Here is a 57,077-nt window from a genome sequence, read left to right on the forward strand (position 1 = left end):
GCCGGGTTCGAGTTCACCAGCACCACCCGCAGACCCTCGGCCCGCAACACCCGGCACGCCTGCGTACCCGAGTAGTCGAACTCCGCCGCCTGACCGATCACGATCGGGCCGGAACCGATCACCAGAACGGACTTGATGTCACTGCGCTTAGGCACGCTGGCCCTCCATGAGCTTCACGAAGCGGTCGAACAGGTAGGCGGCGTCGTGCGGACCCGCTGCCGCTTCAGGGTGGTACTGCACGCTGAAGGCGGGGACGTCCAGGGCCTGGAGGCCCTCGACCACGTCGTCGTTGAGGCAGACGTGGGAGACCTCGACGCGCCCGAAGGGGGTGTCGCTCACCTTGTCCAGCGGTGCGTTCACGGCGAAGCCGTGGTTGTGCGCCGTGACCTCGACCTTGCCGGTGGTGCGGTCCTGCACCGGCTGGTTGATGCCGCGGTGGCCGTACTTGAGCTTGTACGTGCCGAAGCCCAGCGCGCGGCCGAGGATCTGGTTGCCGAAGCAGATCCCGAAGAACGGGGTCCTGCGCTCCAGCACCGCCTGCGCCACGGCGACCTGGTGGTCGGCGGTGGCCGGGTCGCCCGGGCCGTTGGAGAAGAAGACGCCGTCGGGGTTGACGGCGTAGACGTCCTCGACGGTCGAGTTCGCCGGCAGCACGTGCACCTCGATGCCGCGCTCGGCCATCCGCTGCGGGGTCATCGCCTTGATGCCGAGGTCCAGCGCGGCGACGGTGAAGCGCTTCTCACCGATCGCCGGGACCACGTACGACTCGGTCGTGGCGACCTCGGCGCACAGGTCGGCGCCCTTCATCTCGGCCGAGGACTGCACCCGGCCGAGCAGCTCGGCCTGGTCGGCCAGCGCCTCGCCGGAGAAGATCCCGCAGCGCATGGCGCCGCGCTCGCGCAGGTGGCGGGTGAGCGCCCGGGTGTCGATGCCGCTGATGCCGACGACGCCCTGTCGGACGAGCTCCTCGTCGAGCGGGCGGAGCGAGCGCCAGTTGGACGCGACGCGGGCGGGGTCGCGGACGACGTACCCGGCGACCCAGATCTGCTTGGACTCGTCGTCCTCGTCGTTCCAGCCGGTGTTGCCGATCTGCGGGGCGGTCATCACGACCACCTGGCGGTGGTACGACGGGTCGGTGAGGGTCTCCTGGTAGCCGGACATGCCGGTGTTGAAGACCGCCTCGCCGAAGGTCTCGCCGGTCGCACCGTAGGCCTCGCCGCGGAAGGTCCGGCCGTCCTCCAGGACGAGCACGGCGGGAATACGCTCCCGCCGTTGGCGCTGCGTGGTGGGGGCAGGTGCGGTCATTGCGCGGCCTCTTCCGTCTTCGTGGTCGTACGTGTGGCAAATCGAGCGATCGCCTCGACCCAGGCGGCGTGCTCGTCGGGGTGGTCGAACCGGAACCCGGAGTCCAGCTCGGTGCCCTCGTGCGTCCAGGAGACGACGAGGAGTCCGGACGGGACGACCTTGCCGGCTATCCCGGAGTCCGTACGGGCACCGGTCAGGTGGTCGGCGGGGATCCAGAAGTCGACGTCGCCGGGGCGCTGCACCAGCAGGCCGTTCGCGCCGAGGGTCAGGTCGGCGCGGCTGCGGGTGCCCAGGCCGTGCGCGACGACCCGGTCGAGCCAGTTCCCGGCGGTGGTGCTGCCGTGGTACCGGCCGCTGGTCTCCAGGATGGTCCGGCCGGCGCGCTCCGGCACGGCGGGCAGCGGCGGGATGCCGGACTGCAGCGTGCGGCGCCAGTTCCAGCCCTGGCGCATCAGCCAGTAGACGAGGCTGATCACCAGGAGCAGACCGATCGCCCAGCCGATGTAGCCGGGCCAGTTGGTGACCCTGGCCTGTTCCTGGGCCAGCAGGGCGGAGGTCACGCGAGCCCGCCCTGCTCGACCAGCTCGCCGGCCAGCACGGTCGCGGTGCCGCGCAGGAAGGTGGCGTGCACCCGTCCGGGCAGGTCGAGGCCCCGGTAGGGCGTGTTCCGGGAGCGGGTGGCGAAGCTGTCGGGATTCACGGCACCACGGTACGCGGGATCGAAGAGCACCAGGTTGGCGGGCTCACCCACCGAGATCGGCCGGCCGTGCCCGGCCAGACGGCCGATCCGGGCCGGGCGGTGCGACATCCGGTCGGCGACGCCCTCCCAGTTCAGCAGGCCGGTCTCGACCATCGTCTGCTGGACGACCGACAGCGCGGTCTCCAGGCCGACCATGCCCATCGCGGCCACGGCCCACTCGCAGTCCTTGTCCTCGGACGGGTGCGGCGCGTGGTCGGTGGCGACGGCGTCGATGGTGCCGTCGGCGAGCGCCTTGCGCAGCGCCTGGACGTCCTCGGCGGTGCGCAGCGGCGGGTTGACCTTGTACACCGGGTCGTAGGAGCGGACCAGCTCGTCGGTGAGCAGCAGGTGGTGCGGGGTCACCTCGGCGGTGACGTCCCAGCCCTTGGCCTTCGCCCAGCGGACGATCTCGACCGAGCCGGCGGTGGAGACGTGGCAGACGTGCAGCCGGGAGCCGACGTGCGCGGCGAGCAGCACGTCGCGGGCGATGATCGCCTCCTCGGCGACGGCGGGCCAGCCGCCCAGGCCGAGCTCGCCGGAGACCTGGCCCTCGTTCATCTGGGCGCCCTCGGTCAGGCGCGGCTCCTGGGCGTGCTGGGCGACGACGCCGTCGAAGGCCTTCACGTACTCCAGGGCGCGGCGCATGATCACGGCGTCGTCGACGCACTTGCCGTCGTCGGAGAAGACCCGGACACCGGCCGCGGAGTCGTGCATCGCGCCGAGCTCGGCGAGCTTCTTGCCCTCCAGGCCGACGGTGACGGCGCCGACCGGCTGCACGTCGCAGTAGCCGGACTCCTGGCCGAGCCGCCAGACCTGCTCGACCACGCCGGCGGTGTCGGCCACCGGGAAGGTGTTGGCCATGGCGTGGACGGCGGTGAAGCCGCCCTTGGCGGCGGCCTGGGTGCCGGTGAGGACGGTCTCGGCGTCCTCGCGGCCGGGCTCCCGCAGGTGGGTGTGCAGATCGACCAGGCCGGGCAGGACGATCAGCCCGCCGGCGTCGATCTCGATGTCGACCTCGGCGTCGAGGCCGGTGCCGATCGCCTGGACGATGCCGTCGGCGAGGTGGAGGTCCTGCGGGGCACCGCCGAGGATCTGGGCGTTGCGGATCAGGTAGGTGGTCACTGAGCAGTCTCCACGGAGTCGGTGCGGGGGGCGTCGTTGAGGGTGGCTCCGCCGAGCAGCAGGTAGAGCACGGCCATCCGGATGGAGACGCCGTTGGCGACCTGCTCGACGACGGTGCAGCGCGGCGAGTCGGCGACCTCGGCGGTGATCTCCATGCCGCGGACCATCGGGCCGGGGTGCATGACGATGGCGTGCCCGGGCAGCTGGGCCATCCGGGCTCCGTTGAGGCCGTAGCGGCGGCTGTACTCGCGCTCGGTCGGGAAGAAGGCGGCGTTCATCCGCTCGCGCTGCACCCGGAGCATCATCACGGCGTCCGACTTGGGGAGCACGCTCTCCAGGTCGTAGCTGACCTCGCAGGGCCAGTTCTCGATGCCGATCGGCAGCAGCGTCGGCGGGGCGACGAAGGTGACGTGGGCGCCGAGCGTGGTCAGCAGGTGCACGTTGGAGCGGGCGACCCGGCTGTGCAGGATGTCGCCGACGATGGTCACCCGGCGGCCCGCGAGGTCGTGGCCGTGGCCCGGGTTGAGGTGGCGGCGCATGGTGAACGCGTCGAGCAGCGCCTGGGTGGGGTGCTCGTGGGTGCCGTCACCGGCGTTGATCACGCTGCCGTGCAGCCAGTCGGACTGGGCGAGGCGGGCCGGCGCGCCGGAGGCGTGGTGCCGGATGACGACCGCGTCGGCGCCCATGGCCTGCAGGGTGAGCGCGGTGTCCTTGAGGCTCTCGCCCTTGGAGACGGACGAGCCCTTGGCGGAGAAGTTGATGACGTCGGCGGAGAGCCGCTTCTCGGCGGCCTCGAAGGAGGTCTTGGTCCGGGTCGAGTCCTCGAAGAAGAGGTTGACGACCGTCCGGCCGCGGAGCGTGGGCAGCTTCTTGACGGCCCGACCGGAGAGCTGGGCCAGCTCCTCGGCGGTGTCCAGAATGAGCAGCGCGTCGTCGCGGGTGAGATCGGCGGCGGAGACGAGGTGGCGCTTCACGCGGGCTACTCCGGGAGGTGCGGTGCGGACGGCTGGGCGGCCAGGGCCTGCGAGGAGCGGGCCGCGAAGTCGCGGTCCCCGACCAGGACGGCGTCCACGCCGTCGCGGTCGGCGAGCCGCACCTGGACGGCCTCGCGCAGCGAGGTGGGCAGGTTCTTGCCCACGTAGTCGGCGCGGATCGGCAGCTCGCGGTGGCCGCGGTCGACCAGGACGGCGAGCTGGACGGCGCGCGGCCGGCCGATGTCGTTGAGCGCGTCGAGCGCGGCCCGGATGGTGCGGCCGGAGAAGAGCACGTCGTCGACGAGGATGACGAGTCTGCCGTCGATGCCGCCGGGCGGGATCTCGGTGTGCTCCAGGGCGCGGGCGGGCTTCAGCCGCAGGTCGTCCCGGTACATGGTGATGTCCAGGGTGCCGAGCGGGATGTCGCGTCCGGTGATCTGGGCCAGCCGGGTGTGCAGGCGCTTGGCGAGGTGGACGCCCCTGGTGTGGATGCCGAGCAGCACGACGTCCTCGGCGCCCTTGGCGCGTTCGACGATCTCGTGCGCTATCCGGGTGACGACCCGGGCGATGTCCGTGCCGTCCAGCACCTGGTGCGGCGGTCGCGGAGCGGTCTCGTGGTGTGCGGTCATGCCGAAGCGGACCTCCTTCCCCGCCTCACGGGACGGGTCTTAAAGGATGTCTGGAAGGGCCCCGCCGACGCGGCGTGGCCTCGGTTCATCGTATCAGCGCGGCCGCCGGCTAACCGACGTCCATCATTCCGCTTCTCCGGGTTCACGCGCCGGACGCACGGCTGATGCGGGCCATTCGCACGACTGCCCCATTCGGCTTGACGCAACTACCTCACTCTACGTAACCTCACAGTGAGTTACGAGATGGGCGTCGAACCTACCGGTAGCGACGCCGGCAATCGCCCGTGACCCACCACTGAACGCGAAGCAATCTCGTCCGGGGAGATCAATGTCCAGCGACTACGCGAAGCAGCTCGGAGGCAAGCTCCGAGCCATCCGCACTCAGCAGGGGCTCTCCCTGCACGGTGTCGAGGAGAAGTCCCAGGGGCGCTGGAAGGCAGTCGTCGTCGGCTCGTACGAGCGCGGCGACCGTGCGGTCACCGTGCAGCGGCTGGCCGAACTGGCGGAGTTCTACGGGGTCCCGGTGCAGGAGCTGCTGCCCGGCGGGACGCCCGGCGGTGCGGCGGAGCCGCCGCCGCGCCTGGTCCTCGACCTGGAGAGACTGACCCAGGTCCCGTCCGAAAAGGCCGGTCCGCTGCAGCGTTACGCGGCGACCATCCAGAGCCAGCGCGGCGACTACAACGGCAAGGTGCTGTCGATCCGCCAGGACGATCTGCGCACCCTCGCCGTGATCTACGACCAGTCGCCGTCGATCCTCACCGAGCAGCTGATCTCCTGGGGTGTGCTCAACCCCGACGCGCGCCGCGCGGTGCGCGAGGAGGAGGCGGGCTGAGGCTGGCCGCACCGTCTCCCGCCGCCGCGGGAGACCGGAAGTACCCGAAGCAGCGGCCGGGTCAGTACCCAGCAGAAACGTCACGGCGCGGCTCCCCTTCCGGGAGCCGCGCCGCGGCGCGTCCTCGGCGACGCCGCACCGGCCGCCCCGGCTTCCGCCCCACCGGCCCGCCGCCCCCCGGCGGGCCGCTCGGCGGACCGCTCAGCAGACCGTCTCCAGCCGGTAGCCCGGCTCCGCGGCCACCCCGTCCAGCCGGACCGGGCCGCCCGCCGGCGCCCACACCCGGCCCTCGCTCGCCCAGGCCCAGGCCGTCGGCCGGTACTCCCCGCAGGACGCCGCAGAGCCCTGCGCGCCGTGCAGCACCGCCAGGGCCGGCAGCTCGCGGGCCAGCCCCGTGCAGAGCACCGCGCAGAGCAGCTCCAGGTCCTCGTCGTTGATCCGCACCACACCGTCCTCCCACTGGAGGACCCGGGCCGCCGCGGTGAGCCGTCCGCCGGGCGCGTCCACCGCGAGGCGCAGTTCGTAGACCCCGCTGCCGGCGCCGAGCAGCATCCGGCGGAACACCTCGGCGCCGCGCTCGTAGGCCGCCTGCACCGCCTCGTCGCGCTCCCCGTACAGCCCGCCGTCGAGCAGGAGGTCGGCATGGCGCAGCGTCAGCCCGTTCTCCCGGGCCCGGACCAGCCGGGGGACGTAGTCGCCGACCAGTTCCTCACCCTGGTAGGCCAGGAGCTGGGTCTGCAGCGGCGGGTTGACGAGGTACCGGTCGCGGGCGGCCGGCTCGGCCGGGTCGAGCCCGTGCAGCAGACAGAAGTCGGCGAAGTCCTGCGGGTGGAACATCCGGGCCCGGACGGTGTCGAAGCGGCGCCGGGCCTCGGCGAGCAGTTCGGCGGTCTCGTGCAGGTACTGCTCGTGGTCCGGGGCGTCGGAGAGCTGCCAGTCGCGGGCCCGCTCGAAGTCGGCCGCGCTGGCCAGCACGCCGATGACGAAGGCCTGGCCGCCGTTGTCGGCCCGGTGCCGGTCGCGTCCCTCGATCCGCTCGTGCCCCTCGGTCCGCTCCGCCCGGTCCGCCCGCTCGGCCCGCTCGTACCGGGAGCGCGCCCGCGGCCGGGGACCGGCGGCGGTGCAGTCGGGGGTGCGGCGGGCGCGGCCGTTGCGGCTCATCGGGACTCCTCGGGCGGGCGGGCGGCGGTCGGGTCGGCGGCGGGGGTCGCCGCCGACCGTTGTCCTCCCCAACCCCGCGTGGCGCACACGTACGGCGTGTCACAGGACTGTAACCGAGGGTGAATCGGGTGTTTGGAGTCACGCACGGTTGTGCGGACGGGCCGTCACGCCCCGCGCATCCGGCTCACGCGCCGTCGCTCGGTCACGCCTCGTACTGGCTCGATCACTCCGAGCTCAGGAGAACCGGCGCACTCGACCGGCCTCGCGCCGGCCTGCCCACTCCGCACGCCGGGCGCTCCGACACGACCGCGCGCCCGTCCCGTACAGCCTCACGCCTGGCGCGGCACCCGGGCCAACTGGCGGGACTGCGCGACCAGTCGGCCGGCCTCGTCCCAGACCTCGGCGTCCTCCTCGAAGTACCCGCCGGCCAGGTTCCGGGTGGCGTGCACGACCCGCAGCCACCCCGGAACGGGCTTGGCCCGCAGGTGCACGGTCAGTTCGACGGTCGGCGCCCAGCCCGGCATGCCGAGGTCGAAGGTGACCGGCGGCAGCGCGTCGGCGACCAGCAGGAGGAGCAGCGGGTCGGGCTCGCGCCCGTCGGCGAGCCGGAACCATCCCTGGATCCGCCCCTCCCCCGACGGCTGACCGAGCGCCCAACCGATGGTGGACGGGTCGAGCCGCATGTCGAACCGCTCCAACAGGGCGGCCTGCGCGATGAGTTCCTTGGGCGCGTGCTCGACGCCGACGCACTGGTCCGGCGGCGGCAGCTGGGGCGGCCGGGCGCTGGTGCGCACCTCGCCCTCGACCGCGGCGAGGTCGCCGTGGGTGGCGATCACCCGCAGCCGCTCGACGCCGTCCTGGCTGAGCGAGGCGGTGCCGGTGGAGAGCGAGCGGCCGGTGCGGATCACCTCGGTCCGGACGGTGGCCGGGCCGGGCGTGGAGGCGGAGAGGTAGTAACCGCTGATCGAGACCGGGTCGGCGTGGTCGGCGCTCTCCGGGCGGGAACCGTGCTCCAGCGCGAGCGCGTGGCCGGCCACCGCGAGAAGCAGTCCGCCGTTGACGCCGCCGCCGATCTGCCAGCCGGCGCCGAGTTCGCCCTCGTACCGGCCGGACTCGTCCGGATGCGGGGTCAGCGCGATGCCCTGGTCGAACTCGCTGCGGATCGCCGTGGTCATGGGGGGTGGCCTGCCCTTCGCTGCGGGGTCGCCGACGGGCGTGGGCCGCCGGCGCACCGGGTTACTGGCGAGTAGGGCACCAACATACGCCACCACGGGAGAACGCACGACGGCCGTCGGACCGTTCCCGGTCCGACGGCCGTCGGTGACGTGGGGAGCCGCTACCGGCGGATGCCGGGCTTCAGCTCCATGAAGCGGGCGAGCAGGCCGTTGACGAAGGCCGGGGAGTCGTCCGTGGAGAACTCCTTGGCGATCTCGACCGCCTCGTCCAGGACGACCGCGTCAGGGACGCCGTCCTCCCAGATCAGCTCGTACGCGCCGAGCCGCAGGACGTTGCGGTCCACGATCGGCATCCGGTCGAGCGTCCAGCCGACCGAGTACTGCGAGATCAGCTCGTCGATGCGGCGGGCGTACTGGACGTAGCCCTCGACCAGCTCCATCGTGTACTCGCCCACCTGCGGGGTGCCCTCGTCCGGCTTGGGCTCCCGGGCCCGGGCCACCCAGTCGGCGAGGACCGTCAGCGGGTCGACCCCACGGTGGTCGGCCTCGAACAGGATCTGGAAGGCTCGCGTGCGGGCCTTGGTGCGTGCGGACGACACGGACTTACTTCACCCGGCCGAGGTAGCTGCCGTCGCGGGTGTCGACCTTGATCTTCTCGCCGGTGACGATGAAGAGCGGGACGGCGATCTCGGCGCCGGTCTCCAGCGTGGCCGGCTTGGAGCCACCGGTGGAGCGGTCGCCCTGCACGCCCGGCTCGGTGTGCGAGATGAGCAGCTCGACCGAGGCCGGCAGCTCGATGTACAGGGGGGCGCCCTCGTACATGGCGACCAGGGCCTCGAAGCCCTCCAGCAGGTACTTGGAGGCGTCGCCGACGACGGCCGGCTCGACCGGGATCTGGTCGTAGGTGTCCGTGTCCATGAACACGAAGTTCTCGCCGTCCTTGTACGAGAACTGCATGCCGCGCTTGTCGACGTTGGCGGTCTCGACCTTGGTACCGGCGTTGAAGGTCTTGTCGACGACCTTGCCCGTCAGGACCTCCTTGAGCTTGGTGCGCACGAAGGCCGGGCCCTTGCCGGGCTTGACGTGCTGGAACTCGACGACGGACCAGAGCTTGCCGCCCTCCAGCTTGAGGACCATGCCGTTCTTGAGATCGTTCGTGGAAGCCACGGGCGCACTTACTCCTGGATATAGCTGTCAAGGAACCAAGGGGTTGCGTCCTGGGTCACAGGGCGAGGAGCTCCTTGGTGGTGATGGTGAGCAGCTCGGGCCCGCCCTCCTCAAGGGGGCGCACCACGAGCGTGTCCTCGATCCGGACGCCTCCCCGGCCCGGGAGGTGGACTCCTGGACCGACGGTGACCGGCACGCGGCTGTCCAGTTTACCCATGTCCGAGGGACCGAGGCGCGGCGCCTCCCGGATCTCCAGACCGATGCCGTGACCGACCGGGCGCGGAGAGGTCTCGGTGTGCCCCGCCGCCTTGAGGATCTCCCGCACGGCCCGGTCGGGCACACACTGCTCGACGCCCGGTCCGAGCGCCTCCCGGCCGGCCCGCTGGGCGCGGAACACCAGCCGGTGCAGCTCCACCTGCCAGGGCGCGGGGGCCGCTCCGATCACGAAGGTCCGGGCCGTCGACACCCCGTACCCGCGGTACCGCGCGCCGAGCACCACGGTCAGGAAGTCGCCCTCCTCCACCCTCCGGTCGGTGGGCTGGTGCGCCTGCTGGCCCGAGTGGCTGCCGGTGCCGACCGAGACCGGGAAGGCCGCCCGGTCCGCGCCGTGGTCGATCATCCGGCGTTCGAGCTCCATCGCCAGGTGCCGCTCGGTCCGGCCGACCAGGATCGACTCCAGCAGCTCGCCGAGCGCCTGGTCGGCGATCTCGGCCGCGATCCGCAGGTCGGCGATCTCGTGCTCGTCCTTCACCACCCGCAGCCGCTCCACCGCCTGGCCCAGGTCACCGAGCCGCGCCCCCTCGGCCAGACCCGCCACCGCCCGGTGCCGGGCGACGGTCAGGTCGTGCTCCTCGACCGCCAGCCGTCCCACCCGCAGCCCCGCCACGGAGGCGGCGGCGGCCAGCGCGGTGTCGGCACCCGCCGCGACCGGCACCTGGGTGACGTCCGGGGCGATCAGGTGCTCCCCCGTGTCGTCCGGCGGCAGGTCGTCCGGCAGTGTCAGCAGCACCTGATCCCGGGTGAGCAGCAGCGTCGCGCCGCACGGCGGGCACCCGGTCAGGTACCGCACGTTCGCCGCCCTGGTGATCAGCGCCGCGTCGGCCCCGGTCGCACTGCAGTGCTCCCGCAACCGCTCCCGCCGGCCCGCGTACGCATCAGACATGGGTCGAGCGTACGAACCCGCACCCCGATCCGCCCGCCGAACGCCCCCACCCGGGCACGCGGGCGGCGCCCGCCGGACCCGTGGAGGGGTCCGGCGGGCGCCGTCCGGTCCCGCGTCGGCTACGAGCCGTCGCCGGCCGGCTCGACGATCGGTCCGGCGGCCAGCACCGGCCGGACCGCCTGCGGGCTCCACTTCCGCTCGACACCCGCCAGCCGCCAGTACGCGATGGCCGCGGCCCAGACCACCACGAACAGCGCGACGATCGCGTAGCCGACGTTGTCCAGCGAGATCTCCGCGACCCAGCCGCTCACCGGGTCGGTGAGGTCGAGCTTCTCGTGCAGCACCCCGACCAGCTCGATCGTCCCGATGATGAACGCCACCGCGATCGACAGCCCGGTGATGGTCAGGTTGTAGTACACCTTCCGCACCGGGTTGGAGAACGCCCACTGGTAGGCGAAGTTCATGAACGTGCCGTCCAGCGTGTCGAACAGGCTCATCCCGGCCGCGAACAGCAGCGGCAGGCAGATGATCGCGTACCAGGGCAGGCCGGAGGCGGCGCCGGAGCCGGCCATCACCATCAGCGACACCTCGGTCGCGGTGTCGAAGCCCAGGCCCAGCACCATGCCGACCGGGAACATCTGCCCCGGCCGGGTGATCGAACGGGTCGCCCGGTTGAGCACCCGGGCCAGGAGGCCCCGCGCGTTCAGGTGCTCCTCCAGCTCGGCCTCGTCGTACCGCCCGGCGCGCATCGAGCGGAACACCTTGAGGATGCCGAACAGCGCGGCCAGGTTGAGCGCGCCGATCAGGTAGAGGAAGACGCCGGAGGCCGAGGTGCCGACCACGCCCAGCCACTGGTGGGTGGTGGACTCGTCGTCCATCAGCGTGCCGGCGAGCTGGGCGCCGCCCGCGACCAGGGCCGCCATCAGCACGACCATCGAGGAGTGCCCGAGGGCGAACCAGAAGCCCACCGAGACCGGCCGCTTGCCGTCCGCCATGAGCTTGCGGGTGGTGTTGTCGATCACCGCGATGTGGTCGGCGTCGAAGGCGTGCCGCATACCGAGGGTGTAGGCGGTGATGCCCAGGCCCACACCGAAGACCTGGGTTCCGACCTCGTACTTCTCCGGCGCGACCAGGAAGATCAGGGTGCCGAAGGCCACCACGTGCATGGCCAGGATCACGCCCATCAGGCCGGCCGTGCGGAGGGTGTCCGCCCGTCTCCAGCGGAAGGTCGGCAGGGCGGCGGACACTGCGGGATCGGCGGCGGTCTCGGGCAGGGTCATCGTGGGATCACGCTCCAGCACCTCGTGGAAATACCTCGTGAGATGCCGTGGCCGGTCTCCTGGCTTACGGGCTTCCGTACCCGCCTTCCCAGGTGCGCGAGGCACCCAGTGGCGTCGTGGGCACGGACGACTCCCCCGATCACAGTGGCGAGGGCCGCTCCGGACTGGGACCCCTGGGGGTCCTCCACCGGTCTTCCCGAGCACCACGGCGGGGATCAACGTAGAGGTCCCCGAACACCCGTGCAAGGCTGCGCACCTGCGCAGGTGTCAAGGATCACAGGTCGCCGGCTGCAAGAATGCGGGCATGCATCTCGTACCGGCCGACCGCGCGGGCCATCGCACCATCGACGGACACCGGGTCTGCGAGGCGATCGCGGCGATCGGCGACACCGGCCACGTCCGCGCCTGGGCCGAGCGGTTCTCCCTGCTCGCCGACCCCGGGCGGCTCTCCCTGCTGCTCGCCCTGCACCGGGCCGGTCCCCTGGCCGTCAGCGACCTGGCGGTCGCCACCGGCATGCGCGACCCGGCCGTCTCGCAGGCACTGCGCCTGCTGCGCACCGCCGCCGTGGTGGCCGGGGAGAAGGACGGACGTGTGGTGCGCTACCGGCTTGTGGACGAGGCCATGCGCCCCCTGCTCGACGAGTGCGCCGGTGACGAGCACGTCGAGTTCCCCGACCAGCCGGCCGACGGGGTGGAGCCCGGGAGCGCCGCCGCGGCCGGCTGACCGACCGGCCGGGCAGGGGGGCAACCCCGGGTCCGCACCCCGGGCGACGGCAGAGCGGCACCCCGGTCGGCTGCCGGGCGGCTCCGCCCCGGAGCCCCCGTCAGCTGCCCGGAACGGCTACGCCCGCTGGCAGGACGGGCACCAGAAGAGGTTCCGCGCCGCGTGCTCCTCGGTCCGGACGTCGGTGCCGCAGACCAGACACGGCATCGCGGCCCGCCGGTACACGTAGACCTCGCCGCCGTGGTCGTCCACGCGCGGCGGGCGGCCCATCGCCTCCGGGGTGTGCTCCGGCCGGACGGTGTCGATCCGGCCCGCGCCGACACCCTCGTGCATCAGCGCGACCAGGTCCGTCCAGATCGCGTCCCACTCGGCGCGGCGAAGGTCGCGGCCGGCCCGGTGCGGGTCGATGCCGTGCCGGAACAGCACCTCGGCGCGGTAGACGTTGCCGACCCCCGCCAGCACCTTCTGGTCCATCAGCAGCGCCGCGACCGTCGTCCGGCTGCCGGATATCCGCCGCCAGGCGAGCTCCGGATCGGCATCGCCCCGCAGGGGGTCGGGGCCGAGCCGGGCGGCGACGGCCGCCTTCTCCGCACCGGTGATCAGCGCGCAGGTGTTGGGGCCGCGGAGGTCGGCGAAGTGGTCGTCGTTCTCCAGGCGCAGCCGGACCAGGCCGACCGGCACCGGAGCGGGCCCGTCGCCGAAGGTGAAGCCGCCGTACAGCCCGAGGTGGACGTGCACCCACGCGTCGTCCGCGAAGCCGAGGAACAGGTGCTTCCCGGTGGCCTCCGCCGCGACCAGCTCCTGGCCGTCGATCAGCGCGGCGCTGTCGGTGAACCGGCCCTGCGGGCTGCTGGCGCGGACCGGACGGCCGCCGAAGGCCCGGTGGTTCTCGGCGGCGAGACGGTGGATGATGTGGCCTTCCGGCACGGGCGCGGCTCCCCCCGGTGGTTCGATCAGGACCCGTCCATCATCGCAGTCGGCACCGACAGGCCGGCCGCGACGACGGAGGGCCGCACGGACCGGAGGGCCGCACGGACCGGCCGGACGGGCCGCTCAGCGCACCGGGATGCCCAGCAGCCGGGCCAGGATCACCCGGTCCAGCTCGGCGGCGGTCGCCGCGACGTCCAGGTGGGAGTTGTCGATGATCGGCAGCCCGGAGTTGTACCAGCCGGCCATCCGGCCGTGGATCCGGGCCACCTCCTCGTCCCCGAGCCGCCGGTTGCCGCCCCGCCGGGCGTTGCGGCTGAGCACCGAGTCCAGGCTGGGCAGCAGCACCACCGGGATCATGCCGGGCCCGATGTGCCGCTTCCAGCCGCCGAGGCCGATCGCCGGGCGGTCGGGGAAGACCGCGTCGTCGATGATGCAGGAGATGCCGTTGGCGAGGTAGTTGCGGCAGGCGAAGCCGCACGTCCGGCGGGCCAGCCGGTACTGCGCCTCGGAGGCGTTGTTCCAGCCGGACTGCGGGTTGGCGAAGCCGGACTGCACCCACTCGCGGACGTCGTCGAGGCTGATGTGCGCGGTCGGGCTGGGGCGCCGCTCGGCCCAGTGCCGCGCGACGGTGGTCTTGCCCGCCCCGGCAGGGCCGATCAGCAGGACCGCGATCGGGCCGGAGGGCGCGTGCGGCTGCGGCGGGTGCGCCGGGAGCTGGACGGGCGAGCCGGAGGGCAGCAGGAAGTGCCCGGTGGCGCCGGCCGGTACCGGGGCCGGGGCGGGGGCCAGCCGCACCGGCGGCGGACCTGAGGGTCCCGGGGCGGGCACGGAGGCCGGGCCGGGCGCGGGCGGCACCGGGGGCGGACCGGCCGGCGGGCCCGTGGGCGGCCCGGGCCGGACCACCGGCACGGGTACGGTCGGCGGCCCCGACAGGGAGTCCTGCGAGGACGCGGACGAGACCGGCCCGGCGGCGCTACCGGGACCCGGCGGGACCGGCGGAGCGACGGGACGTGGGGGGAGCCCGCCATCCCCGGTGTACTGCGTCACGGTCACCTCCCGACTTCTTTTCAGCGGGGACACTACACGGCGGCCCGGCAGCTGACACAGTCCGCCGCCGGGCCGCCGACACGCGCGGCGTCCGCCCGTCAGCCCGTGGTGAGCTGCTCGGCGAGCGCGCGCAGGGCCAGCTCGTACGAGCCGAGCCCGAATCCGGCGATCGTGCCGGACGCCACCGCGGCGATCACCGAGGTGTGCCGGAAGGTCTCCCGGGCGTACGGGTTGGAGATGTGCACCTCGATCAGCGGCGCGGTCCGCTGCGCGGCGGCGTCCCGCATCGCGTACGAGTAGTGGGTGAACGCGCCAGGGTTGATCACCACCGGGACCCGGCCGTCGGCCGCCTCGTGCAGCCACTCGACCATCTGCTGCTCGGAGTTGGTCTCGTGCACCTCGACCTCGAAGCCCAGCTCCGTGCCGAGCGCGGTGCAGCGCTCGACCAGCCCGGTGTACGAGGTGGAGCCGTAGACGTCCGGCTCCCGGCTGCCGAGCCGCCCGAGGTTGGGGCCGTTGAGCACCATGACCCTGGTCACGAGGAGACCTCCGCGTAGGCCGCGACCAGCAGGGACGGATCGGGGCCCTCCAGCACGGAGGTCTTGCCGAGGCCGTCCAGCACGATGAACCGGATCAGGTCGCCGCGGGACTTCTTGTCGATCTTCATCGCGTCCAGCAGCTTCGGCCAGGCGTCCGCGCGGTAGCTGAGCGGCAGACCGACCGAGGCCAGCACGCTGCGGTGCCGGTCGGCGGTCTCGTCGTCCAGCCGCCCGGCCAGCCGGCCCAGTTCGGCGGCGAACACCATGCCGATCGAGATCGCGGCGCCGTGCCGCCACTTGTACCGCTCGTTGCGCTCGATGGCGTGACCGAGGGTGTGCCCGTAGTTGAGGATCTCCCGCCGGCCGGACTCCTTGAGGTCGCCGGAGACCACGTCGGCCTTGACCTGGATGGCGCGCCGGATCAGCTCGACGGTGTGCGGCCCGGCGGGCGTCCTGGCGCCCTCCGGGTCGGCCTCGATCAGGTCGAGGATGGCCGGGTCGGCGATGAAGCCGCACTTGACGACCTCGGCGAGGCCGGACACGTAGTCGTGCTTCGGAACCGTCTCCAGGGTGCCGAGGTCGGCCAGCACGCCCACCGGCGGGTGGAAGGAGCCGACCATGTTCTTGCCCTCGGCGATGTTGATGCCGGTCTTGCCGCCGACCGCCGCGTCGACCATGCCGAGCAGCGTGGTGGGCATCGAGATCCAGCGGACCCCGCGCAGCCAGGTGGCGGCGACGAAGCCGGCCAGGTCGGTGGTGGCACCGCCGCCGAGGCCGACGACGACGTCGCTGCGGGTGAAGCCGGTCTGGCCGAGCACCGACCAACAGTAGGCGGCGACCTCGGCGCTCTTGGCCTCCTCGGCGTTGGGCACCTGGAGGGCGATCGCCTCGTAGCCCTCACCGAGCAGGTCCTCCCGGACCGCCTCGGCGGTGGCCTCCAGCGCCTCCGGGTGGATGATCGCCACCCGCCGGGCCCGGCCGCCGATCAACGGCGCCAGCTCGCCGAGCAACTGGTGCCCGATCAGCACGTCGTACGGGTCGTGGCCGGCACTGCCGCCGACGTGGATCGTGACGATGTCAGTCATGGGGGGTCTTCAGCTCCAGTGCTTCCAGTACGGCGTCCGCGACCTGCCCGGGGGTGCGGCCGGCGGTGTCGACGACGGCGGTGGCCACCTCCAGGTAGAGGGGACGACGGGCCTCCATCAGCTCGCGCCAGCGGGCCCGCGGGTTGACGGCCAGCAGCGGGCGGGGGGCGTCGAGGCCGACCCGCTTGACCGCGTCGGCCAGCGGGACCTCCAGGAAGACCACCGGCAGCCCGCGCAGCAGGTCTCGGGTGGCGTCCGCCATCACCGCGCCGCCGCCGAGCGCGAGCACGCCGCCGTGGGTCGCGGCGGCGGCCCGCACGGCCGCCGCCTCCAGCGCGCGGAAGTGCGGCTCGCCCTCGTCGATGAAGATGTCGGGGATGGGCTTGCCCGCCTGTGCCTCGACGTCCGCGTCGGTGTCCCGGAACCCGACGCCGAGCCGCTCGGCGACGGTCTGCCCGACGGTGGACTTGCCACTGCCGGGCGGCCCGACCAGCACCACGACGGGTGCGGTCATCGGACGACCAGGTGGTCGAGGTAGCTCCGCACGTTGCGGCGGGTCTCCGACACGTGGTCACCGCCGAACTTCTCGCTCACCGCGTCGGCCAGCACCAGGGCGACCATCGCCTCCGCGACGATGCCGGCGGCCGGCACGGCGCAGACGTCGGAACGCTGGTGGTGCGCCTTGGCCGGCTCGCCGGTCCGCACGTCGATGGTGCGCAGCGCGCGCGGAACGGTCGCGATCGGCTTCATCGCGGCGCGCACCCGCAGCAGCTCGCCGGTGGAGAGGCCGCCCTCGGTGCCACCGGAACGCCCGGAGGTGCGCCGGGCGCCCTCGGGGGTCGGGACGATCTCGTCGTGCGCCTGGGAGCCGGGCACCCGGGCCAGGTCGAAGCCGTCGCCGACCTCGACGCCCTTGATCGCCTGGATGCCCATCAGCGCGGCGGCCAGACGGGCGTCCAGCCGGCGGTCCCAGTGCACGTGGGAGCCGAGGCCGACCGGCACGCCGTAGGCGAGGACCTCGACCACACCGCCGAGGGTGTCGCCGTCCTTGTGGGCCTGGTCGATCTCGGCGACCATCGCCGCGGAGGCGTCGGGGTCCAGGCAGCGGACCGGGTCCGCGTCCAGCTTCGCCTCGTCGGACGGCAGCGGCAGCACACCGGCCGGGGCCTTGGCGGCCGCCAGCTCGACCACGTGGCTGACGATCTCGATGCCGCAGGTCTCCTTGAGGAACGCGCGGGCGACGGCGCCGAGCGCGACCCGGGCGGCCGTCTCACGGGCGCTGGCGCGCTCCAGGATCGGGCGGGCCTCGTCGAGCGAGTACTTCTGCATGCCGGCCAGGTCGGCGTGGCCGGGGCGGGGGCGGGTGAGCGCCTCGTTGCGGCCGAGACCGGCCAGCACCTCGGGGTCGACCGGGTCGGCCGACATGACCTGCTCCCACTTCGGCCACTCGGTGTTGCCGACCATGATCGCCACCGGGCTGCCCATGGTCTCGCCGTGCCGGACGCCGCCGAGGAAGGTCACCTCGTCCTGCTCGAACTTCATCCGTGCGCCGCGGCCGTAGCCGAGCCGGCGACGCGCCAGCGCGTCGGCCACCACGGCCGTGGTGACCGGTACACCGGCGGGCAGGCCCTCCAGCGTCGCGACGAGTGCGGGGCCGTGCGACTCCCCCGCCGTCAGCCAGCGCAACGTACCCAACGGAGCTCCTTCATCAGCGGACCGGCCGCGCAGCCGCGACCCGCCCGGGCGTGCATGCCTTCTCCCCCGAATCCTTTCATGCCGCGGGACCACCCGGACGCACGGTCCGGGTGACGGACAGCGACCGGCCGAACGGCGGACGGGACCACCGGGGGAGGTCGGGCTCAGCGCCCGGCGAGCGCCGCCTCGCCCGCCGCGCGGACCGCCGCCAGCGGGCCGGGCACCCGCCCGGTGAAGAGCTCGTCCTGCAGCACCGCCTGGTGCACCAGCAGGTCCAGCCCGCCCAGCACGGTCGCCCCGCGCTCCGCGCAGACCGCCGCCAGCTTCGTCGGCCACGGGTGGTAGAGCACGTCGAACAGCGCGCCCGGCTCGGCCGGCAGCGCGTCGGCGAAGCCGTCGGTGGCCCCGGCCGGCGTGGTGGAGACGGTCAGCGGTTCGGCCAGCGCCTCCGCACCGCGCGCCCAGTCGGCGGTCCGGACGACGACGCCGAGCCGCTCCCCCAGCTCCGCCATCTCCCGGGCCCGCTCGGGGCTGCGCACGTAGACGGTCACCTCGCGGGTGCCGATCAGGGCCAGCGCCGCCAGCGCGGAGGAGGCGGTGGCTCCGGCGCCGAGCACGGCCGCCGAGGGGACGTCGGTGACGCCGCGCTCGCGCAGTGCGTTGACCAGCCCGGGGATGTCGGTGTTGTCACCGGTCCGCCGCCCGTCGGCGGTGAACACCACGGTGTTCACCGCCTCGACCGCGCGGGCGGCGTCGCTGATCCCGTCGAGCAGCGGGATGACCGCGCGCTTGAGCGGCATCGTGAGCGAGAAGCCCGCCCACTGGGTCTCGTCCAGCCCGTCGAGGAAGGCGGGCAGGCCCTCCTCGTCGACCTCGAAGCGGTCGTAGCGCCAGCCGTCCAGCCCGAGCGCCGCGAAGGCCGCCCGGTGCAGGTCCGGCGAGAGCGAGTGGGCGATCGGCGAGCCGAGGACGGCGGCCCGGTGCTTGCTGGTCACGCTGGTGTCTCCCTGAGCAGCTGTCACTTCGTCGTGCAGTGGACGGCCACCTTGTCGAACTTCTGACCGTTCGCCTTGCAGTACTGCTCGACGTTGGTCGCGTGCTCGGTGTCCGTGTCCGCGAACAGGGTCAGCTCCGGCGACATCGCGATGAAGTACAGCCACTTGCCGTCCGCCGGGTTCAGCGTCGCCTTGAGCGCGGCGTCGCCCGGGTTGGAGATCGGCCCGGGCGGCAGGCCCGGATTGTAGTAGGTGTTGTACTTGTTGGACGCGTCGTTGATGTCCTTCTTGTCGAGCACCTTGCGGCCCAGCGCGTACTGCAGCGTGGTGTCCATGCCGAGCTTGCCGTCGATCTTGCCCTTGTCGGCCAGCCGGTTCTGGATGGTCCGGGCCATCTTGGCGAAGTCCTGCGGGTTGTTGCCCTCGGCCTGGAGGATGCTCGCCTCGATGACCACCTCGTAGCCGTTCTTGAGGCCGATCTTGGGGGCCTCCGCGTCCAGGCTCGCATAGCGCTCGACGGCGTTCTTGACCATCTGCTTGAGCAGGTCCTCGGGCTTCATGCCCTCGGAGATCGAGTAGCGGGCCGGCCAGAGGAAGCCCTCGATGTTGCCGTTGGCGTACGCGGGCAGGCCGAGGCTGCCGACCTGGGCCTTGGCGACCTCGGCCGTGGTGCCCTTGGCCAGCTTCAGCTTGTCGTCGATCTTCACGAAGGTGGCGGTGGACGTCAGCCCCTCCTGGACGATCAGCTTCTCGCCGCCGTTCGCGTCCACGAGGGCCGCGACCGCGGCCTCGGCGGACATCTCGCGGGGGAGGGTGTAGGTGCCGTACTGGATGGTGGTGCACTTGGGGTTCTTCTCGCACGCCTTGCTGAAGGCGTCGACGCTCTTGACCACGCCGGCCGCCTTCAGCGCGGCGCCCATCTGGGCCCCCACGGCGCCCTGCTTGATCTCGACCGTCGTCGAGCCGGAACCCTGGCCGACGAAGTCCGGCGGCGGGCCGAAGTGGTCCTGGTAGAAGCCGTAGCCCCACCAGCCGGCGCCGCCCACGGCACCGACCAGCACCAGGGCGACCACCAGGCAGGCGCCGCCGTTGCGGCGCCCCGACTTCTTGCCCTTCTCCTTGCGCTTCTTCTTGGCCTCGCGGGACTGGTCCTGGTCGCCGAGGAACCCGTCCTGCTCGTCGGGCGCTTCGCCGGCGTCCTCGGAGTACTCCTCCTCGTGGCCGTCCCACTCGTCCTCGGCGTGCTCGGGGCCGGTCTCCGGCCCGTCGGCGCCGGCCTCCAGCGCGGCGGCCTCGGCCTCCCAGTCGATGCCGTCCGGGCCCGGGCCCGAGGGCTGCGCGGCGGCGGGCGCCTTCTGCTGCCGCGGTCCGGCCTGCGGGGCCCCGGCCTGCTGGGGTACGGGCTGTTGCGGTACGGGCTGCTGCGGCGTGCCCTGCGGCATCTGCTGCTGCGGGTAACCCTGCTGGCCGCCGGCGAACTGCTGCTGGCCCTGCCCCTGCGGCGGGTAGCCCTGCTGCTGACCCTGCTGCGGGTAGCCCTGCTGGCCCGCACCGGACTGCATCTGCTGCTGCGGGTACCCCTGTTGCGGCGTGCCCTGCGGCATCTGCTGCTGCGGGTAGCCCTGCTGGCCGCCGGCGAACTGCTGCTGACCCTGCTGCGGGTAGCCCTGCTGCTGACCCTGCTGCGAGTAGCCCTGCTGCTGATTCTGCTGCGGGTAACCCTGCTGCTGGTGCCCCTGCTGGGGGTAACCCTGCTGCCCCATGCCCTGCTGGCCCGCGCCGGGCTGCATCTGCTGCTGCGGGTACCCCTGTTCACCGCCGCCGTACTGCGCCTGCTGGGAGTGCTGCTGCCACTGCCCGTCCTGCTGGCCGGGGACCGGCTGCTGACCGCCGTACCCGGGATCGTCCGGATTCCACGGCTCGGAGCCCTGGGGGCCGTAGCCCCGACCCAGATCGGTCATTGATCCCCTTATACCGACGGAGACGACCGGAGGATCGGCCCGGCCGTCCGGGACGGTGTCCCGGCTGATTCTCGAACCGGCGTGCTAGCGCAACACCTGGACGGAGACGCTACCGTACCGCAGACCGTCTCCCGGCCGAGCCGTCGGCCGTCGAAGGGGCCCTCCGTACGCGGCCGGTGGACCTCGGGGGAACGACCGCCGCGCCGGTCCGGCGGACCTTCACCGGACCGGCGCCGCACCACCCCCGAACCGTCACCTCACCCCCGCGGGGCAGGGACGACACCGTCAGTGCCCGGCCTCCCCGGACGGCGCCGACGCACCGGCCGACGCCGAGGAGGACTCGGACGCCGTGGCCGTCGGGCTCGCCGACACCCGGGTGGCGTTGAACTCCGCCACGTTCTTCTGCTGCACCTCGAAGCTGTCGGTGAACCGGGTGTCCCCGGGCTTCACCGTGACGAAGTAGAGCCAGTCCCCCGCCGTCGGGTCGACCGCCGCCATGATCGCCTGCCGCCCCGGGTTGGAGATCGGCGTCGGCGGCAGCCCGGCGTGCCGGTAGGTGTTGTACGGCGAGTCGAGCCGGGTGTCCGTGACGCTGGTGTTCAGCGTCGACCGCCCGAGCGCGTAGTTGATCGTCGAGTCCAGCTGGAGCGGCATGTTCTTCGCCAGCCGGTTGTAGATGACCCGGGAGACCTTGCCCATGTCCTCGGCGTTGTCGGCCTCGCCCTGGATCATGCTGGCGATGGTCACCAGCCCGTACAGGCTCTGGCCGAGGTTCTGCGCGACGACCTCCGCGTCGTCCCGGGCGAACTCCTTGCCGGCCCGCTCGACCATCTGCTGGAGCAGGTCGACCGCGTCGGTGCCCTCGGTGACGCTGTACGTCGCGGGGAAGAGGTACCCCTCGGGGCTGCCGTTGGTGAACTCCGGCAGGCCCAGTTCGGCGGCCTGCTCCTGCGCGGCCTTCTCGGTGCTGCCCTCGGGCAGCTGGAGCTTCCGGTCGATCGCCGCGTAGATCTGGCTGCCGCGCCACCCCTCGGGGATGGTCAGGCCGTTGGCGTTGGCCGGGTCGACCAGCACGGCGAGCGCGGCAGCCGCCGACATCTTCTGCCGGAGCGTGTAGGTGCCGGGCTGGATGCGCCCGGCGGCGGCGGCGCTGCCCTTGGCCGCCCGGGTGAAGGCGGTCGAGCTGGCGACGACGCCGTTGCGCACCAGCGCCGAGGCGATCTGGCTCAGCCCGGCGCCCTCCGGCACCGAGACCTGGACGGAGCCGGATCCCGCGCCCGCGTAGTCCGCGGCGACCGACGGCTTGCGCTGCCCCTGGATCCAGCTGAACCCGGCCAGCCCGGCCCCGCCGAACACCGCGATCAGCGAGAGCGCGGTCAGCAGGCAGGCCAGCCCGTTGCGCCGGCGGTGCGGGTCCGGCGCGTCAGGTCTCGGGCGGGGCGCGCCCGGCGGGCGGCCCTCCGGTTCGAGTACCGGCGCACCGAGGTGGCCGGGGGTGAGTCCGGGCGTGAAGTCCAGGTCGGTCACTGCGCCCCCTCGGCGGGCCCGCGCGGAAAGCGCACGACGGCAACGGCAGAGGGGCCCGTGCGGACGCGTCCGCACGGGCCCCTCACCGGGACGTTAGACCAGGGCGGTCAGGCGTCCGCCTCGACGCTCTCACCGGGCGGGCGTCCGCTCACCCGTTCGGACTCAAGGGCGGTCTGCAGGATCACCACGGCGGCGGCCTGGTCGACCACCGAGCGGCCCTTCTTCGCCTTGACCCCGGAGGCGCGCAGCCCGTGGGTCGCGGTGACGGTGGACATCCGCTCGTCGACCAGCCGGACCGGTACCGGCCAGAGCCGGTTGGCCAGCCGGGCCGCGTAGCCCCGGACCTTCTCCGCCGCCGGACCCTCCTTGCCGCTGAGCGAGCGCGGCAGTCCGACGATCACCTCGACCGCTTCGTACTCCTCGACGATCGCGGCGATCCTGGCCTGCGACTTCGCCCCGGCCGGGACGGTCTCGACCGGCGTGGCGAGCACCCCGTCGGGGTCGCAGGACGCGACCCCGATCCGGGCGTCCCCGACGTCGACGGCGATCCGCCGCCCGCGCCGGAAGGGCCGCTCCTCGACCTGCTCGTCCATCAGGAGGCGCGCTCCGCGACCAGGCCGCGCACGGCGGCGATGGCCGCGTCGACCGCGGCCGGGTCGGTGCCGCCGCCCTGGGCGACGTCGTCCTTGCCGCCACCGCCGCCGCCGAGGGTCTTGGCCGCGGTGCGGACCAGCTCGCCGGCCTTGATGCCGCGCCCGCGGGCGTCCTCGTTGGTGGCGATCACGGTCAGCGGGCGGCCGTTCGCCACGGTGAACGCGGCGACCACGGCCGGGCGCGAGCCCAGTCGGCCGCGCACGTCCAGGACCAGCTTGCGCAGCTCGTCCGCGCCGGTACCGTCGCCGATCCTGGCGGCCACCACGGCGATGCCGCGCACGTCCTCGGCCGAGTCGGCGAGGCCCGCGGCAGCCGCGAGCACCTTCTCGGCGCGGAAGCGGTCGATCTCCTTCTCGGCGTCCTTGAGCTTGGCGAGCATGCCGGAGATCTTCTCCGGCAGCTCCTCCGGGCGACCCTTGACCAGCTCGGTGAGCTGGGCGACCACGGTGTGCTCACGGGCCAGGAAGCGGTACGCGTCGGCGCCGACCAGCGCCTCGACGCGGCGCACGCCGGAGCCGATCGAGGACTCGCCGAGCAGCTTCACCAGGCCCAGCTGGGCGGTGTTGCCGACGTGCGTGCCGCCGCACAGCTCCTTGGAGAAGTCGCCGATGGTGACGACCCGGACCTCGTCGCCGTACTTCTCGCCGAACATGGCGATGGCGCCGGCCTTGCGGGCCTGGTCCATCGTCATGACCTCGGCGGTGACCTCCAGCTCGCGGGTCAGCACGTCGTTGATCTTCTGCTCGACGTCGACCAGCACGCTGCCGGGCACGGCGGCGGGCGAGCCGAAGTCGAAGCGGAAGCGGCCCGGCGCGTTCTCCGAACCGGCCTGGGCGGCCGTCGGGCCGAGCGCGTCGCGCAGCGCCTGGTGGGTCAGGTGGGTGGCCGAGTGGGCGCGGGCGATGGCCCGGCGGCGCTCGACGTCGATCGTGGCGTACGCGGCGGAGCCGAGCACGACCTCACCGAACAGCACGCCGCCGGAGTGCACGACCACGCCCGGGACGGGCTGCTGCACGTCACGGATCTCGACGACCGCGCCGGAGTCCAGCCGGATCCGGCCGTGGTCGGCGAGCTGGCCGCCGCCCTCGGCGTAGAACGGGGTGCGGTCGAGGATGATCTCGACCTCGTCGCCCTCGGACGCGGCCGGCGACGGCACGCCGTCCACCAGCAGGCCGACCACGGTGGCCTCGCCCTCGGTGCGCGTGTAGCCGGTGAAGATGCTGGCACCGGAGCTGTCGGCGACCTCGCGGTAGGCGGCGACGTCGGCGTGGCCCATCTTCTTGGCCCTGGCGTCCGCCTTGGCGCGGTCCCGCTGCTCCTGCATCAGGCGGCGGAAGCCGCTCTCGTCGACCTGGAGGCCCTGCTCCTCGGCCATCTCCAGGGTGAGGTCGATCGGGAAGCCGTAGGTGTCGTGCAGCTTGAAGGCCTGGTCGCCGGAGAGCACCGCGCCGCCGGCCTGCTTGGTCTCGGTGACCGCGGCGTCCAGCAGGCTGGTGCCGGCCTTCAGGGTCTGCAGGAAGGCCGCCTCCTCGCCGACGACGACCGTCTCGATGCGCTTGCGGTCGGCCTCCAGCTCCGGGTACTGCGGGGCCATCGCCTTGATGGCGACGTCGGTGAGGTCCTTGGCGACCACACCGGTGGCGCCCAGCAGCCGCATGTTGCGGATGGCGCGGCGCAGGATGCGGCGCAGCACGTAGCCGCGGCCCTCGTTGCCGGGGGTGACGCCGTCGCCGATCAGCATCAGGGCGGTGCGGATGTGGTCGGTGACCACGCGCAGCGAGACGTCCGAGCGGCGGTCCGCCCCGTAGGTGTGGCCGGTCAGCTCGGCCGCCCGGTCCAGGATCATCCGGCTGGTGTCGATCTCGAAGAGGTTGTCGACGCCCTGGAGGATGGCGGCGAGGCGCTCCAGGCCGAGGCCGGTGTCGATGTTCTTGCTCGGCAGGTCGCCGAGGATCTCGAAACCGTCCTTGCCGTCGCCGTGGCCGCGCTCGTACTGCATGAAGACCAGGTTCCAGATCTCCAGGTAGCGCTCGCCGTTGACGGCCGGGCCGCCCTCCTCGCCGTACGCGGGGCCGCGGTCGTAGTTGATCTCCGAGCACGGGCCGCACGGGCCGGGGACGCCCATCGACCAGAAGTTGTCCTTCATGCCGAGCCGCTGGATGCGCTCGGACGGGACGCCGATGACGTCACGCCAGATCTGCTCGGCCTCGTCGTCGTCCTGGTAGACGGTGATCCAGAGCTTCTCCTTCTCCAGGCCGTAGCCGCCGTCCGCGACGGAGCCGGTGAGCAGCTCCCACGCGAACTTGATGGCGCCTTCCTTGAAGTAGTCGCCGAAGGAGAAGTTGCCGCACATCTGGAAGAAGGAGCCGTGCCGGGTGGTCTTCCCGACCTCCTCGATGTCCAGGGTGCGGACGCACTTCTGCACGCTGGTCGCGCGCGAGAACTGCGGCTTGACCTCGCCCAGGAAGTACGGCTTGAACGGCACCATGCCGGCGTTGACCAGCAGCAGGGTGGGGTCGTCGGCGACCAGGGACGCCGACGGAACGACGGTGTGGCCGCGCTCCTCGAAGAAGCGCAGCCAGCGGCGGCGGATCTCTGCCGACTCCATTAGTGGTCCTTCCGGTCAGTACCGCCCCGCGGCGGAAGCGCACGTCGGGGCGTCTTTTCGATGGCTTGGGGGGTGGTGCGGGCACCGTCGGACGGTGCGCGGGCGCTGCTGGACGGAGGCAGGGCGGCGGCCGGGCTGCCGGGCGCCGCCGAGATAGCTCGGTACTGGGGCTCGCCGCGCAGGACGCGGCGGTGACGGGGCTCCACGACGGCGGTGCCGTCCAGTCCGAGGTCCTCCCGCAGTTGCTCCTCGCGCTCGGCCATCCCGGCCTTCACGTCCAGCGCGAACCGCTTGGCCGCGTCACCCAGGTTCAGCGCGCCGCGCGCGGCGGTGCCGGAGAGGCTGTCCGGGGTGAGCCGGTGGACCGCCTCGTTGGCCTTGTTCATGGCCCAGACGGTGGCACCGGCGCCGACCGCCATCCAGAAGATGCGTCGCACCATGCCGTCAGCTCCTCACCGCACGCCGGACCCGCGCGAGCAGGCCGCTCTTGGGGACGGTCGCGGCGCGCACCTCGGCCCGGATCAGCCGGGCCAGCTCCTCGCGCTCGGACGGCTGGGTGGGCAGGACCGGTCCGCCCTGCTGCTTGGCGACGGCCTTGCGCACGCCGTAGCTGAAGGCGGCGACCTTGACGAGCGGGCCGCCCAGGGTGGCCGCGACGGTGGAGGAGAGCGCGTTGGCGTTGGCGGCGGCGTCCTGCACGTTGGCGGTGATCTCGTCCACCCGCTCCAGCTGCTCGTTGGCGCTGCGCACGGCCGCTCCGGCGTCGGTCAGCAGCGGCACGGCCTGCTCGGTGACGGCGGAGACCAGGACGGTGGCCTCCTTGAGCACCCGCGAGAGCCGGACCAGCACGACCGCGAGCAGGGTGACCAGGACCGCCCAGAACACGGCGACGAGCAGACCGGCCAGCTCTCCCACGGACACTTCGACGCGCTCCCTCGCCTTGCGGTTCTCCAGGGGAACCCTATCGCGACCACGCCCGGTTTCCGGACCGGGTTGCCGGGACGGGACCGCCCGGCGATCCGGTCGGGTGTGCGATCCGCGCGCGTAACCTACCCGCCGGTCACCTCGTTCTGCCAGGCAGGCCGCCATCCACGCGGCCCGACGGACGCCCGGACCGCAGGCCCGGGCCGGGACACACGGGGAGCAGCGCTTGGACGGGGAATCCACACCGCGGCCCGGGGCGACCGCACCGGGGCGGCTGCCGGCGGAGGTCACCAGCTTCGTCGGCCGGCAGCCGGAGCTGACCGAACTCGCCCGGCTGCTGGCCGGGCAGCGGCTGGTGACGGTGACCGGCCCGGGCGGGGTCGGCAAGAGCCGGCTGGCGCTCCGCGCGGCGGCCCGGGCGGGCGGGGCGTTCCCGGACGGCACCTGGCTGGTCGAGGTCGCGCCCGTCCAGGACCGGCAGTTGCTCGGGCACGCCGTCCTGGAGGCGCTGCGGCTGACGGACGGCACCGCACGGTCACCGCTGGACGTGCTGACCGAGCAGCTGGTCGGCCGCCGGCTGCTGCTGGTGCTGGACGGCTGCGAGCACCTGGCGGAGGCCTGTGCGGAGCTCGTCCGGGCGCTGCTGCGGGCGCTGCCCGGCCTGCGTGTGCTGACCACGAGCCGGGTGGCGCTGCGGACGGCCGGCGAGCACCTGCTGACCCTGGCGCCGCTGCCGGTCGGCCCGGTGCACCCGGGGGCGCTGCCGGACGCGGTGCAGTTGTTCGAGGACCGGGCCCGGGCGGTGGTGCCGTCCTTCGAGGTCACGGCCGAGAGCGCGGAGACGATCGCCCAGCTCTGCCGGCGGCTGGACGGCATCCCGCTGGCGGTGGAGCTGGCCGCCGGACGGCTGCGGACGCTGTCGGTGGCGCAGATCGGCGCCCGGCTGGACGACCGGTTCCGGCTGCTGACCGGGGGCGACCGGACGGCGCTCGCGCGCCATCAGACCTTACGCACGACGATCGGCTGGAGTCACGAGCTCTGCACGGTGCAGGAACGTTTACTCTGGGCCCGCCTCTCCGTCTTCGCCGGCGGTTTCGACCTGGACGCCGCCGAGTACGTCTGCGCCGGCGGCGGCGTCGATCCGGACGAGCTGCTCGACCTGCTGACCGAGCTGGTCGCCAAGTCCGTGGTGCTCCGCGAGGACTGCGCCTTCGGTGTCCGGTTCCGGCTCCTGGACACCGTCCGCGAGTACGGGCTGCAGTGGCTGCGCGCGGCCGGCGAGGAGCAGCGGCTGCTGCGCCGGCACCGTGACTGGTACCTGGGCGTGGCCACCTGGGGCGAGGTCGAGTGGTTCGGCCCCCGACAGGCGGAGACCGCCGAACGCACCGAGCTGGCGCACGCCAACCTGCGGGCCGCGCTGGAGTTCTGCCTGGCCGAGCCCGGGGAGGAGCAGCTCGCGCTGCTGCTGGCCGGCACCCTCTGGTTCTACTGGGTCGGCTGCGGCCACCTCGGCGAGGGGCGGCACTGGCTGGACCGGGCGCTGGCGCTGGACCCGGAACCGACCGAGGCCCGGGCCAAGGCGCTCTGGGTCACCGGCTACACGGCCACCCTCCAGGGGGACCTGGTCGCCGCCCGCCCCGCGCTGGAGCAGTGCCGCCGGCAGGCGCTGGCCACCGGGGACGACCGGGCGCTCGCCTACGCCGTGCACCGGCAGGGCTGCGCGGCGCTGATCGGCGACGAGCCGGTCCGCGCGGCCGAGCTGTTCGAGGAGGCGCTCTGGCACTACCGGACCATCGGCGAGCTGAACAGCAACGTGCTGATGGCGATGTTCGAGCTGGGCATCGCCTACCTCTTCCAGGGCGACCGCGAGAGCGGCGAGCTCTGGCTGGCGCAGGTCCGCGAGCTGTGCGAGGACCACGGCGAGCAGTGGGCGTACGCGTACGCGCTCTACGCCCTCGCGTACTCGCACTGGCTGAACGGCGAGGTGCGGCCGGCCCGGGCCCTGGCCCGCGAGAGCGTCCGGCTCAACCACCTGTTCAACGACCTGCTGGGGATCGTGCTGGCGATCGACCTGCTGGCGCTGCTGGAGACGGAGCCGGGCGGCCCGGGCGAGCCCGGCGACCTGCGGGAGGCCCGGGTGCTGCAGGGCGCGGCGCACCGGATCTGGCAGACGGTGGGCAAGCCCTTCTTCGGCTCGCGGACCTTCAACGGTCCGCACAGGGCCTGCGAGGAGCGGGCCGGCGCGGGGCTGACCGAGCAGGAGTTCACCGACTTCTTCGCCAGCGGCGCCCGGCTGGACCTGGACGCGGCCGTGCGCCGGGCCCTCGGCGGCGGGCGTCCGGAGGGCCCGGGGCCGAGCCCGGGGCCGGGTCCCGGGCCGATGCCGCCGACGCCGCGGCCGTCACCGGTCTGGCGCTGAGCCCGCGGCGGCCGGGACGGCGGGGGCCGGCGACCGCACCGCCGCCGGGCCGGGCAGGGCGCCGCCGTCGGCCGCGGACGAGGATCCGGGCGGGAATAGTTGAATCCTGTCCATTGCTGGAGCGGCCAGAGACACCCGGCCCGTACGGAAGGAGCACCCCGTGGCCACCCACACCGCCGACGACTACCGCATGGCGACGTTCTACTTCGACTCCAAGGCGTACACGGACGCCGCCCGGATGCTGGAGGACGTGCTGGCCGAGGAGCCGGCCAACCTCTCGGTCCGGCTGCTCCTGGCCCGCAGTTACTTCCACTCCGCCCAGCTGTCCCGGGCCGAGGCCGAGCTGCGCCGGGTGCTCGACGCGAACCCCGCCGAGGACTACGCCCGGCTGATGCTCGGGCGCACCCTGGAGCGCCAGAACCGCGCCGAGGAGGCCCGCCCGCACCTGCGGCTCGTCGCCGCGATGACCGGCGAGGAGTACTGAACCGGTCCGGGTGACGCACCGTCCCTGGGGCACCGGAAAAGGGGCGAGCCCCCGTCGCCACGAAGGCGACGGGGGCTCGCTGGGTACGACAGGCGTACCGCTCGCGGGTCAGCGCGAGTAGTACTCGACCACCAGCTGCTCGTCACAGATCACCGGGACCTCCTTGCGCTGCGGCGCACGGTCCAGGCGGAAGGCCAGGGCCTTCAGGTTGACCTCGAGGTACTTCGGGGTCTGGCCCTCACCCGCGTAGCCACCCTCACGGGCGACCTGGAACGGGACCTTCTCCTTGCTGCGCTCGCGGACGGTGACCACGAAGCCCGGCTTCATCTGGTACGACGGCTTGTTGACCTTGCCGCCGTTGACCTCGATGTGGCCGTGGACGACCATCTGGCGGGCCTGGTAGATGGTGCGGGCGATGCCCGAACGCAGCACCAGCGAGTCCAGACGGGTCTCCAGCTCGGCGACGAGCGCCTCACCGGTCTTGCCCTCGGCCTTCTTCGCGCGGTCGAACGCGCGCGCCATCTGCTTCTCGCTCAGGTCGTACTGGGCGCGCAGACGCTGCTTCTCCAGCAGACGGACCTTGTAGTCCGAGTTCTGCTTGCGGCCACGGCCGTGCTGGCCGGGCGGGTACGGGCGGGCCTCGAAGTACTTGACGGACTTCGGGGTCAGCGGCACGCCGAGCGCACGCGCGATCTTGACCTTGGGACGCTTCTGGTTCGCCATGAACCAAACCTTCCTTGCTTCCGACTACGGCTTCACCAGGTGTTGACGGAGGTCGCTCGTCGCGACCCGGAGACAACCCCACCGCCCTGAAGGCAGTGCGATCAGCCGCTCTCCGGAGCCGGGCACGGAAGTGCTTGCACACGAGTGGCCCACCACGGTGCTCTGGTGGGCTGCACGCGACACCGAAACGGTGCGCGACGCTCCTGGGCCCTCCGAGGAGGGCCGTGGCCGGTGTCCCGCTGGTGCGGCCGGTCGGTCAGGGTCTCCCCTGCCGCCGTCCCGGGACATGGCACTTCGCACGAGTATACCCGGGGATCACTCTCCCCTGAGCCGCCCCCTGGTCCACTCCACGACGTCCGCGTACCGGGCCTCGCCGCCGCGCCGGGTCGGCCGGTAGTACTCCTTGCCGTGCACCGCGTCCGGCGCGTACTGCTGCGTCGCGATGCCCTCCGGCAGGTCGTGCGGGTACTGGTACCCCTGGCCGTGCCCCAGCTTGCCGGCGCCGCCGTAGTGCGCGTCCCGCAGGTGCGGCGGGACGGACCCGGCCATCCCCTGCCGGACGTCCGCCAGCGCCGCGTCGATCGCCAGGTAGGCGGCGTTGGACTTGGGCGCCAGCGCCAGCGCGATCGCCGCCTGGGAGAGGATGATCCGCGCCTCCGGGAACCCGATCAGGGCCACCGCCTGGGCCGCCGCCACCGCCGTCTGGAGCGCCGTCGGGTCGGCGAGGCCGACGTCCTCGCTCGCCGAGATCATCAGCCGGCGGGCGATGAACCGCGGGTCCTCCCCCGCCTCGATCATCCGGGCCAGGTAGTGCAGCGTGGCGTCCACGTCGCTGCCCCGGATCGACTTGATCAGCGCGCTGGCCACGTCGTAGTGCTGGTCGCCGTCCCGGTCGTACCGGACGGCGGCCTGGTTGACGGCGGTCTCGGTGGTGGCCAGCGTGATCGCGGCCTCCTCCTTCTCCAGCGCCGCCCCGGCCGCGGCCTCCAGCGTCGTGAGCGCCTTCCGGGCGTCCCCGCCGGCCAGCCGGACCAGGTGGTCCTCCGCCTCGGCGGTCAGCTCCACCGCGCCCGCCAGCCCGCGCTCGTCGGCCACCGCGCGGTGCAGCAGGGCCCGGACGTCGTCGTCGGTCAGCGACTCCAGGGTGAGCAGCAGCGAGCGGGAGAGCAGCGGGGAGATCACCGAGAAGTACGGGTTCTCGGTGGTCGCGGCGATCAGGGTGACCCAGCGGTTCTCCACGGCGGGCAGCAGCGAGTCCTGCTGGGCCTTGGAGAAGCGGTGGATCTCGTCCAGGAAGAGCACCGTCTCCCGGCCGGTCATGCCGACGGCGCGGCGGGCGCCGTCGATGACCGCGCGGACCTCCTTCACCCCGGCGGTGATCGCGGACAGCTCGACGAAGCGGCCCTCGACGGCCTGGCTGATCACGTGCGCCAGCGTGGTCTTGCCGGTGCCGGGCGGGCCCCAGAGGATCACCGAGCTGGTCGCGGCCGGGCCGCGCGAGCCGGAGACCAGGCGGCGCAGCGGCGAGCCGGGCTTCAGCAGCTGCCGCTGGCCGGCCACCTCGTCGAGGGTGCGCGGGCGCATCCGCACGGCGAGCGGGGCCCGGCCGGGCTCCTTGGCCTGGCGTTCCTCGGCGGCGGCGGTGAAGAGGTCCGGTTCGTCCACACCGGAAGCCTATGCGAGCCCGCCGACAGCCCGGCCCGCCCGCCGCCCGCGGGCGCCCCGGCCACGACGACGGCGTACGACCACGACCAGGACCACGGCGTACGACTACGGCGACGGCTGCTTCGGCAGGTCGAGCAGGATCACCTCGAACTCCTCCAGCGAGCGCAGCCTCACCCCGCCGCCGGCCACCGCCCGGGCCCGGGCCTCCGCGACCGCGCCGCGGGAGGCCACCAGCGCGGCCCGGTCCGCGAAGAGCCCGCCCACCGAACCACGCTCGTCCTCGACGGCGAACAGCATGGAGCCGCCGAGGAACCCGTCGATCCGCTGCATCGCGGGCAGCGCCCGCTCGCGGAAGGCGGCGGCGATCCGGTCGCCCTGCACCCGGTCGAAGTCGAACCGGGCCAGCCGGAACCAGGCCCCCGGACCGGCCTGCACGGGCCGGGCGGCGACCACCGCCTGCCAGAGGTCCGTGGTCACCGTCCCGGCGAACGGCGCCAGCAGTTCGGCCCGCCGTCCGCGCAGCCGCTCGTCGCTCTCGCGTTCCGCCCGGGCGCTCTCCCACCAGGAGCCCATGGTGAGGATGCCGAGCTCCCGGTCGGCGAACAGTCCGAAGCCGCGGTAGCCGGGCTGCGGGGCGAGCAGCCCGACGGCCTCGGCGCGGAGGCCGTCGAGGGTCCGGTCCAGTGCGGCCGGGTCGCCGGTGGCGTAGACCGTGCGAACGAACATGGGCGGGTCTCCTGACCTCCGGCGGGCGCCGTGCCGGCCGCCCGCGCCTTCCCGAGCACGTCCATCGCACGCCGGGGGCGGGAGTCCGGCAACGCCGCGGAGCCGTTCGGAGCAGTACGGCCCCCTCCCGGCCCCTCCCCGTTCCCGGAGCGGTCCCCGGCCGGGCACGGCGGGCCCCGGCGGGTCCCGGCCGGGCACGGCGGGCACGGCGGGCCCCGACCGGGCGAGCCCTACGACCGGCCGAGGCCCGCCGCGTGGTCCGGGACGTACTTCTGCAGGTCGCGCGGGGGCCGCTGGTAGCCGCGCGAGGCGGGCCGGGGCGGCAGGACGATCTCCCGGGGGCTGACCTCCCGGTAGGGGACGGTGGAGAGCAGGTGGGCGATCATGTTGATCCGGGCCCGCCGCTTGTCGTCGCTCTCCACCACGTGCCAGGGCGACTCCGGGGTGTCGGTGTGGAGGAACATCTCGTCCTTGGCCCGCGAGTAGTCCTCCCAGTGGGCGACCGACTCGACGTCCATCGGCGAGAGCTTCCACCGCTTCATCGGGTCCGCCAGCCGGTCCCGGAAGCGCCGCTCCTGCTCGGTGTCGCTGACCGAGAACCAGTACTTGCGCAGCAGCAGGCCGGACTCGGCGAGCATCCGCTCGAAGATCGGGCACTGGTGCAGGAACTGCCAGTACTCCTCGTCGGTGCAGAAGCCCATCACCTTCTCCACCCCGGCCCGGTTGTACCAGCTGCGGTCGAACAGCACGATCTCCCCGGCGGCCGGCAGGTGCTCGACGTACCGCTGGAAGTACCACTGGGTGCGCTGGCGCTCGGTGGGCGTGGGCAGGGCGACGACCCTGGCGATGCGGGGGTTCAGATACTCCGTCACGCGCTTGATCGCGCCGCCCTTGCCGGCCGCGTCCCGCCCCTCGAAGACCACGACCAGCCGGGCGCCCTCGGCCCGCACCCACTCCTGGAGCTTCACCAGCTCCTCCTGGAGCCGGAGCAGCTCCCGCTCGTAGGGCTTCCGCTCCAGCCGCCCGGCCGCCGGAGCGTCCGGCCGCCCGCCGCTGTCGGCCCTCCCGCCCTGACCGGTCTGCTCGCGCTGGGCCTTGGCTGCCACCTGGGTGCCTCCGTTCGGCGGGGTGCTGATGACCCCTCACGGTAGGCGGTGAACGCGACTCCCGCAGGTCCGGGTGCCCGGCGCGGCAGCGGCGGCCCCCTGAACCGCCGCTGCCGGGCTCCCCCGTGGGCCGGCCCGGAGGCCGGACGGTCAACCTTGACCCAGACCTGCCGGACGGGTCCAATTTCCGGTTCCATAACCTTGGGGCATGGATGTGGACACCCGGCTGCTGCGCAGCTTCGCCGCGGTCTGCGAGGAGGGCCAGCTGACCGCAGCCGCGGCCCGGCTGTTCGTCTCCCAGCCGACGCTGACCAAGCAGATCCGCCAGCTGGAGGCCCTGCTCGGGGTGGAGCTGTTCGAACGGTCGAGGCGCGGCATGGCGCCCACCCGGGCGGGCCGGGCGCTGGCCGCGCACACCGGCGCGATCATGTCCGGGTGGGACGAGGCGCTGCGCGCGACCCGGGCGGCCTCGGCGGAGCAGGGCTCGACGCTGCGGGTGGGGTTCGAGGGCGGCATCATCAACCTGATGACCCAGCGCACGGTCGCCGACTTCACCCGGCGGATGCCGGGCTGGCAGGTGGAGCTGCGGCAGAACAACTGGTTCGACCCCACCTCGGGCCTGGCGACCGGCGAGATCGACCTGACGCTCTGGCACGCCCCGCCGTCGCTGTCCGAGCGGTACAACGTCGCCGTGCTGGGCGAGGAGCCGCGCTGTGCGGCGCTGCCCGCCGGGCACCGGCTGGCCGACCGTGCGGTCATCGACTTCGAGGAGCTGCTCGACGAGCCCTTCGTGGCGATTCCGCACGAGTCCGGGCACTGGCGGGACTACTGGCTGGCGGTCCGGGAGCGGGGCGGGCGACCTGTGCGGATCGGCGCGGTGGCGCACAACACCGACGAGTGGCTGACCGCGGTGGTGTGCGGCCAGGGCATCGGTTTCGCCCCGGGAACGATGAGCCGGCTGGCACCGCGTGAGGATGTCGCGTACCGGCCGGTGCGGGGACTCAGCCCGAGCCAGGTCGGGCTGTACTGGCCGAAGGACCGGAGGCTGACGCCCGCCATGGCCGCGTTCGTCCGCAGCTGCCGGGCGACGGTCGGCTTCGGCGCCAGGCCCTAGCACCGTCGGCGCCGGGCCCCGGGCGTCGGACCGTCGGCAGCGGCCCGCAGGCATCGGGACCCAGGCGTCAGGCCCTGGGCGGCCGGGAGGCTAGACGGCCACGAAGGGCTCCGGGTACCGGCACAGGCCCCGCGGAGACCCGTCGTACCCGGACAGGGCGAGCACCTGGAAGTACGCGTCCGGCACCTCGAAGGGGCCGGTGACCTCGTGCCGCTGGGCCGGGAGGAAGCCGAACCGCGCGTAGTACTCCGGGTCGCCGAGGACGACGACCAGGGTCTCGCCGGCCTCCTCGGCGGCGGTCAGCGCCGCCTTGACCACCAGCTCGCCGACTCCCTTGCGCTGCCACTCCGGGGCGACCGCGACCGGCGCGAGCGCGAGGCCCTCGCCCTCGCCGACCCGCAGCCGGGTGAGCAGCGCGTGCCCGACCACGAGCCCGGAGCCGTCGACCGCGACCACGGACAGGCCGGGCAGCCAGGCGGGATCGCGGCGCAGCGCGTCCACCAGGTCGGCCTCGTCCGGGCCGGGGAACGCGGCCATGTGGACGCGTCTGGTGGCGGGTGCGTCCTCGGGACACTCGACTCTGGTACTGACCTTCATGGGGGAACCCTCTCTCTGTCACACACCGTTGTGGACCGGCCCCGGACGACGGTGATGCCGTCCGGGGCCGTGAAAGGTTAGCCGATGTCGGCGGATGCGGCGTCAGGCCTTCGGCTGGGCCTCGGACTTGGCGTCCTCACGGACCTTCGGCTGGGCGTCGACGCCGGCCTCGCGACGCTGCGCCGGGGTGATCGGGGTGGGCGCACCGGTCAGCGGGTCGCCGCCGGTGGACGTCTTCGGGAACGCGATGACGTCCCGGATCGTGTCGTACCCACCGAGCAGGGTGACGATCCGGTCCAGGCCGAAGGCGACGCCGCCGTGCGGCGGCGGGCCGTAGTTGAAGGCGTCCAGCAGGAAGCCGAACTGCGCGGCGGTCTCCTCCTCGGAGAGGCCGATCGCGTCGAACGCCCGCTTCTGGACGTCCCGCTGGTGGATACGGATCGAACCGCCGCCCAGCTCCGAACCGTTGAGCACCAGGTCGTAGGCGTTGGAGAGCGCCGAGCCCGGGTCGGTGTCGAAGGTGGCCAGCGACTCCGCGGTCGGGGCGGTGAACGGGTGGTGCACCGCGTGCCAGCCCTGGAACTCGCCCTTGTCGTCCTCGATGGGCTCGAACATCGGGAAGTCGACGACCCAGAGGAAGGCCCACTGGGACTCGTCGATCAGCTCGCAGCGGCGGCCGATCTCCAGACGGGCGGCGCCGAGCAGCTCCTGCGAGGGGCGCTGCTTGCCGGCCGCGAAGAAGATCGCGTCGCCGTTCTTGGCGCCCGCGGCGGCGGCCAGGCCGGCCAGGTGCTCCTCGGACAGGTTCTTGGCGACCGGGCCGCGCAGCTCGCCGGTCTCGGCGTCGATGAGCACGTAGGCGAGGCCCTTGGCGCCGCGCGCCTTGGCCCAGTCCTGCCACGCGTCGAGCTGCTTGCGCGGCTGCGAGGCGCCGCCCGGCATGACCACGGCGCCGACGTACGGGGCCTGGAAGACCCGGAACGAGGTGCCCTGGAAGTACTCGGTGAGGTCGGTGAGTTCCTGGCCGAAGCGGACGTCCGGCTTGTCCGAGCCGAAGCGGCCCATGGCGTCGGCGTAGGTCATCCGCGGCAGCGGGTTCGGGACCTCGTAGCCGTGCACCTCGCGCCAGATCGAGCCGATGATCTTCTCGCCGAGGGCCAGGATGTCCTCCTGGTCGACGAACGAGGCCTCGATGTCCAGCTGGGTGAACTCCGGCTGACGGTCCGCGCGGAAGTCCTCGTCGCGGAAGCAGCGGGCGATCTGGTAGTAGCGCTCCATGCCGGCCACCATCAGCAGCTGCTTGAACAGCTGGGGCGACTGCGGCAGCGCGTACCAGTGGCCGGGCTGGAGGCGGACCGGGACGAGGAAGTCGCGGGCGCCCTCGGGGGTGGAGCGGGTGAGGTACGGCGTCTCGATGTCGAGGTAGTCGTTGTCCTCCATCACCCGGCGGATGATGTTGTTGACCTTGGAGCGCAGGCGCAGGCCCTTGGCCGGGCCCTCGCGGCGCAGGTCGAGGTAGCGGTACCGGAGGCGGACCTCCTCGTTGACCGTGCCGGGCTCGTACTCGGCGACCGGGAAGGGCAGCGGCGCGGCCTCGGAGAGGACCTCGATCCCGCTGACCACGACCTCGACGGCGCCGGTCGGGATGTCCGGGTTCTCGTTGCCCTCGGGCCGCACGCGGACGTCGCCGACCACCTTGACGCAGTACTCGGCGCGCAGGCCGTGCACCGAGTCGAGGTCGCGGACCACGATCTGCACGGTGCCGGAGGCGTCGCGCAGATCGATGAAGGCCACGCCGCCGTGGTCGCGGCGGCGGGCGACCCAGCCGGCCAGGGTGACGGTGGTGCCTGCGTGCTCCGGGCGGAGCGTGCCCGCGTCGTGCGTGCGGATCACAGCTGCTTCTCCTTCAGGGTGGTGACGAGTGCGTCGAGGGCGACGGGGTGCTGCTCGCCGGTGGTCAGGTCCTTGAGCTGGACGACGCCTTCGGCGAGGTCCCGGTCCCCGGCGACGAGCGCGAAGCGGGCGCCGGACCGGTCGGCGGACTTCATGGCGTTCTTGATGCTCTTGACGCCGAAGGCGAGGTCGGTGGCGACGCCGGCCCGGCGCAGCTCGACCACCTTGGCGAAGAGGACGTTCTTGGCCTCCTCGCCGAGCGCGACGGCGTAGACGGAGGTCGCGGCGGGCAGGTCCAGGGCGACGCCCTCGGCCTCCAGCGCGAGGAAGGTGCGGTCCACGCCCAGGGCCCAGCCGACGGACGGCAGCGCGGGGCCGCCGATCATCTCGGAGAGGCCGTCGTACCGGCCGCCGCCGCCGATCGCGGACTGGGCGCCGAGGCCGTTGTGCACGAACTCGAAGGTGGTGCGGGTGTAGTAGTCCAGGCCGCGGACCAGCTTGGGGTCGTCGGTGAAGGCCACGCCGTTGGCGGTGAGCAGCTCGCGCACCTTCTCGTCGTACGCCTTGCAGTCCTCGCAGAGGAAGTCGCGCAGCATCGGGGCGCCGACGAGCTGGGCCTGCACCGACTCGCGCTTGTCGTCCAGGACGCGCAGCGGGTTGATCCCGGCGCGGCGGCGGGTGTCCTCGTCGAGGTCCAGGCCGTCCAGGAACTCGATCAGCGCGGTGCGGTAGACCGGGCGGCACTGCTTGTCGCCGAGGCTGTTGAGCAGCAGCGCGTAGTCGCTCAGGCCCAGCGACCGGAAGGCGTCGTCGGCCAGGATGATCAACTCGGCGTCCAGCGCCGGGTCCTCCGCGCCGATCGCCTCGGCGCCGACCTGCGAGAACTGGCGGTAGCGGCCCTTCTGCGCGCGCTCGTAGCGGTAGTACGAGCCGGAGTACCAGAGCTTGACCGGGAGGTTGCCCTGCTTGTGCAGGTTCGCCTGGAGCGCGGCGCGGAGCACCGAGGCCGTGCCCTCGGGGCGCAGCGCGAGCTCGTCGCCGCCCTTGGTGGTGAGGCTGTACATCTCCTTGGAGACGATGTCGGTGGACTCGCCGACGCCGCGGGAGAAGAGCTTCACGTCCTCGAAGACCGGGGTCTCGACGTAGCCGTAGCCGGCCCGGCGGGCGGGCGCGGCGATCGCCTCGCGGATCGCCAGGAAGGTCGCGGAGCTGGGGGGCAGCAGGTCGTAGGTGCCCTTGGGGGCGGTGAAGGTGCTCAACTTCTCTTCCGTCACATTCCTCGTCGCGGGAAGGCCGGGGCGCCGGACGCCCCCGCTGCCTGTCGGAGGTAGGGGTTGGTGGCGCGCTCACGGCCGATGGTGGTCTGTCCGCCGTGGCCGGAGAGGACCACGGTGGCGTCGTCGAGGGGCAGGCACACCCGGGCCAGCGAGCGCATGATCGCCTCGCCGTCCCCGCCCGGGAGGTCGGTTCGCCCTATGGAGCCGGCGAAGAGCAGGTCACCCGAGAAGAGCACCGGGGGGAGGTCCTCGGCGCCGGGTGTCCGGAACGTCACCGACCCCCCGGTATGGCCGGGGGCGTGGTCGACGGTGAGGGCGAGGCCGGCCAGCTCCAGCACGCTGCCGTCGGTCAGCTCGCGCACGTCGTCGGGCTCGCCGACGGTGAGTTCGCCCATCAGCTGGGTGCCGAGCGAGCGGCCGAGCGCCTTCTCCGGGTCGCTCATCATGTAGCGGTCCTCGGGGTGGATCCAGGCCGGGACGCCCTTGGCGCCGCAGACCGGGACCACCGAGGCGACGTGGTCGATGTGGCCGTGGGTGAGCAGGACCGCGACCGGCTTCAGGCGGTGCTCGCGGATCAGCTCCTCGACACCCTGCGCGGCCTGGTGGCCGGGGTCGACGATGACGCACTCCTCGCCCGGCGCCGGAGCGACCAGGTAGCAGTTGGTGCCCCAGGCTCCAGCGGGGAATCCGGCGATGAACACGCGCGCGTCCTTCGGGTGTCGGTCTTCGGGCGTCGGTCGCAGCGGCGGCTACGGGATGCGGCTACGAACTGTGATGTAGGGGCAGCCTACCGGCGGGGCGGGCCCGGTTGCGAACCAGATCCGCGTGACAGGTTCACCTCGACCTGACAGGTTCACCCCGTTCTTACGGTCGCGGTCCCTACACTTGGCCGCCGATGGATGCGATGATCCGCATCGACATCCGCACACGAAGCCCCCACGTCCGAGACCGCACATCCGTAGGAGACTGAGCCGGTGGTCAGCAGCGAACAGCGGCGGCGGCAGCTCGCCCGCGACAAGTACGAGCGCCAGATGGAGCGCCGGGTCGCCGAGAGGGCCGCGCGCAAGCGCCGCAACACGATTCTGGGCGCCTCGCTCGCCGTGGTCGTGCTGGCCGGCGGCGGCACGCTCATCGCGACCGGCGCCTTCGACTCGGACGACAAGAAGGACTCGGCCTCCGCCCAGGCCGCTCCGACCTCGACCCCGACCGAGCCCACCGTCCCGACCCGCAAGCCGGTCGAGGGGTGCGCGGACCCGGCGCCGGGCGCGCCGAACGGCAAGCAGTGGCAGGCCGAGCCGGCCATGAGCATCGACACCGCGGCCACCTACACCACGACGCTGGACACCAACTGCGGCAAGGTGACGCTCACCCTGGACGCGGCCAAGGCCCCGCACACGGTGAACTCCTTCGCCTTCCTCTCCGGCGAGCAGTTCTTCGACCACACCAAGTGCCACCGCCTGACCACGAGCGGCATCTTCGTGCTGCAGTGCGGCGACCCGACCGCCAGCGCCACCACGCCCGGCGGCACCGGCAGCCCGGGCTACAAGTTCGCCGACGAGAACCTGACCGGCGCCACCTACCCGGCGGGCACCGTGGCCATGGCCAACTCCGGCCCGGGGACCAACGGCAGCCAGTTCTTCCTCGTCTACAAGGACACCCAGCTCGGCCCGAACTACACGCCGTTCGGCAAGATCACCGGCGGTCTGGACGTGGTCCAGAAGATCGCCGCCGCGGGCACCCTGGAGGGCGGCGGGGACGGCCACCCGATGGCCGACGTCACCTTCAACACGGTGACGACCGCGAAGGGTTGACCGGTCCCGGGACCGCCCGGCGCCGCCCGTGAGGGGCGCGCCGGCGCGGTCCCGGCCCGAAATCGCCCGGCCCGGATGCGGACAGCACCGGGACTGGTCGCCTATGTTGGCTTTGTATAGGGTGCCCAGACCCGCCGGCCGTCACCCTCGGCAGCAGTACTCGGCGGACGGGGACGGCGGACTCATCGGTCCGCCGCACATCAACTGTGGACGACGGATGCGGACCGCCCCGGCGCGGACGCGACGTCATGTGGAGGACGCGCTATGAGCAGCGACCCGTGGGGCCGTGTCGACGAGCAGGGCACGGTCTACGTCAGGACGGCCGACGGCGAACGCGTCGTGGGTTCCTGGCAGGCCGGCTCGCCCGAGGAGGCGCTCGCCTACTTCGAGCGCAAGTACCAGGGCATCGAGGTGGAGATCGGCCTGCTGGAGAAGCGGGTGCGCACCACCGACCTGGCCGCCAAGGACGCCCAGGCCGCGCTGGAGCACCTGCGCGAGCAGGTCACCGAGGCGCACGCGGTCGGTGACCTGGCGGCGCTGGCCAAGCGGCTGGACACGCTCACGGGCGAGATCGAGAGCCGCCGCGAGGAGCGCAAGGCCGCCCGGGCCAAGGCCCAGGACGAGACCCGCACCGCCAAGGAGGCGCTGGTCGCCGAGGCCGAGCAGCTCGCCGAGTCCACCCAGTGGCGGGAGGCCGGCGACCGCCTGCGCGCCCTGGTCGACACCTGGAAGGGCCTGCCCCGGCTGGACCGCAAGAGCGACGACGAGCTGTGGCACCGCTTCTCGCACGCCCGCTCGGTGTTCTCCAAGCACCGCAAGTCGCACTTCGCGTCCCTGGACGCCGAGCGCGACCAGGCCCGGGCCACCAAGGAGGCGCTGGCCGTCGAGGCCGAGTCGCTCTCCTCCTCCACCGAGTGGGGCGACACCGCGGCCCGCTACCGCGACCTGATGGCGCGCTGGAAGGCCGCCGGCCGCGCCCAGCGCGACGTCGAGGACGAGCTGTGGGCGCGGTTCCGCGGCGCCCAGGACGTCTTCTTCCAGGCGCGCTCGGCGGTGTTCAGCGAGCGTGACGCCGAGCAGGTCGCCAACCAGAAGCTCAAGGAGGCCCTGGCCTCCGAGGCCGAGGCGATCCTGCCGATCACCGACCTCAAGGCCGCCAAGGCGGCCCTGCGCGAGATCAACGAGCGCTGGGAGGCGATCGGTCACGTGCCGCGCGACGCCCGGCCGAAGCTGGACGGCCGGCTGAACACGGTCGAGCGGGCGATCCGCGAGGTCGAGGACTCCGAGTGGAAGCGCTCCAACCCGGAGGCCAAGGCCCGTGCCGCCGGCATGGTCGGCCTCTTCCAGGCCAAGGCGGACAAGATCCAGGCCGACCTGGACAAGGCCCGCGCGGCCGGCAACGCCGGCCGGACCGCCAAGCTGGAGTCCGAGCTGTCGGGCGTCCGGACCCTGCTGGAGCAGGCGCACAAGAGCCAGGAGGAGTTCAGCGGCTGATCCGAGGCCGCCGGACACGAGGAAGGCCCCCGGGAACTCGCCAGTTCCCGGGGGCCTTTCCGTCGCCGCCGACCGTGCGGCGGCTGCCGCCGCGCGTACCGCTACTTGCGGGCCGAGGTGACCCGGTAGACGTCGTAGACGCCCTCGACGCCGCGGACCGCCTTGAGCACGTGGCCCAGGTGCTTCGGGTCGCCCATCTCGAAGGTGAACCGGCTCATCGCCACCCGGTCGCGGGAGGTCTGCACCGCCGCCGACAGGATGTTGACGTGCTGGTCCGAGAGGACCCTCGTGACGTCCGAGAGCAGCCGGGAGCGGTCCAGCGCCTCGACCTGGATGGCCACCAGGAAGACCGAGGACTGGGTGGCCGCCCACTCGACGTCGATCATCCGCTCGGGCTGCTGGCTGAGCGCCTCCACGTTGACGCAGTCGGCGCGGTGCACCGAGACACCGTTGCCGCGGGTGACGAAGCCGACGATGGTGTCGCCCGGTACCGGGGTGCAGCAGCGCGACAGCTTGACCCAGACGTCCTCGACGCCCTTGACGATCACGCCGGGGTCGCCCTTGGCCCGGCGGCGCGCCGCCCGGCGGTTGTCGTGGGTCGGCGTCGCCGTCTCGGCGAGGTCCTCGGTCGCGCCCTCCTCGCCGCCCAGCGCCTGCACCAGCTTCTGGACGATGTTCTGCGCCGCGACGTGGCCCTCGCCGATCGCCGCGTAGAGCGAGGAGATGTCCGGGTAGCGCATCTCGTGGGCCAGGGTGACCAGCGAGTCGCCGGTCAGGATCCGCTGGATCGGCAGGCCCTGCTTGCGCATCGCCCGGGCGATGGCGTCCTTGCCCTGCTCGATCGCCTCCTCGCGGCGCTCCTTGGAGAACCAGGCGCGGATCTTGTTGCGGGCCCGCGGCGACTTGACGAAGCCGAGCCAGTCCCGCGAGGGGCCGGCGTTCTCCGCCTTGGAGGTGAAGACCTCGACGGCGTCGCCGTTCTCCAGGGTCGACTCCAGCGGCACCAGCCGCCCGTTCACCCGGGCCCCTATGGTCCGGTAGCCGACCTCGGTGTGCACCGCGAAGGCGAAGTCCACCGGGGTGGCGCCGGCCGGCAGCGCTATGACGTCGCCCTTGGGCGTGAAGACGAAGACCTCGTTGCTGGCCAGGTCGAAGCGGAGCGACTCCAGGAACTCGCTCGGGTCCGCGGTCTCCTTCTGCCAGTCCAGCAGCTGCCGCAGCCAGGCCATCTCGTTGACGGCGCCGGCCTTGTCGTCCTTGCGGGTCTGGGTCGGGGTGTCGGTGCGGACCTTGGAGGCGCCGGCCACCGCGCGCTGCTTGTACTTCCAGTGCGCCGCGATGCCGTACTCGGCCCGGCGGTGCATGTCGAAGGTGCGGATCTGCAGCTCGACGGGCTTGCCGCCGGGACCGATCACCGTGGTGTGCAGCGACTGGTACATGTTGAACTTGGGCATCGCGATGTAGTCCTTGAACCGCCCCGGCACCGGGTTCCACCGCGCGTGGATGGTGCCCAGCGCCGCGTAGCAGTCGCGGACGGTGTCGACCAGGACCCGGATGCCCACCAGGTCGTAGATCTCGGCGAAGTCCCGGCCCCGGACGATCATCTTCTGGTAGACCGAGTAGTAGTGCTTCGGCCGGCCGGTGACGGAGGCGGTGATCCGGGCACCGCGCAGGTCGCCCTGGACCTGGTCGATGACGGTGGCCAGGTACTCGTCCCGCTTGGGGGCGCGCTCGGCGACCAGCCGGACGATCTCGTCGTACATCTTGGGGTAGAGGATCGCGAAGGCGAGGTCCTCCAGCTCCCACTTGATGGTGTTCATGCCCAGCCGGTGCGCCAGCGGGGCGTAGATCTCCAGCGTCTCGCGGGCCTTCTTCTCCTGCTTCTCCCGCTTGAGGTAGCGCATGGTGCGCATGTTGTGCAGGCGGTCGGCCAGCTTGATCACCAGGACCCGGGGGTCCTTGGCCATCGCGACGACCATCTTGCGGACCGTCTCGGCCTGCGCGGCCTCGCCGAACTTCACCCGGTCCAGCTTGGTGACGCCGTCCACCAGCAGGGCCACCGAGTCGCCGAAGTCCTTGCGCAGGGTCTCCAGCCCGTAGTCGGTGTCCTCGACGGTGTCGTGCAGCAGCCCGGCCATCAGGGTCGGGGCGTCCATGCCCAGCTCGGCCAGGATGGTGGCCACGGCCAGCGGGTGGGTGATGTACGGGTCGCCGCTCTTGCGCTTCTGCCCCCGGTGCCACTTCTCGGCGACCGCGTACGCCTTCTCGATGTCGCGCAGCAGCGCCGGGTCGGCCTTCGGGTCGTTGGCCCGGATGGACCGGAAGAGCGGCTCCAGCACCGGGTTGAGCACGCTGGAGCGCTGGCCGCCGAGCCGGGCGAGGCGCGCGCGCATGCCACCGGCGGTGGACGGGCGACCCGCCGGGGCGACCTGGCGGGACGGGGTCGACGCCGGGCGTGCCGGGGTGGCCCCCGAGGGCGTGGGCCGGTTCTCGGGGGCGGCCGCAGCGGCCGTGGGCACAACCTCGTCGGGCAAGGACACTCCTCGGGGCGCTCGGCCTGCCCCTCCGCGCGGATCGCGCGACTCGCACAACCGGGAGGGGATGAATCTTCATGGTACCGAGCCGGGCGCCGGGGCGTTCGGTCGGCCGCCCCCGGACACGCACCGGACACACGACCGACACGAACGGCCCGGTCCTGTCCGGTCCTGTCCGGTCCTGCCCGGCCCGGAACGCCGACGGGCGGCGGCCGGATGATTCCGACCGCCGCCCGTCGCAGCGTTGACCGAGGAGGACCTCAGACCGTGACCAGCGTCTCCAGCGGAGCGCCGCCCAGGTGCGGGGCCAACCGCTCGCGCCCGTCCAGGAAGCCCAGCTCCATCAGGACCACGACGCCCACGAGCTCGGCGCCGGCCTCCTTCACCAGGTCCAGCGAGGCACTGATCGTCCCGCCGGTGGCCAGCACGTCGTCCACCACCAGCACCCGCTCGCCGGGCGCGAAGGCGTCGCACTGCACCTCCAGCGTCGCCGAGCCGTACTCCAGCTCGTACGAGCGGCGGTACACCTCGCCGGGGAGCTTGCCCTGCTTGCGGATCGGCACGAAGCCGAGCCCGGCCGCGAAGGCCGCCGGGGCCGCCAGCACGAAACCGCGCGCCTCCAGGCCGACCACCTTGGTCGCCCCGAGCTCCCTGGCCCGGTCCGCCAGCGCCCGGGTGAGCGCCGCGAAGGCCTCGGCGTCGGCGAGCAGCGGCGCGATGTCCTTGAACAGCACGCCCGGCTTCGGGTAGTCCGGGACGTCCCTGATCCGGCTGTTCAACAGCTCGGCCAGTGCGGTGTCGGCGGTGGTCACGAAGGGTCCTTAGGGGTCAGCGGGGATCAGCGCTTGGTGGACGGACGGCCCTTGGCACGCGTGGTGCCGGCCGCCCTGCCGCGCTGACCGACCATACCCGCCGGCTGGTCCTCGTCGGAGAAGGGCTCCCCGTCCTCGACGACGGCGTCCTTGGCCGCCTCCGCCTTGGCCTCCGCGGCGCGCCGCTGGGCGACCCGCTTGGCGAGGGCCTTCATCTCCGGCTGCTCCTCCTTCAGCTGCGCCAGCAGCGGAGTGGCGACGCAGATCGAGGAGTAGGCACCGGCCGCGAGGCCGATGAACAGCGCGAGCGAGATGTCGTTCAGCGTGCCGGCCCCGAGGAAGCCGCCGCCGATGAACAGCAGCGCCGCCACCGGGAGCAGGGCGACCACCGTGGTGTTGAGCGAGCGGACCAGGGTCTGGTTGAGGCCCGCGTTGGCCGCCTCGCTGTAGGTGATCTTGTTCTGCTTCGTGAGGTCCTTGGTGTTCTCCTTCACGGTGTCGAAGACGACGACCGTGTCGTAGAGGGAGTACCCGAGGATGGTCAGGAAGCCGATCACGGTGCCCGGGGTGACCTCGAAGCCGACCAGGGCGTAGACGCCGATGGTGATCAGGAGGTCGTGGATGAGGGCGACCAGGGCGGCCACCGCCATCCGCCACTCGAAGGCGATCGCCAGGTAGATCGTCACCAGGATCATGAAGATGACCAGACCGGTGAGGGCCTTGTTGGAGATCTGCTCACCCCAGCTGGGGCCGATCACCTGGGCCTCGATCTCCTGGACCGGGACACCGAGTTCCTTCGCCAGGTTCTCGGTGATGACCGAGGAGCTGACCTTCTCCTCGGAGGAGACCTGGATGCGGATCTTGCCGTTCTCGGTCGACTGCACCAGCGGGTGCGACTCGACGATCTTGTCGACCGACTCCTGAGCCTGCGAGACCGAGAGCCCGGGCTTGGACACGGTGTAGACCGAGCCGCCCTTGAACTCGATGCCGAGGTGGAGGCCCATCGCCAGGCCGATCGCGGCGACCAGGACGATCACCCCGGAGATGCTGTACCAGAGCTTGCGGCGCCCGACGAAGTCGAAGCTGACCTCGCCCTGGTAGAGCTTGTGGCCCAGATTGGAGAAGCGTGACACGGTGTCAGGCCCCCTTCACGGCGGCGGAGGACGAGGGGGTGCGACGACGGGTGCTGCGCAGCGGCGGGCGGGCACCCAGCCGCTTCGGGTCCAGGCCGGACCACGGGTGGCCGTCGGAGAAGAACTTCCGGCGCGCCAGCAGCGTGATCAGCGGCTTGGTGAAGAGGAAGATCACCACGACGTCGAGCGCGGTGGTCAGGCCCAGCGTGAACGCGAAGCCCTGCACCTTGCCGACCGAGACCACGTAGAGCACGGCGGCACAGAGGAACGAGACGAAGTCCGACACCAGGATGGTGCGCCGGGCGCGCGGCCAGGCACGCTGGACGGCCGGCCGCAGCGGGGCCCCCTCGCGGACCTCGTCACGGATGCGCTCGAAGTACACGATGAAGGAGTCGGCGGTGATGCCGATCGCGACGATCGCACCGCAGATCGCCGGCAGGTTCAGCGCGAAGCCGATCCCGGCGCCGAGCAGGCTCATGATCGAGTAGGTCAGGGCCGCCGAGACGAGCAGGCCGGCGATCGAGACCAGGCCCAGACCCCGGTAGTAGACCAGCGAGTAGAGGACCACCAGGACCATGCCGATCAGGCCCGCGACCAGACCGGCCTTCAGCTGGTCGCCGCCGAGCTGCGGGGAGACGGTGGTGACGTCGCTGGTGGCGAACTCCAGCGGCAGTGCGCCGAAGCTCAGCTGGTTGGCGAGGCCCTGCGCCTCGGACTGGGTGAAGCTGCCCGAGATCACGGCCGAGCCGCCGGGGATGGCGCTGCGCACGTACGGGTGGGAGACGACCTGGCCGTCCAGCACGATGGCGAACTGGTTGGTCGGGTCGGGCTGGGTGGCCAGCTGGCCGGTGACGGCGGTGAACGCGTCGGTGCCCTTGCCGTTGAACTGCAGCTGGACCTGCCAGCCGCCGCCCTGCTGGGTGTCGATGCTGGCCTGCGCCTTGGAGACGTCCGCGCCGAAGACCGCGACCGGGCCGAGAGCGAGCTTGTAGAAGATGCCGTTCTCGTCCTTCTGGGTGCAGGCGACGGCCGGCGCACCCTCGGACTTCTGGTGGTTCTGGCGCTGCTCGGGCTTGGTGCAGTCGAGCGCGGCGAACTCGGCGGCCAGCTCCGGCGGCACCGTGCCCGAGGTCATCGCGGCGGAGAGGTCCGGCGTGACGGGGGCGGTGGCGGGGGCACTCGGGGTACCGGTCGCGGCGGCGCCCGTGGCGGCCGCGGACGGGGTACCGGTGGCCGCGGCGCCGGTGGCGGCAGCGGTCGGGGTGGCGTCGGCCGCGAGGGCCTCGCCGACCGGCCGGCCCTGCTTGGTGGCGCTCGCGCTGGGCGCGGCCGCGGTGGTTCCGGCCGAGGCCGACGCGGCGGCGCTCGGGGTTCCCGTGGCGCTCGGGGCGGCGCTGCCGCTCGCCGAGGGGGTCGCGGACGGCGCCGGGGCCTGGAGGCCGCTCGGAGCGAGGGCGAGGACCGGGCGGAAGTACAGCTTCGCGGTGGATCCGACCTGGTCGGCCGCGGTCTGCTTGTCACCGCCCTTGGGGATGTTGACGATGATGTTCTGGTCGCCCTGGGTCTGGACCTCCGCCTCGGAGACACCCATCCCGTTGACCCGCTGCTCGATGATCCCGGTGGCGATGTCCATGTTGGACTTGTTGATCGCCTTGGGGTCGGTCGACTTCGCGCTCAGCGTGATGCTGGTGCCGCCTGCGAGGTCGATCCCGAGGCGGGGCTTGGTGTGACCCGTCCCGAACATGAGGGCGACCAGTCCGACGGTGACGACCAGGATGAGGGCCAGCGCCCTCCCTGGGTAGCCGTCGCGCGGGCGCGACTTGGGTGTTGCCACCTTGCTCGTTTCTCCCTGTCCATGCCACTTCCCCCCACCGGACCCCGCCCTGCGCGTGGCTGGACGGGGTGTGGCGGAACTGCGGCCCTGAGTCCTGTGGGCTCGCGGCGATTCGCCGCGCGACCGGGCGGGTGCCCGACCGTACTACTTGCTCGCGGGAGCCCCGCCCTCGGCCTCAGCCTTCTCGGCGCCGTCCTTGCTGAGCGACAGCGGCTTCTCGTCCGCCGGCTCGATCTCGGCGTCCTCGTCGGAGGCCTCGGACAGCTCGTCGTCGACCGGGCGGCCGTTGATGATCGCGTCGTACTCCGCGGGGTCCAGCACGGCGGCGATCGCGCTCTTGGTGAAGTAGGCGACCACGCCGGGCGCGATCTCCAGCTCGACGGTCTCGTCGTTGACCGCCTTCACCTGGGCGTACAGGCCGCCGATGGTGCGCACCCCCGCCCCTGGCTCCAGCGCGGTCTGCATCTTCTGCATCTGCTGCTGGCGCTTCTTCTGCGACCGGAACATGAGCACGATCGCGATGATCGGGAGGAGAAGGATGATGAGGTTCACTGCAGCCAGGGTCCTTAGCGGGCCGCCGGCCGGCGGCCTGTGTGGTATTGGTCGTCCCGTCGGGTGAGAGGGGCGGTCCGGCGGAGTCTAGGCGACCCCGAACTGATCGGACAACGCCAAGCATCGCATCCTGCCGCCGAAAGTGGCGACCCTCCGCCTGCACTGTTTCCCGGGACTTCCCTCACGACTTCTCCGACTGCCCCCGGCGCGGGCGTGCACGGTGCACACACGCTCCGACCTCACCCGTTCAGCCCTGTTCCGGCCGGAAAAGGTCCGGTTGTGCCGGTACGGCCCCCCTGGCGGTCTGGACCGGCGGGGTGAGACCGAGGTGCTGCCAGGCGGCGGCGGTGGCGATCCGACCGCGCGGCGTCCGGGCCAGCAGACCCTCGCGGACCAGGAAGGGTTCGGCCACCTCCTCGACCGTCTCGGACTCCTCCCCCACCGCGACGGCCAGGGTCGACAGCCCGACCGGGCCGCCGCCGAACAGCCGCAGCAGCGCGTCCAGCACCGCACGGTCAAGCCGGTCCAGCCCGCGGGCGTCGACCTCGTAGACGTCCAGCGCGTGGCGGGCGATCTCCACGGTGACGACGCCGTCGTGCCGGACCTGGGCGTAGTCGCGGACCCGGCGCAGCAGCCGGTTGGCGATGCGCGGGGTGCCCCGGGAGCGGCCGGCGATCTCGGCGGCGCCGGCCGTGTCGATCTCGACGTCCAGCAGGGCGGCCGAGCGGTGCACCACGCGCTGGAGCTCGGCCGGGGCGTAGAACTCCATGTGCCCGGTGAAGCCGAACCGGTCGCGCAGCGGCGGCGGCAGCAGTCCGGCCCGGGTGGTGGCGCCGACCAGGGTGAACGGCGGCAGCTCCAGCGGGATGGCGGTGGCGCCCGGGCCCTTGCCGACGATCACGTCGACCCGGAAGTCCTCCATCGCCATGTAGAGCATCTCCTCGGCGGGCCGGGACATCCGGTGGATCTCGTCGAGGAAGAGCACCTCGCCCTCGGTCAGCGAGGAGAGGATCGCCGCGAGGTCGCCGGCGTGCTGGATCGCCGGGCCGGAGGTGATCCGGATCGGTGCGCCCAGCTCGGCGGCGATGATCATCGACAGGGTGGTCTTGCCCAGCCCGGGCGGACCGCTGAGCAGCACGTGGTCAGGGGCGGCGCCACGCTGACGGGCGGCCTGGAGCACCAGTGACAGCTGCTCGCGCACCCGCTCCTGGCCGATGAACTCGTCGAGCTGCCGGGGCCGCAGCGCCGCCTCGACGGCCTGGTCCTCGCCGTCGGCGGCGCCCGCCACGAGCCGGTCGGTCGGGTCGGAGTCGTACGGGCTCATGCCCTCTCCCCGCTCCGCTCGCCGGCGGTGTCACCGGCGCCCCTCTGGGTGGTTCGCGCGCTCACTTGGTGCGGGCTCCAATGTCGACAAGGTGACAGGTGGTCAGATCGGTAGGGCGGTAGGGCAGTAGGGCAGTAGGGCGGCAGGACGACCGCGGGTCCCCGGTCGGCGTCCCCGGTCGGCACCCCCGGTCAGCGCGCCCGGTTGAGCGAGCGCAGGGCGGACCGCAGCAGGGTGCCGACGTCCGGGACGGCCTGCGCCTCGGCCTCCGGGGTGACGACGATGACCGCCTCGTCCGCCTCGCGCGGCGCGTAGCCGAGGCCGACCAGGGCCGCGTGCAGCTGCTCGCCCCACGGCGCGGGCCCGGTGGCGATCGGCTTCTGCGCCGGGACGCTGCCGTGCGGGGCGCCCAGCTTGTCCTTGTACTCCAGCAGCAGCTTGGCGGCCTTGGCCTTGCCGATACCGGGGACGGCGATCAGTGCCTTCTCGTTGCCCGCGGCGACGGCGGTGCGCAGCGCGTCCGGGCTGTGCACGCCGAGCATCGCCTGGGCGAGCCGGGGTCCGACACCGGGCGCGGCCTGGAGGATCTCGAAGACCGCGCGCTCGTCGTCGTCGGCGAAGCCGTAGAGGGTGAGCGAGTCCTCCCGGACGACCAGCGAGGTGGCGAGCCGTGCGGGCTCCCCGGGACGCAGTCCGGCTGCGGTGGCCGGGGTGACCTGGACGGCCATCCCCACGCCGCCGACCTCGACGACGACGGTGGAGCCGCTGATCACGGCCACCGGTCCCTGGACGAAGGCGATCATCGGGCGGCTCCTCGGGTGGGACGGGCGGAGTACGGGCGGGCGGCGGGCGCCTTCGCGGGCGCCGCCCCGGCGGCGGGCGCCTTCGGGGCCGCCTTGGCGAGCGCGGCGGCGATCCGGTCGGTGGCGCCGCCGCGCCAGATGTGGCAGATGGCCAGCGCCAGCGCGTCGGCGGCGTCGGCCGGTTTGGGCGGGGCGTCCAACCGCAGCAGCCGCTGCACCATGGCCGTGACCTGGGCCTTGTCGGCCCGGCCGGAGCCGGTCACGGCGGCCTTGACCTCGCTCGGCGTGTGCAGGGTGACCGGTATGCCGCGCCGGGTGGCGCAGAGCATGGCGACCGCGCTGGCCTGCGCGGTGCCCATCACGGTGCGCACGTTGTGCTGGGCGAAGACCCGCTCGACGGCGACCAGGTCGGGCCGGTGCTCGTCGAGCCAGCTCTCGATGCCCTGCTCGACCAGCAGCAACCGGTGCCCGATCTCGGCGTCGGCCGGCGTGCGCACCACCCCGACCCCGACCATCCGCAGCGGCCGGCCGGGCGCGCCGTCGACCACGCCGACCCCGCACCTGGTCAGCCCCGGGTCCACACCCAGTACCCGCACTCCTGCCCCGCCTCTCGCTAACCCGCCGCTCGTCCTCGGGCACTGCGACCCGCCGCGACCGGCGGCAACCTGCGAAGGCTACCGCCCGGGTCGGACAACGGCTCGAACGACACCGGCCCGGTGGTCGTGGGACCACCGGGCCGGGACGTGGGTCCGATCACTCGGCGTCGAGCTGCGCACCGACCTCGTCGCTGATGTCGAAGTTGGCGAAGACGTTCTGCACGTCGTCGCTGTCCTCCAGGGCGTCGATCAGCTTCAGGATCTTGCGGGCGCCCTCGACGTCCACCTCGACCTGCATGCTCGGGAGGAAGTTGGCCTCGGCCGAGTCGTAGTCGACGCCCGCGTCCACCAGGGCGGTGCGGACGGCGACCATCTTGGAGGCCTCGGAGACGATCTCGAAGGAGTCGCCGAGGTCGTTGATCTCCTCGGGCTCCTGGTCGAGGACGACCTCGAAGAGCTTGTCCTCGTCCACGCCGTCCGCCTTGGGGACGATCACGACGCCCTTGCGGGTGAACAGGTAGGACACCGAGTTCGGGTCGGCCATCGAGCCGCCGTTGCGGGTCATCGCCACGCGCACGTCGGAGGCGGCACGGTTGCGGTTGTCGGTGAGGCACTCGATGAGCACCGCGACGCCGTTCGGGCCGTAGCCCTCGTACATGATCGTCTGGTAGTCGGCGCCGCCGGCCTCCAGGCCACCGCCGCGCTTGACGGCGCGGTTGATGTTGTCGATCGGGACCGAGCTCTTCTTGGCCTTCTGGATGGCGTCGTAGAGCGTCGGGTTGCCGGCCGGGTCGGGACCGCCGGTGCGCGCCGCCACCTCGATGTTCTTGATCATCTTGGCGAAGAGCTTGCCGCGCTTGGCGTCGATCACGGCCTTCTTGTGCTTGGTGGTAGCCCACTTAGAGTGGCCGGACATCGCCAGCTCCTTTACGTCGCCAAAGGGAAATGAACAGATGAGATCTTACCGGTGCCGCCACCGGTCCCTCGCACACGGTCACCGGCGGACCGTCACGCGGCGGGCGGTCACGCGGCGGCGAGGTGCTCCTCGACCATCCGCACGAAGTAGGCGTGCACCCGGTGGTCGCCGGTGAGCTCGGGGTGGAACGAGGTGGCCAGCAGGTTGCCCTGGCGCACCGCCACGATCCGGCTCTCCGGGCCGTCGGCGGCGGGCAGCTCGGCCAGCACCTGAACGCCGGCGCCGACCCCCTCCACCCAGGGGGCGCGGATGAAGACGCCGTGCACCGGCGCGTCGTCCAGGCCCTGGAAGACGACACCCGACTCGAAGGACTCGTTCTGCCGCCCGAAGGCGTTGCGGCGCACGGTCATGTCGATGCCGCCCACCGTCTCCTGGTCCTCGCGCCCGTCCAGGATCTTGTCGGCCAGCATGATCATGCCCGCGCAGGTGCCGTACACCGGCATGCCGGCGGCCACGCGCTCGCGCAGCGGGTCCATCACGCCGAACAGCAGCGCCAGCTTGGACATCGTGGTGGACTCCCCACCGGGGATCACCAGGGCGTCGACCCCGGCCAGCTCCTCGGCACGGCGGACCGGGCGGGCCAGCGCGTCGGCCTCGGCCAGCGCGACCAGGTGCTCGCGGACGTCACCCTGCAGGGCGAGGACGCCGATCACTGGAGTGGACACTCTCACTACCTCTTCAGACTCTCGTTCGGACGACGCGCAGCGGCCCGCCGCGCAGATGGTCACACCGCGCGGCGGGCCGTCCGGCGGGACTACCAGCCGCGGTTGGCGTAGCGCTCGCTCTCCGGCAGGGTGTCGCAGTTGATGCCGACCATGGCCTCGCCCAGGTTGCGGGAGGCGTCGGCGATGATCTTCGGGTCGTCGAAGAAGGTGGTCGCCTTGACGATCGCGGCGGCACGCTTCGCCGGGTCGCCCGACTTGAAGATGCCGGAGCCGACGAAGACGCCCTCGGCGCCCAGCTGACGCATCAGCGCGGCGTCGGCCGGGGTGGCCACACCACCGGCGGAGAACAGCACGACCGGCAGCTTGCCGAGCTCGGCGACCTCCTTGACCAGCTCGTACGGGGCGCGCAGGTCCTTGGCGGCGGCGAACAGCTCGTTGTTGTCGAAGCCGCGGAGCCTGGCGATCTCGTTCTTGATCTGGCGCAGGTGGCGAACGGCCTCGACGACGTTGCCGGTACCGGCCTCACCCTTGGAACGGATCATGGCCGCGCCCTCGGCGATGCGGCGCAGCGCCTCGCCCAGGTTGGTGGCACCACAGACGAAGGGGGTCGTGAAGGCCCACTTGTCGGAGTGGTTGACCTCGTCGGCCGGGGTCAGCACCTCGGACTCGTCGATGTAGTCGACACCGAGCGACTGCAGGACCTGGGCCTCGACGAAGTGGCCGATCCGGGACTTGGCCATGACCGGGATGGAGACCGCCTCGATGATCTCCTCGATCATGTTCGGGTCCGACATCCGCGCGACGCCGCCGTCCTTGCGGATGTCCGCCGGGACCCGCTCGAGCGCCATGACGGCGACAGCGCCGGCGTCCTCGGCGATCTTGGCCTGCTCGGCGTTGACCACGTCCATGATCACACCGCCCTTGAGCTGCTCGGCCATGCCGCGCTTGACCCGGGCGGTACCGATCTGCGGCTGGTCTGCGGTGGTGGGGGTGGTGGACACGTGAGACCTCACTCGAAGATGAACCAGTGCTATCGCCCTATGGTAGGCGGAAGAAACGGCGCCTCCATGCGCCACCCGGTCCAGCCCGACCGTCGGGTTACGACAAACAGGCCGGATCCGGCCCCCCGCTCCGACGGGCTAAAGAGCGGACACCCGGACGTGTCCGACACGCCCCGCAAAGAACCCTCCGGGAAGAGGTGTCCGGAAAGGGACACCCCTAGGAGCCCCCCTGCGGGGTGCCTTCCCGAGGGCGCCCCGAGGCCCCGGCCCCGGGGGAACCGGCCCCGGAAGGCGCGCGCGAGGCCCCCCGCCGACGGCCCGCCCTACGAGGGCGAGCCCTCCGGCGTCAGTGCCGCCGGCGGCGCGTCGTCCATCTCGAAGGCCATCGGGAACGGGGCCTTGCCCGCGAGCCGGAAGTACCTCACCAGCCGGTGCTCACGCACCGCCCGGGCCGCCCGCACCGCGTCGTTGTGGAACCGCCGCGCCATCGGCACCCGCCGCGCCGCCGCCGTCAGGTCCTTGACCGCCTCCTCGCCGCCCGGTTCGGCCACCAGCACGGCGACCTGCTCCGGGTCGGCGAACACCGCCCGCAGCGCCAGACTCAACTGGCTCTCCGCCACCTCGCGCTGCTCGTCCTCCGCCTGCCGGGCCGCGTGCGCGGCGTCCAGCAGCAGCAACGAGGCCGCCGGGTCCAGCAGCGAGGACGTGGCCAGCTCGACCGCCACCGACGCCCGGCGGACCAGCTGCGCGTCCAGCGCCGCGCGGGCGGCGTCGATCCGGGCGTGCAGCCGGTCCAGCCGGCCGGCCGTCCAACTCAGATACATGCCGAACAGCACCACGGCCACGCCGGCCCAGATCCAGGTAGTCACGGGGCGCTACGCTACCGGGTGCTCCCGGTTCACCCCTCGATCGCCGTGTTGCGGTACACCTCGCGGTCCATGTCCCGGACGTCCACCGCCAGGTGCAGCCGCTCCCCCGGCGCCGGCGCGACGTGCTCGGCCAGCAGCGCCAGGACCCCCTCGGTGAGCGCCGTCTTCGCCTCCGGGCTGCGCCCCGGGAAGATCGCGAACTGCACGAACACCTGCGCCTCGGGGCGCTCGCTCTCCCCCACCACGACCTCCGGCTCGTTCCGGCGGAAGATCGTCTTGCACCCCTCGGGCTTCGCGGCGATCGTCTCCACCGCCAGCCGGTTGATCGCCAGGCCCAGCGCCCGGCGGTCGAAGGAGCCGTCCAGGCTCGGCGAGTAGTCGACGGAGATCTGCGGCATCGGATGCCTCCAGTACGCGGGAACGGGTCTGGCAGACCCTAACCGCGGCAGGCCCCCGGGCAATCCCCGCACCGGGCCCGGGACCGGCCCCGGCGCCCCGGGCTCAGTCCCGGGCCAGCCCGAACCGGCCCCACCGGCCGCCGCGCTCGTCCGCCTCGACCACCGCCGCGGCCCCCGACGCCACCGTCTCGTACACGGCCAGGATGTCCGCGCCCACCGTCGACCAGTCGAACCGCCGCACGTGCCGGGACGCCGCCCCGCTCAGCTCCCGCAGCCGCTGCGGATCCGCCAGCAGCCGCAGCGCCGACCGGGCCAGCGCGTCCGCGTCCTCCACCGGGAACAGCTCGCCGGCGTCCCCGCCGTCCAGCACCTGCTTGAACGCGTCCAGGTCGCTGGCGAGCACCGGCGCACCCGCCGACATCGCCTCGACCAGGATGATCCCGAAGCTCTCGCCGCCGGTGTTCGGCGCCACGTACAGGTCGACGCTGCGCAGCAGCCGGGCCTTCTCCCGGTCGCTCACCATGCCGAGGAACTCCACCTGCGCCCGGACCTCCGGCGCCAGGCCCGCGGCCGCCTCCTCCTCGTCGCCCTTGCCCGCCACCAGCAGCCGCACCCCCGGCCGCTCGGCCAGGATCCGCGGCATCGCCGCCAGCAGGGTCGGCAGGCCCTTGCGCGGCTCGTTGATCCGGCCGACGAACCCGATCGTGCCGGGCTCCCCGCGCTCCGCCCCGCCGGTCCAGCGGTCGTCCGGCTCCGCCTCGGCGAAGAACCCCACGTCCACGCCGTTCGGGATCACCACCGCGTCGCCGCCCAGGTGCTCCACCAGCGTCCGGCGCGCGTACTCGCTCACCGCGATCCGGGCCCGCATCTTCTCCAGCCCGGGCTGGAGGATCGGCGAGGCCGCGATCATCGCCCGCGACCGCGGGTTCGACGTGTGGAAGGTGCCCACCATCGGCCCGGACGCCGACCAGGCGGCCAGCATCGACAGGCTCGGCGCGGCCGGCTCGTGCACGTGCAGGATGTCGAACCGCTCCTCGTGCAGCCACCGCCGCACCCGGGCCGCCGACAGCAGGCCGAAGCTCAGCCGCGCCACCGAGCCGTTGTACGGCACCGCCATCGCCCGACCCGCCGAGACCACGTACGGCGGCAGCGCCTCGTCGTCCTCGGCCGGGGCCAGCACCGACACCGCGTGGCCCAGGCCGATCAGGTGCTCGGCGAGGTCCCGGATGTGGAACTGCACCCCGCCGGGGACGTCCCAGTCGTACGGGCAGACGATGCCGATCTTCACAGGTCTCCTCATGCTCCTTCGGGCGGGCCTCCGGGCGGGCCGTCAGGCCCCGGAGGCCTCGGCGGTGGGCTCCTCGACGGGACGACCCGCCGGACGGGCCGGTGCCCCCACCGTCTCACGGACGGGCAGGTCGGCCAGCCAGAACCGTTGCAGCATGTGCCAGTCCTCGGGGTGCTCGCGGATCGCGTCCTCCCAGACCGCCGCCATCGCCTGCGTCATCACCCGGGTCTTCTCCTTGCGGTCGCCCTCGACGGGCACCGCGATCTCCGGGTGGATCTGCGCCCGGAGCATCGTGCCCTCGTACCAGAGCGACACCGGCATCAGCGCCGCACCGGTCCGCTGGCAGAGCGCCGCCGGGCCCGCCGGCATCCTGGTCGCCTCGCCGAAGAACGACACCTCGACGCCGGCCTCGGACAGGTCGCGGTCCCCCACCAGGCAGACCAGCTTCCCCTCCCGCAGCCGCCGCGCCAGCGTGCCGACCACGTTCACCGAGCCGCCGGTCAGCGCCAGCACCTCCATGCCCAGGCTCTCGCGGAACGCCACGAACCGGTCGAACAGCCGCTCCGGCTCCAACCGCTCCGCGACCGTCGTGAACGGGAAGCCCTCCAGCGCCACCCAGGCGCCCGCCAGGTCCCAGTTGCCCATGTGCGGCAGCGTGATCACCGCGCCGCGCCCCGACTCCAGCGTCTCCCGCAGCTGGTCGAAGCCGTCCACCCGGACGTCCCGGGCCACCCGCTGCCGGCTCCAC

53 protein-coding genes, 1 pseudogene and 1 riboswitch (1 of these 55 running past the window's edge) are annotated in these 57,077 nt (G+C 72.7%); of the genes and pseudogenes, 7 read left to right on the plus strand and 47 right to left on the minus strand.

The features are described from left to right. Positions 1–147: 147 nt before the first annotated feature. From carA to pyrR, 5 genes are read right to left on the minus strand one after another with little or no spacing between them, the layout of a single operon-like run. Entirely contained in the window at positions 148–1,305 is a 1,158-nt protein-coding gene (gene carA, locus ACFWIC_RS29685) for a glutamine-hydrolyzing carbamoyl-phosphate synthase small subunit (RefSeq protein ID WP_329882215.1), read from the minus strand. Beyond that, complete coding sequence (locus ACFWIC_RS29690) at positions 1,302–1,865, minus strand: hypothetical protein (protein ID WP_329882216.1); 564 nt, start codon at positions 1,863–1,865, stop codon at positions 1,302–1,304. The genes carA and ACFWIC_RS29690 overlap by 4 nt, the downstream gene beginning before the upstream one ends. Continuing rightward, on the minus strand, positions 1,862–3,166 hold the full coding sequence (locus ACFWIC_RS29695) for a dihydroorotase (protein ID WP_329882217.1): 1,305 nt from the start codon (positions 3,164–3,166) through the stop codon (positions 1,862–1,864). The genes ACFWIC_RS29690 and ACFWIC_RS29695 overlap by 4 nt, the downstream gene beginning before the upstream one ends. Continuing rightward, positions 3,163–4,140, minus strand: coding sequence for an aspartate carbamoyltransferase catalytic subunit (locus ACFWIC_RS29700; protein WP_329882218.1), 978 nt, complete (start codon positions 4,138–4,140; stop codon positions 3,163–3,165). Before ACFWIC_RS29700 ends, ACFWIC_RS29695 begins: the two co-directional genes overlap by 4 nt. A gap of 5 nt (positions 4,141–4,145) precedes the next feature. Further along, positions 4,146–4,769 carry a bifunctional pyr operon transcriptional regulator/uracil phosphoribosyltransferase PyrR gene (gene pyrR, locus ACFWIC_RS29705; protein ID WP_329949855.1) on the minus strand — a complete coding sequence of 208 codons (624 nt, stop codon included), beginning with the start codon at positions 4,767–4,769 and terminating at the stop codon, positions 4,146–4,148. Positions 4,770–5,097: 328 nt separating this feature from the next. On the opposite strand from pyrR, the gene ACFWIC_RS29710 reads away from it, so the two are divergent. Next, on the plus strand, positions 5,098–5,601 hold the full coding sequence (locus tag ACFWIC_RS29710) for a transcriptional regulator (protein ID WP_045692870.1): 504 nt from the start codon (positions 5,098–5,100) through the stop codon (positions 5,599–5,601). A gap of 201 nt (positions 5,602–5,802) precedes the next feature. On the opposite strand, the gene ACFWIC_RS29715 is transcribed toward ACFWIC_RS29710, so the two are convergent. From ACFWIC_RS29715 to ACFWIC_RS29740, 6 genes are all read right to left on the minus strand, one after another. Continuing rightward, positions 5,803–6,762 (minus strand): hypothetical protein, encoded by a 960-nt coding sequence (locus ACFWIC_RS29715; RefSeq protein ID WP_380520429.1) that lies wholly within the window; start codon positions 6,760–6,762, stop codon positions 5,803–5,805. Positions 6,763–7,091: 329 nt separating this feature from the next. Continuing rightward, positions 7,092–7,937, minus strand: a complete 846-nt coding sequence (locus ACFWIC_RS29720; protein ID WP_380520430.1) for a thioesterase family protein — start codon at positions 7,935–7,937, stop codon at positions 7,092–7,094. A gap of 161 nt (positions 7,938–8,098) precedes the next feature. Continuing rightward, entirely contained in the window at positions 8,099–8,536 is a 438-nt protein-coding gene (nusB, locus tag ACFWIC_RS29725) for a transcription antitermination factor NusB (protein WP_329882223.1), read from the minus strand. A 4-nt stretch (positions 8,537–8,540) separates the two neighbouring features. Then, entirely contained in the window at positions 8,541–9,104 is a 564-nt protein-coding gene (gene efp / locus ACFWIC_RS29730; RefSeq protein ID WP_329882225.1) for an elongation factor P, read from the minus strand. Between the two features lie 55 nt (positions 9,105–9,159). Then, entirely contained in the window at positions 9,160–10,266 is a 1,107-nt protein-coding gene (locus ACFWIC_RS29735; RefSeq protein WP_329949853.1) for an aminopeptidase P family protein, read from the minus strand. A 119-nt stretch (positions 10,267–10,385) separates the two neighbouring features. After that, the gene (locus ACFWIC_RS29740; protein ID WP_380520440.1) at positions 10,386–11,546 is read right to left on the minus strand and encodes a HoxN/HupN/NixA family nickel/cobalt transporter; all 1,161 of its coding nucleotides are present in this window, start codon (positions 11,544–11,546) and stop codon (positions 10,386–10,388) included. A gap of 31 nt (positions 11,547–11,577) precedes the next feature. Next, positions 11,578–11,769, minus strand: a riboswitch (cobalamin riboswitch). 81 nt (positions 11,770–11,850) lie between these two features. Between ACFWIC_RS29740 and ACFWIC_RS29745 the strand changes: the two genes are divergently transcribed. Then, positions 11,851–12,270, plus strand: coding sequence for a metalloregulator ArsR/SmtB family transcription factor (locus ACFWIC_RS29745; RefSeq protein ID WP_329949852.1), 420 nt, complete (start codon positions 11,851–11,853; stop codon positions 12,268–12,270). Between the two features lie 117 nt (positions 12,271–12,387). Here the strand turns inward: ACFWIC_RS29745 and ACFWIC_RS29750 are convergent, their stop codons facing one another. The 13 genes from ACFWIC_RS29750 to ACFWIC_RS29810 form a co-directional block, all read right to left on the minus strand. Continuing rightward, positions 12,388–13,197 (minus strand): DNA-formamidopyrimidine glycosylase family protein, encoded by an 810-nt coding sequence (locus tag ACFWIC_RS29750; protein ID WP_329949851.1) that lies wholly within the window; start codon positions 13,195–13,197, stop codon positions 12,388–12,390. Positions 13,198–13,323: 126 nt separating this feature from the next. Then, positions 13,324–14,247, minus strand: coding sequence for an AAA family ATPase (locus tag ACFWIC_RS29755; RefSeq protein ID WP_380355406.1), 924 nt, complete (start codon positions 14,245–14,247; stop codon positions 13,324–13,326). 98 nt (positions 14,248–14,345) lie between these two features. Next, complete coding sequence (aroQ, locus tag ACFWIC_RS29760) at positions 14,346–14,774, minus strand: type II 3-dehydroquinate dehydratase (protein WP_329882371.1); 429 nt, start codon at positions 14,772–14,774, stop codon at positions 14,346–14,348. Between the two features lie 8 nt (positions 14,775–14,782). Beyond that, complete coding sequence (gene aroB, locus ACFWIC_RS29765; protein WP_329882231.1) at positions 14,783–15,871, minus strand: 3-dehydroquinate synthase; 1,089 nt, start codon at positions 15,869–15,871, stop codon at positions 14,783–14,785. Then, positions 15,864–16,385 (minus strand): shikimate kinase, encoded by a 522-nt coding sequence (locus ACFWIC_RS29770; RefSeq protein WP_329882232.1) that lies wholly within the window; start codon positions 16,383–16,385, stop codon positions 15,864–15,866. Before ACFWIC_RS29770 ends, aroB begins: the two co-directional genes overlap by 8 nt. Further along, positions 16,382–17,566: a chorismate synthase gene (gene aroC, locus ACFWIC_RS29775; protein WP_380520432.1), complete on the minus strand. Its 1,185-nt coding sequence runs from the start codon at positions 17,564–17,566 to the stop codon at positions 16,382–16,384. The genes ACFWIC_RS29770 and aroC overlap by 4 nt, the downstream gene beginning before the upstream one ends. A gap of 164 nt (positions 17,567–17,730) precedes the next feature. Then, positions 17,731–18,561, minus strand: a complete 831-nt coding sequence (locus tag ACFWIC_RS29780) for a shikimate dehydrogenase (RefSeq protein ID WP_329882234.1) — start codon at positions 18,559–18,561, stop codon at positions 17,731–17,733. 23 nt (positions 18,562–18,584) lie between these two features. Next, on the minus strand, positions 18,585–20,522 hold the full coding sequence (gene mltG, locus ACFWIC_RS29785; RefSeq protein WP_380520433.1) for an endolytic transglycosylase MltG: 1,938 nt from the start codon (positions 20,520–20,522) through the stop codon (positions 18,585–18,587). Between the two features lie 285 nt (positions 20,523–20,807). After that, entirely contained in the window at positions 20,808–22,049 is a 1,242-nt protein-coding gene (gene mltG, locus ACFWIC_RS29790) for an endolytic transglycosylase MltG (protein WP_329949848.1), read from the minus strand. A gap of 107 nt (positions 22,050–22,156) precedes the next feature. After that, entirely contained in the window at positions 22,157–22,642 is a 486-nt protein-coding gene (gene ruvX, locus ACFWIC_RS29795; protein WP_380520434.1) for a Holliday junction resolvase RuvX, read from the minus strand. Beyond that, positions 22,642–25,311 carry an alanine--tRNA ligase gene (gene alaS / locus ACFWIC_RS29800; protein WP_329882239.1) on the minus strand — a complete coding sequence of 890 codons (2,670 nt, stop codon included), beginning with the start codon at positions 25,309–25,311 and terminating at the stop codon, positions 22,642–22,644. Before alaS ends, ruvX begins: the two co-directional genes overlap by 1 nt. Then, complete coding sequence (locus tag ACFWIC_RS29805) at positions 25,311–25,751, minus strand: DUF6167 family protein (RefSeq protein ID WP_329882240.1); 441 nt, start codon at positions 25,749–25,751, stop codon at positions 25,311–25,313. The genes alaS and ACFWIC_RS29805 overlap by 1 nt, the downstream gene beginning before the upstream one ends. A gap of 4 nt (positions 25,752–25,755) precedes the next feature. Continuing rightward, entirely contained in the window at positions 25,756–26,232 is a 477-nt protein-coding gene (locus tag ACFWIC_RS29810; protein WP_329882241.1) for a DUF948 domain-containing protein, read from the minus strand. A gap of 229 nt (positions 26,233–26,461) precedes the next feature. Between ACFWIC_RS29810 and ACFWIC_RS29815 the strand changes: the two genes are divergently transcribed. Both ACFWIC_RS29815 and ACFWIC_RS29820 read left to right on the plus strand, forming a co-directional pair. Further along, positions 26,462–28,654, plus strand: coding sequence for an AAA family ATPase (locus ACFWIC_RS29815; protein WP_329949845.1), 2,193 nt, complete (start codon positions 26,462–26,464; stop codon positions 28,652–28,654). 190 nt (positions 28,655–28,844) lie between these two features. Continuing rightward, complete coding sequence (locus tag ACFWIC_RS29820) at positions 28,845–29,138, plus strand: tetratricopeptide repeat protein (RefSeq protein ID WP_329882373.1); 294 nt, start codon at positions 28,845–28,847, stop codon at positions 29,136–29,138. Between the two features lie 108 nt (positions 29,139–29,246). Here the strand turns inward: ACFWIC_RS29820 and rpsD are convergent, their stop codons facing one another. The 4 genes from rpsD to ppk2 all read right to left on the minus strand — a co-directional run bounded on the left by rpsD (position 29,247) and on the right by ppk2 (position 33,271). Further along, positions 29,247–29,861, minus strand: coding sequence for a 30S ribosomal protein S4 (gene rpsD / locus ACFWIC_RS29825; protein ID WP_063346792.1), 615 nt, complete (start codon positions 29,859–29,861; stop codon positions 29,247–29,249). A gap of 315 nt (positions 29,862–30,176) precedes the next feature. Next, positions 30,177–31,526, minus strand: a complete 1,350-nt coding sequence (locus ACFWIC_RS29830; protein WP_329882243.1) for a replication-associated recombination protein A — start codon at positions 31,524–31,526, stop codon at positions 30,177–30,179. Positions 31,527–31,631: 105 nt separating this feature from the next. Next, positions 31,632–32,252, minus strand: coding sequence for a hypothetical protein (locus ACFWIC_RS29835; protein ID WP_380355374.1), 621 nt, complete (start codon positions 32,250–32,252; stop codon positions 31,632–31,634). 230 nt (positions 32,253–32,482) lie between these two features. After that, positions 32,483–33,271, minus strand: coding sequence for a polyphosphate kinase 2 (gene ppk2 / locus ACFWIC_RS29840; protein ID WP_329882375.1), 789 nt, complete (start codon positions 33,269–33,271; stop codon positions 32,483–32,485). Positions 33,272–33,566: 295 nt separating this feature from the next. Here ppk2 and ACFWIC_RS29845 point away from each other — a divergent pair, with 295 nt between their 5' ends. After that, entirely contained in the window at positions 33,567–34,472 is a 906-nt protein-coding gene (locus tag ACFWIC_RS29845; RefSeq protein ID WP_329949843.1) for a LysR family transcriptional regulator, read from the plus strand. Between the two features lie 90 nt (positions 34,473–34,562). Here ACFWIC_RS29845 and ACFWIC_RS29850 read toward each other — a convergent pair whose 3' ends face one another. From ACFWIC_RS29850 to ACFWIC_RS29865, 4 genes are all read right to left on the minus strand, one after another. Continuing rightward, positions 34,563–35,069: an N-acetyltransferase gene (locus tag ACFWIC_RS29850; protein ID WP_329882246.1), complete on the minus strand. Its 507-nt coding sequence runs from the start codon at positions 35,067–35,069 to the stop codon at positions 34,563–34,565. Positions 35,070–35,171: 102 nt separating this feature from the next. Beyond that, complete coding sequence (gene aspS, locus ACFWIC_RS29855) at positions 35,172–36,962, minus strand: aspartate--tRNA ligase (RefSeq protein ID WP_380520436.1); 1,791 nt, start codon at positions 36,960–36,962, stop codon at positions 35,172–35,174. After that, positions 36,959–38,221 carry a histidine--tRNA ligase gene (gene hisS, locus ACFWIC_RS29860; RefSeq protein ID WP_380520437.1) on the minus strand — a complete coding sequence of 421 codons (1,263 nt, stop codon included), beginning with the start codon at positions 38,219–38,221 and terminating at the stop codon, positions 36,959–36,961. The genes aspS and hisS overlap by 4 nt, the downstream gene beginning before the upstream one ends. Before the next feature lie 11 nt (positions 38,222–38,232). Beyond that, positions 38,233–38,940 (minus strand): MBL fold metallo-hydrolase, encoded by a 708-nt coding sequence (locus tag ACFWIC_RS29865; RefSeq protein ID WP_329949840.1) that lies wholly within the window; start codon positions 38,938–38,940, stop codon positions 38,233–38,235. 273 nt (positions 38,941–39,213) lie between these two features. Between ACFWIC_RS29865 and ACFWIC_RS29870 the strand changes: the two genes are divergently transcribed. Together ACFWIC_RS29870 and ACFWIC_RS29875 are read left to right on the plus strand one after the other, a co-directional pair. Beyond that, positions 39,214–40,050 (plus strand): peptidylprolyl isomerase, encoded by an 837-nt coding sequence (locus ACFWIC_RS29870; protein ID WP_329949839.1) that lies wholly within the window; start codon positions 39,214–39,216, stop codon positions 40,048–40,050. 264 nt (positions 40,051–40,314) lie between these two features. Next, positions 40,315–41,544 (plus strand): DUF349 domain-containing protein, encoded by a 1,230-nt coding sequence (locus ACFWIC_RS29875; protein WP_329882253.1) that lies wholly within the window; start codon positions 40,315–40,317, stop codon positions 41,542–41,544. Positions 41,545–41,645: 101 nt separating this feature from the next. Here ACFWIC_RS29875 and ACFWIC_RS29880 read toward each other — a convergent pair. The 15 genes and pseudogenes from ACFWIC_RS29880 to ACFWIC_RS29950 form a co-directional block, all read right to left on the minus strand. Beyond that, positions 41,646–43,970 (minus strand): annotated as a pseudogene (locus ACFWIC_RS29880) (RelA/SpoT family protein); the annotation flags it as partial. Between the two features lie 368 nt (positions 43,971–44,338). Then, positions 44,339–44,890 carry an adenine phosphoribosyltransferase gene (locus tag ACFWIC_RS29885; protein WP_329949838.1) on the minus strand — a complete coding sequence of 184 codons (552 nt, stop codon included), beginning with the start codon at positions 44,888–44,890 and terminating at the stop codon, positions 44,339–44,341. A gap of 26 nt (positions 44,891–44,916) precedes the next feature. After that, positions 44,917–46,023 (minus strand): protein translocase subunit SecF, encoded by a 1,107-nt coding sequence (gene secF / locus ACFWIC_RS29890; protein WP_329882255.1) that lies wholly within the window; start codon positions 46,021–46,023, stop codon positions 44,917–44,919. A gap of 4 nt (positions 46,024–46,027) precedes the next feature. Next, on the minus strand, positions 46,028–47,857 hold the full coding sequence (gene secD / locus ACFWIC_RS29895; protein ID WP_380355381.1) for a protein translocase subunit SecD: 1,830 nt from the start codon (positions 47,855–47,857) through the stop codon (positions 46,028–46,030). A gap of 144 nt (positions 47,858–48,001) precedes the next feature. Beyond that, a complete protein-coding gene (yajC, locus tag ACFWIC_RS29900) occupies positions 48,002–48,409 on the minus strand; it encodes a preprotein translocase subunit YajC (RefSeq protein ID WP_329882256.1) in 408 nt (135 codons plus the stop codon). A 247-nt stretch (positions 48,410–48,656) separates the two neighbouring features. After that, on the minus strand, positions 48,657–49,733 hold the full coding sequence (gene ruvB, locus ACFWIC_RS29905; protein WP_380520438.1) for a Holliday junction branch migration DNA helicase RuvB: 1,077 nt from the start codon (positions 49,731–49,733) through the stop codon (positions 48,657–48,659). 191 nt (positions 49,734–49,924) lie between these two features. After that, complete coding sequence (gene ruvA / locus ACFWIC_RS29910) at positions 49,925–50,536, minus strand: Holliday junction branch migration protein RuvA (protein WP_329949836.1); 612 nt, start codon at positions 50,534–50,536, stop codon at positions 49,925–49,927. After that, on the minus strand, positions 50,533–51,132 hold the full coding sequence (gene ruvC, locus ACFWIC_RS29915) for a crossover junction endodeoxyribonuclease RuvC (protein ID WP_329949835.1): 600 nt from the start codon (positions 51,130–51,132) through the stop codon (positions 50,533–50,535). Before ruvC ends, ruvA begins: the two co-directional genes overlap by 4 nt. Positions 51,133–51,289: 157 nt before the next feature. Further along, complete coding sequence (locus ACFWIC_RS29920; RefSeq protein WP_329882261.1) at positions 51,290–52,048, minus strand: YebC/PmpR family DNA-binding transcriptional regulator; 759 nt, start codon at positions 52,046–52,048, stop codon at positions 51,290–51,292. Between the two features lie 107 nt (positions 52,049–52,155). Continuing rightward, positions 52,156–52,773 carry a pyridoxal 5'-phosphate synthase glutaminase subunit PdxT gene (gene pdxT, locus ACFWIC_RS29925; protein WP_329882262.1) on the minus strand — a complete coding sequence of 206 codons (618 nt, stop codon included), beginning with the start codon at positions 52,771–52,773 and terminating at the stop codon, positions 52,156–52,158. Between the two features lie 89 nt (positions 52,774–52,862). Next, the gene (gene pdxS, locus ACFWIC_RS29930) at positions 52,863–53,774 is read right to left on the minus strand and encodes a pyridoxal 5'-phosphate synthase lyase subunit PdxS (protein WP_329882263.1); all 912 of its coding nucleotides are present in this window, start codon (positions 53,772–53,774) and stop codon (positions 52,863–52,865) included. A 323-nt stretch (positions 53,775–54,097) separates the two neighbouring features. Further along, positions 54,098–54,643, minus strand: a complete 546-nt coding sequence (locus tag ACFWIC_RS29935; protein WP_329882264.1) for a hypothetical protein — start codon at positions 54,641–54,643, stop codon at positions 54,098–54,100. A gap of 29 nt (positions 54,644–54,672) precedes the next feature. Next, positions 54,673–55,041 (minus strand): 5-carboxymethyl-2-hydroxymuconate Delta-isomerase, encoded by a 369-nt coding sequence (locus ACFWIC_RS29940; RefSeq protein ID WP_380355388.1) that lies wholly within the window; start codon positions 55,039–55,041, stop codon positions 54,673–54,675. A 103-nt stretch (positions 55,042–55,144) separates the two neighbouring features. Then, positions 55,145–56,329, minus strand: a complete 1,185-nt coding sequence (locus ACFWIC_RS29945) for a glycosyltransferase family 4 protein (protein ID WP_329882381.1) — start codon at positions 56,327–56,329, stop codon at positions 55,145–55,147. A 42-nt stretch (positions 56,330–56,371) separates the two neighbouring features. Beyond that, positions 56,372–57,077, minus strand: partial view of a phosphatidylinositol mannoside acyltransferase gene (locus ACFWIC_RS29950; RefSeq protein ID WP_380355391.1) — the 3' portion only. Its footprint extends 257 nt past the window's final position; only the last 706 of its 963 coding nucleotides appear in the window; its start codon lies beyond the right edge, outside the window — the gene reads right to left on this strand; its stop codon occupies positions 56,372–56,374.

The sequence above is a fragment of the Kitasatospora sp. NPDC127035 genome (assembly GCF_042726075.1).
Taxonomy (GTDB): domain Bacteria; phylum Actinomycetota; class Actinomycetes; order Streptomycetales; family Streptomycetaceae; genus Kitasatospora.

Excerpts from the sequence above, each read along its gene's own strand:
- ACFWIC_RS29845 (WP_329949843.1), top strand. The coding sequence starts at position 33,567 with ATGGATGTGGACACCCGGCTGCTGCGCAGCTTCGCCGCGGTCTGCGAG.
- ACFWIC_RS29740 (WP_380520440.1), bottom strand. The coding sequence starts at position 11,546 with ATGACCCTGCCCGAGACCGCCGCCGATCCCGCAGTGTCCGCCGCCCTG.
- ACFWIC_RS29720 (WP_380520430.1), bottom strand. The coding sequence starts at position 7,937 with ATGACCACGGCGATCCGCAGCGAGTTCGACCAGGGCATCGCGCTGACC.
- mltG (WP_380520433.1), bottom strand. The coding sequence starts at position 20,522 with ATGACCGATCTGGGTCGGGGCTACGGCCCCCAGGGCTCCGAGCCGTGG.
- aroB (WP_329882231.1), bottom strand. The coding sequence starts at position 15,871 with ATGACTGACATCGTCACGATCCACGTCGGCGGCAGTGCCGGCCACGAC.
- ACFWIC_RS29745 (WP_329949852.1), top strand. The coding sequence starts at position 11,851 with ATGCATCTCGTACCGGCCGACCGCGCGGGCCATCGCACCATCGACGGA.
- pyrR (WP_329949855.1), bottom strand. The coding sequence starts at position 4,769 with ATGACCGCACACCACGAGACCGCTCCGCGACCGCCGCACCAGGTGCTG.
- rpsD (WP_063346792.1), bottom strand. The coding sequence starts at position 29,861 with ATGGCGAACCAGAAGCGTCCCAAGGTCAAGATCGCGCGTGCGCTCGGC.
- ACFWIC_RS29850 (WP_329882246.1), bottom strand. The coding sequence starts at position 35,069 with ATGAAGGTCAGTACCAGAGTCGAGTGTCCCGAGGACGCACCCGCCACC.
- ACFWIC_RS29735 (WP_329949853.1), bottom strand. The coding sequence starts at position 10,266 with ATGTCTGATGCGTACGCGGGCCGGCGGGAGCGGTTGCGGGAGCACTGC.
- alaS (WP_329882239.1), bottom strand. The coding sequence starts at position 25,311 with ATGGAGTCGGCAGAGATCCGCCGCCGCTGGCTGCGCTTCTTCGAGGAG.
- ACFWIC_RS29920 (WP_329882261.1), bottom strand. The coding sequence starts at position 52,048 with ATGTCCGGCCACTCTAAGTGGGCTACCACCAAGCACAAGAAGGCCGTG.
- ACFWIC_RS29715 (WP_380520429.1), bottom strand. The coding sequence starts at position 6,762 with ATGAGCCGCAACGGCCGCGCCCGCCGCACCCCCGACTGCACCGCCGCC.
- ACFWIC_RS29820 (WP_329882373.1), top strand. The coding sequence starts at position 28,845 with ATGGCGACGTTCTACTTCGACTCCAAGGCGTACACGGACGCCGCCCGG.
- carA (WP_329882215.1), bottom strand. The coding sequence starts at position 1,305 with ATGACCGCACCTGCCCCCACCACGCAGCGCCAACGGCGGGAGCGTATT.
- ruvA (WP_329949836.1), bottom strand. The coding sequence starts at position 50,536 with ATGATCGCCTTCGTCCAGGGACCGGTGGCCGTGATCAGCGGCTCCACC.
- ACFWIC_RS29835 (WP_380355374.1), bottom strand. The coding sequence starts at position 32,252 with ATGTTCGTTCGCACGGTCTACGCCACCGGCGACCCGGCCGCACTGGAC.
- aroQ (WP_329882371.1), bottom strand. The coding sequence starts at position 14,774 with ATGGTGCTCAACGGCCCCAACCTCGGGCGGCTCGGCAGCCGGGAGCCG.
- ACFWIC_RS29710 (WP_045692870.1), top strand. The coding sequence starts at position 5,098 with ATGTCCAGCGACTACGCGAAGCAGCTCGGAGGCAAGCTCCGAGCCATC.
- ACFWIC_RS29805 (WP_329882240.1), bottom strand. The coding sequence starts at position 25,751 with ATGGTGCGACGCATCTTCTGGATGGCGGTCGGCGCCGGTGCCACCGTC.
- ACFWIC_RS29770 (WP_329882232.1), bottom strand. The coding sequence starts at position 16,385 with ATGACCGCACCCGTCGTGGTGCTGGTCGGGCCGCCCGGCAGTGGCAAG.
- ACFWIC_RS29940 (WP_380355388.1), bottom strand. The coding sequence starts at position 55,041 with ATGCCGCAGATCTCCGTCGACTACTCGCCGAGCCTGGACGGCTCCTTC.
- ruvX (WP_380520434.1), bottom strand. The coding sequence starts at position 22,642 with ATGGACGAGCAGGTCGAGGAGCGGCCCTTCCGGCGCGGGCGGCGGATC.
- ruvB (WP_380520438.1), bottom strand. The coding sequence starts at position 49,733 with ATGAGCCCGTACGACTCCGACCCGACCGACCGGCTCGTGGCGGGCGCC.
- ACFWIC_RS29875 (WP_329882253.1), top strand. The coding sequence starts at position 40,315 with ATGAGCAGCGACCCGTGGGGCCGTGTCGACGAGCAGGGCACGGTCTAC.